Genomic DNA, 57,671 nt, shown 5'->3' on the forward strand with positions numbered 1-57,671 from the left:
GGCCCGCTCAACTACCAGCGAATCGACAATCACATCGCTAACAGCAACGGACAACGACCCTAGGGCGATCGTTAAGGTTGCTGCCCAAGGGCTATGCACGATCGTGGCCAGAGCGACCCAAGATAGCGCTCCTAAAAACCCTGATAGCACTAAATAGGGTCGTCGCCGATAGCCGAAGATCGGTAGCCCGTCAGAAACAAAACCAAACAATGGCTTGATCATCCAGGGTAGGGCCACAATGCCCAGCAGCGCAGATACCTCTGCGGGACTCAGCCCTAACTCATCTTTCAAGAAAAAGCTGACGGCTAGACGCGCTAATCCTAAAACTCCTTGCACAAAGTAGACCAGCAAGATTGCGATCAACTCTGCCGAGGGTTCTTGACCAAAAAATATCTTCTTGGTCAGCGACTCTTTAAATTTTGATAAACCAGTTCGGGAAACAATCATTGATAATTTTTAACAAATATCAATCAATAGTTCCCATCATAGTCCCATATTTTAGGCATGTGACTCCATGTCAGTGGCTCAACCTAGATTCAATCAGCAAATCTTATGGGAAAGAAAGTCTGTACTATCCTTAATAATTTGACATCAAACGTAATATTGAGTTACATTACGAACAGCTAATGCACGTCAGAGTACCCAACCATGCAAGACACACAAAAAGTAACGGCTACGATCGCTTCTGAAGACCGCAACGCTTGGAAGTTTGGTTTTACCCCTCAAGCTGAACTGTGGAATGGCCGCTTTGCCATGATTGGCTTTGTTGCCGCACTCGCGACCGAATATTTCTCAGGCGAAGGCACACTGCGCTTTCTCGGTCTACTGTAATTATTTCTTCTTTAGATTTCTGGTCAACCTTAAAGGATAGTTTAACGGACACTTCATTTGAAGTGTCCATATTTTTGTCTGTTTTTGATGACTTACACAAAAGACCCAGAAGAGTTACTCCTGAGTCTTTGTAAATCTATCTCAGGGACGTATTGCTTACGCCCCGCTTGTCAGACAATTCAGCTTATCGGATGTATTCTTTTAAGACACTGTTGCGATTGGGATGGCGCAACTTACGGAGAGCCTTTGCTTCGATTTGGCGAATCCGTTCACGAGTGACGTTAAAGATCTGTCCAATCTCTTCCAGGGTCTTCATTCGACCGTCATCTAAGCCGTAGCGGAGTCTCAACACGTCTTTCTCACGAGGGCTGAGAGTTGCTAAAACGCCTTCAAGATCTTCTCGAAGCAGGTTTTTAGAAACCTGATCTTCGGGGGTTTCACCATCTGACTCAATAAAGTCACCCAGACGAGAATCTTCTTCCTTTCCGATCGGCGTTTCTAACGAGATCGGCAACTGAGCAGACTTGGCGATAAAGCGAAGTTTCTCGATCGTCATTTCCATCCGAGTTGCAATCTCCTCTTCAGTGGGCTTTCGACCCATTTCTTGAGAGAGTAACTTGGTGGTTTTTTTGATTCGAGAAATGGTTTCATAAAGGTGAACCGGGAGGCGAATCGTCCGCGATTGGTCGGCGATCGCTCTGGTGATTGCTTGACGAATCCACCAGGTGGCATAGGTTGAGAACTTGTAGCCCTTTTCGTGGTCAAACTTCTCAGCCGCCCGAATCAGACCTAAGCTGCCTTCCTGAATTAGGTCTTGGAAAGAAAGACCCCGGTTCATGTATTTTTTGGCGATCGACACCACGAGACGCAGGTTAGACTGCACCATCTTGTCTTTGGCACGGCGACCTAAATGCAATCGATGCCGAAACGCCGTCAGCGGCATGTTGACTTCGGTTGCCCACTCTTTATCTTGAGGCTCACGGCTCAACTTTTCTGTCAGCCTGACCCGAATTCGCTCTAGCTCTAGCAAGTCTGCGATTTTCCGCGCTAGTTCGATTTCTTCATCGGCTCTCAGCAGACGAATTCGACCGATCTCTTGCAGATACAGCCGAATCGAGTCTTCGGTGTAGTGCTTTTTCTTGGCTTGTGCTCGACGGCGGGCAGCGCGAGCCTTGCCTGTTTTGGTGTCATCATCTGCCGGAGAATCCGGCTCGTCCTGGTCATCTTCGTCATAAAGCTCGACTTCGGTGTCGAGGGGTTCATCAGAAGGACTGCCAAGACTGAGTGCTTCGAGTACGTTGTTGGCCTGGGTCATGCCGCGTTCCTCATGCTCCTTAAGGGGTGAAAGTAGAAAATTTAAGCGCCGGAGAACGGTAATTCGTTCAATCTGGTTGCAAGATGCAGTCACTGGCTCTTTGTCATTAGCGCTTGTGCCTCGCTTGAAAGATGGCTCTCTCAATCGAGGAGTCACTAATAATCACTGAAAAATCAAGGTATGCTGCATTCCCTCGAAAATAGGGCGGGGTAGAGATACCAACGCAAAAGTCACTATTGCTGAATGTCTTAATGTCTCCCCAATTGTAGCTTTTCTCACAAAAGTTGCACCTTATTTATCTGTCTTAATCTGCAAAGTTAGAAAACCAAGACAAAATCTGTCTATATGGCGCTTGGCTCATGAAGCAGTGAAAAGCTTTTGTGACTACAAGGATTAACGTCAGCACAGTTTGTAACTCAATCCAAAGTCATCCAATAAATGGTTGCTTCTAACGTTCAGCCGTGGAGATAGCTGCGATGAGGCAACGCTAAATCCCGTTCAAATACCACCTCCAAATCGCACTTAAAGGTTAGACAGCTAGATACGTCTCTATGATGTTACGTTAGCCCAAATTCAAGAACTTGGGTCTAGACTCTATATTAAGTTAGATGATATTTTCATTCATTTAAGTCTGGTATGTAAGCAGTTTAGGGGTATTTTTTAGACTGATTGTGGCTATTTCAAATGAATGAAACGGTTATGTATCAATCTTTTTGGCGATAGCAAGCTGCTAGTGCTGCTATTGTGAAGATATTAAAAAGTTTGATGACTCAAGCCTTAATTGATTGAAAGATTTGGGCTAATCAACTTGCAAGACAGACGATCGTCAGCCATCTATCACATCTGCCCATAACTGATTGACCGTCACAAATTCATACCCTCGATCGAGTAGTGCCGGGATGAGCCGATCAACGGTCTCTGCCACATCCTGTCCGCCATAATATCCATCGTGCAGGACAATAATCGAGCCATTTTGGACGCAATCTAAAACTCGTTGCACTACGATCGCCACACCAGGTTGCACCCAATCTTCAGGAATCACGCTCCACATCACAGGGCGATAGCCCCACTGATTGAGCAGACCTAACGTTTTGGCAGTAAACAGTCCGTTTGGAGGGCGAACATCTATTAATGTTAGAGATGGACTCTGACAAGCGTTGACGATCGCGGTTTTTGTCTGCTCTAGATCTTGCTTGAGTTTGCTGAGAGACATCGTGGCAAATGAGTGATGATCATAGCCGTGCAGGCCCAGCCAATATCCTTTTTGGTAAATCGCTTGAGCGAGCGTGGGAGTTCGATCCACGCAAATTCCGAGCCAAAAGAAGCTGGCGGGAATCTTATGGCGATCGAGCACGTCTATCAGAGAAGACGTGTAGGGAGGATAAGGGCCGTCATCAAAGGTAAGTGCAATTTTAGGAACTTGCTGATTACCCGACCACAGGCAGTTAGGGAAGTTTGGCTTAAGAAAGCGATGGAGGATTGGATAGAAGGGAGCAAATTGCATAAAACAAGGAGCTTAAACTTCAGGTTCAGCTTATAGAAACCGATGGTCTGCGGGAAGGAGGTTCTCTCTACGAACCCTCTATTTAATTTTAGAGAAGAGTTTTTAGTTAGCAGCGCGACAAAGCTGCCGTGCGGAAGCAGACTGAATAAGAGAAAAAAGTACATCAGAACTGAGAGGGCTGACCAAGAAGCCGTCAAAACCCGGATTTTCGTCTTGGTGAAGCCAGCTTGGGGCATGAGCATCCGTTAATGCGACCAGCGTAATGTTATCAGCATCGGCGATCGCCCTGAGTGTGGGAACGAGCTTTTTTGACCAGAGTCTATAGTTGCCTTGCACAATTACCAAGCACGGCGGATTTCGATGGACGCGATCGACTGCCTGATCGGGTGTGGTAACAATTTCTAGGGCACACCTTAAACGTCCCAGAAGAAATTCTAACCCGTGCAAATCTTCAGTTTGCTGCGTTAAGAGTAAAACGTGACTCGCTGCGAGTTTCATGACGAAATATACCAAGCTATTTGTCACTATAGCGGTCACAAAAACTCGTTTTTTCAGGAATTAAATGATAGAAACCTTTCAGACGTTGCTTTTTAAGCTTTAGTTTTCGATAAGTTGCTTCCATTTTTCTTAGTTTTTGCTGCTTATCAATCGTTAACTTAAATTTTTTATTTCAATTAACGGGGCAATAGAATATTGACGTTTTAGCTTAGAAAAGCTTAAATAACCATTCAATTTGATCTCTGTTTCTTTACTAAAAGCTTTCATATCTCTAGCTTTCGAGCTTTGTATGCAGAATATAGAAAGCCAAATTCAAATAACATTCTAAAGATTTCTATAACAATTCGGCCTGCTTACAGAACACTCTTAAGCACTTGAGGTTTGTACACTTTAAGAAGGTTTCGCGAAAAGATTAAGAATTCATTTAGTTTACTGTTTGTTGCCAGCAAATTTTGAGTAATTACTCTTACGATCGCTTCATATTCGGCGTGATTTCTTAACAATTAATCCCTGCGATTACAAATCTTTCTCATTGATCAAAAGCTTGTCCTGCTGGAGTTGCCAAATCTGCTCTACCCGCTTCGATCAAGGCACGATCGCGAATTCGGCAAGAATCGCAGACTCCGCAAGGTCGATCGCCCCCTTGATAGCAAGACCAGGTAAGCGAGATCGGCACCTCTAACTGCAAGGCACGATGCACGATATCGACTTTTGAGTCGGTTACTAAAGGTGCAACCAATCTTGGAGCTTTTCCTTCCAATCCGGCTTTTGAAGAGAGGGTTGCAAGGTGTTGAAACGCCTCTAAATATTCAGGACGACAATCTGGATAGCCGGAATAATCAACGGCGTTAATGCCCAGATAAACCGCTTCTGCATTTTTTGCCTCTGCAAGCGAAAGCGCGATTGCGATAAACACCGTGTTTCGTCCGGGGACATAAGTAATAGGAATCACGTCAGACTGAGCGCCATTAGTAGGGACGGCGATCGCGGGATCGGTCAAAGCAGAACCGCCCCACTGCGCCAAATTCACCTGCATCACAAAATGGTCTTGAATCTTTAAGTGAGCAGCAACCTGGTTTGCAGCGAGTAGCTCTCGATCGTGTCGTTGACCATAATTTAATGACAGAGCAATCACGTCATAGCCATCGGCGATCGCTTGAGCGGCTGATGTTGCAGAATCTAACCCACCAGAGAGGAGGACGACGGCTTTAGGTTTCATGTTGACTTTTTTAAGATCAGGGCGAGAAAAATTTAGGCGGTTTAGCGATCGTTTCCAAATCCCATTGTCATCTTTGAGCAAGTTTAGGAACGCGCCCCGTTAACCCGGTCATAAGTTTGAGCGCAAATGATTTGACTGGTAACACAGTTTGAAGAACCCATAAACCTGAGCGACGTAAAAGGATGATCGGAAGAATATTATTAGAAAAAGTGCGATCGAGCAGATCGGTAAAGCCCAAAATAATCAGATTTTCCCACTTGCGCCAGCGTTCATAGCGTTTGAGAACTTTGAGGGTTGCAATGTCTTCGCCCTGTTGGTGTGCGGTTTGCAAAACTTGCGCCAAAGCCGCCGCATCTCGAATTCCCATATTGATGCCCTGCCCGCCTACAGGGTGACAACAATGCGCCGCGTCTCCAATTAGCGCTAATCGAGGCAACACATAACGAGTGCTATGCATTAGCTGAACCGGAAACACATAGCGATCGCCTTCAAGCGTGAGTTTGCCCATCTGATCGCCATAGCGACGGGTGAGTTCTTTTAAAAACTGATCATCGTCTAGAGCCACGATCGCCGCTGCCTCAGCGCGAGGAGCCGTCCAAACAATTCGACATCGATGACTCGGCAAAGGCAGAATGGCAAACGGCCCGCTTGCCCAAAATCGCTCATAGGCTGTGTGATCGTGGGATTTTTCGGGCTTGATGGTGGCGACGATGCAAGACTGCCAATATTGCCAGCCGTGAGTGCGAATTTTGGCTTGTTGACGGAGGGGCGATCGCGCTCCATCTGCGGCAACGATTAACCGAGTGCGAATTGATTGAACTTTTCCGTTCACTAATACTTCTAGCGTTGCCTCGTCGGGTTGGCGATCGGTCTTCACTACCTTTGCAGGACACAGCCAAGTAATATGAGGATTCTGCCGCAAAGAGTCTTGAAGTGCAGCGATTAAAACCTGATGCTCGGCAACATATCCCAAGGTTTGGGCACCTAAATCTTGAGGCGAAAACTGCACCACATTGGGATAGTCGGCATCTGAGAGACGAATTTTAGTATAAGTTTCAAGCTGGAGGCGGATCTGGTTCCAAACGCCGATGCCATCAAGAATGCGGCTAGAGAGCGGAGAAATATTGTAGGCTTGCCCTCTGGCGCTTGCGATCGATTTTGCTTCGGCTTCGATCAACACCACGCTTAACCCGGAATCTTTTAAAGCACAGGCAAGGGTTGCCCCCACGACACCCCCGCCGACGATCGCCAAATCATAGTCATAGGTTGAGGAACTGAGTTGGGGTGTCGCGCTCGTCATCTTAGAAAACTGATAGGATACGAAACTTTACATCTATTGTTACAGAAAAAGACGGGAGACTGAAGAACCACTAAAACACAGTTAGTAAACAAAGCAATAGGGCTTCTGTCCATTCGACGATCGCTCCGTAAGTGTCTCCGGTCTGTCCGCCTAGTTTATGGTTAAACCACGCCCCGGTGAGAATTGCGATCGTGCTTCCTCCCACAATCACTCCTGCTGCTAGAGAAGGACGATCGTGCCAAAAAGAGATTTCCAATCCAACCAACAGCAAAAGAGTGGGCAGCGCTTCCCAAAGAGATTGAATCGATGCTTTGTGAAATGCCCCTTTTCCAGTCGGCTTGAGATAAGGAAACCGAGCGATCGCCACGAGTTGCCCCCAGCGTCCCCAACCGGCCGCCGCCATTAACAAGAAGGCTCGATCGCTCTGTAATTCACTTAAAGCAGCGGTTTTAAGCAGTAACACCACGATTCCTGCCATCGCTCCAAAGGCTCCTGTCGCGCTATCTACCATGACTTCGAGACGACGCTTTGGATCGGTCACAGCTAATCCATCGGCGCTATCCATTACGCCGTCTAGGTGTAAGCCTCCTGTGACGGCAACCCAAGCGGCAACTACGATCGCGCTCCGAGTCAACGGGGGCATTCCTACCCAGCCCAACCCCCAATCTAAAATGCCTAAAAGTCCGCCGATTAGCAAGCCGACGATCGGCGCAATTCGACCGATGCCGCTAAATTCTAAAGCACAAGCTGTCGGAACGGGGAGACAGGTATAGAATGCAACGCCTGCGGCGATTTGCTGAAGTAGCAACTTGATCGCTGACCCCATTTTTTCCATCCTCGACTTCATAGAACTTAAATTCTTCACACTCTGTTTAAAGCTGTAGATTGATTTTTCCAGCCATAATGACTGTAGAGAGTTCTCCACTCAGGGTCAGCAAAACTAAGGGCTTTCAGATATGAGTCACGACCATTCTTCCCGCGACATAAGGCTTCCAGCCCCTTGCATCATCGACGTAGGCACGATCGTTGATAAGCGGGATATGCACCGCCTGCTGACCGATCTCAATCGGGTTCGCTACATCCACACCCAAGACGGTGTTGTTACGAGCCAGGGCGAAGGGTGCCTTTTAGAAGTCTTCGCCAACGCCCAACGAGCGACGCTAATTGCAAATCACGCGCTCTATATTAATGTTCATAGCTTTGATTATTTAGAGTTGAGCCAGTCGTCAGAGCAGGAGACTTATTTTGATTTAATTCAAGATAGCCGTCAACTGAGGCTGATTCCGCTCTCTAACCCGTTACAGCATCCGGGTCGCAGCATCAATGCCGCCGCGCTAGAGGCAATGGTTGCCGAAGTTCTCTCGGCCGGGTGGGATGTGCAGATTGATGACGATGACGCTTTCTAGGACGATCGCCGCTTCTATCGCGCCCCATCCCTCTAGAATAGGAATTCTGTCGATCGCGGGATCAATCTGTCTTGAGTAATTTTTCTTTTCAGTGTCAAGCTCGTTGCGGTCACACCCACGCCCGAACCGGAGTTTTCTCGACCCCTCACGGCATTGTTGAAACGCCGCGCTTTATGCCTGTGGGCACTTTAGCGAATGTCAAAACCTTGACTCCTGCTCAGTTAAAAGAGACGGGGGCACAAATGGTGTTATCAAACACTTATCACCTGCATCTACAACCTGGCGAAGAGATTGTCAAACGGGCAGGCGGAGTGCATAAGTTTATGGGTTGGTCGGGCCCGATGTTGACCGATTCGGGTGGGTTTCAAGTGTTTAGTCTGAGCGAGATGCGATCGATTACCGATGATGGGGTGACGTTTCGGTCTCCTCGCGATGGGCAAATGATTCACCTAACGCCAGAGCGATCGATTCAGATTCAAAATGCGTTGGGTGCCGATGTGATTATGGCGTTTGATGAATGTCCGCCGCCAGGAGTGGGTCGCGATGCAGTTGAAAAAGCGACCGAACGAACTTACGACTGGTTAAAGCGATGTATTCAAGCCCATGAACGATCGGATCAAGCGCTATTTGGAATCGTCCAGGGTGGCGAATATTTAGATCTTCGAGCCGAAGCAGTGCGGATGTTGACCGATCTGGATTTGCCGGGATATGCGATCGGAGGAGTCAGCGTTGGTGAAGCGCCAGAAGTGATCGATCAAGTGGTACAGGCAACGGCTCCGCTTTTGCCGCTAGACAAACCGCGCTATTTGATGGGTGTGGGCACTTATCGCGAAATGGTCAGAGCGATCGCCGCCGGGATTGATTTATTCGATTGCGTGATTCCAACTCGGCTGGCGAGACATGGCTCGGCGCTGGTAGGCGGTGAGCGCTGGAATGTCAAAAACGCCCGATTTAGAGAAGACTTCACGCCGCTTGATGCGTCTTGTCCTTGCTACACCTGTCAAAATTTTACTCGCGCTTATTTGAGTCACTTGCTGCGGGCACAAGAGCTTTTAGCCTATACCTTGCTATCGATTCACAACATTACAGAACTGGTGGGGTTTACTCAACGAATTAGAGCAGCGATCGCTGAAGGGACGTTTACAGAAGAATTTGCTCGTTGGTTAGCGCCGATCGGATAATTTTGAGTGAGTCCGATCATGTTAAAATACTTGTCAATTATGAATTCTGTGTTGGAGAGGCAATCGATTCATGGAAGCAGCACTGCTCTTGTCAAAACTGCCCGAAGCTTACGCCATCTTTGATCCCCTGGTGGACGTTCTGCCCGTAATTCCCGTTTTCTTTCTGTTGCTCGCTTTTGTTTGGCAAGCATCGGTCGGTTTTAGATAGTTTCATATCAAACAAAATTTAATCATAAAAAAGGGGTAGTCAACGCTGCCCCTTTTTCATAGCGCTGTTGATGTGTGAACGATCGCACAAGCTAGGATGTTCATAGATCTTGAAATTAAGAGATCTCCTATCGAAACTGCCATGACTCCTCTAGAGACTGCTCTCAAAACCCAGTATGAAACCGATTACCTGAAATGGATCGAGACGACGCTAGAAAAACTGCGGAGTCGCGACTATGACAGTGTGGACTGGGAAAATCTGATCGAGGAAATCGAGGATATGGGCAGGAGTGAGCAAAGAAGCCTGAAGAGCAACCTAATTGTGGTGCTGGTTCATTTGCTCAAGTGGCAGTTTCAACCCGATCGCAGAAGTGGAAGTTGGGGAGGAAGCATAGTTGAGCATCGTAGACGCATTCAAGAAGCCGTAGACGACTCGCCTAGCCTGCGACCTTATCTTGAAAGTATTTTTGATGGATGTTATTTACAAGCGGTCAAGCAAGCAAAAGCAGAAACTGGGCTGTCGTCAGAAACCTTTCCTCAGCAGTGCCCTTATGAGTTGGTGGAGGTTATGAGCGATGAGTTTTTACCCCACTGAATGCGATTAGCCTGTTAAACAACTAACTGCGACCCCCGATCGCTTTCTCAAAAGCCAGACGCTCTGCCATCCGGTTCATGTAGGCTGTGACATTAGGGTATTCACTCAAGTCAAGCTTTAGCATCATCGGAATGTAGGACAGCAGAGAACCCACTGCCACATCTGCAACACTAAACTGATCGCCTAAAACAAAAGGCTGACGTTCAAAAAGCTCATTTAAGGGCTTCATCAAACGCGGCATTTCTCGTGCTCGATTAGCTTCGACGAAAATGCCCGTTGCCAGCGTGGAGTTGGCGAACAAAACCCACTGCGCGATCGTCGCCCTCTTTTCTGTCGAATCCAATTCGTGACCGTACTTCTCAGCCAGATACATGAGAATCGCGCCTGACTCCCAGAGCGTGAAGTCACCATCGACGATCGCTGGAACTTTTGCAAAAGGATTAATTGCCAAAAACGTCGGCTGTGACAAATCTCCCGCTTGCAAATCTAACACGACGAATTCGTAAGGAATCGCTAATTCTTCTAAATACCACTGGACGATCGAGGCACGACTGCGCCCTACACCATAAAGCTTAAGCATATCTGAATCCTCTAAAACAGATGATGAGTCTTGAACCATGAGTTGAAATTTAAGTACTTTTGTACTATTCTATAGGAGATGGAATTTTTTGGAGCTTGCATCGTGCCCAACTCACAATCCAAAACTCAAAATCCTTCTAGAGCACCTTATGAGTGTGTTCGTGTTGCTTGACGTTATCTTCAGTTCTGACAATGCGCTCTGAGTTTAAAACCCGCTTGCGCTCTGTGGAGTGGTTGAAGTCGCTGCGACTGGTGCCCACCGGAATATGAGTTTGAGCCACTGGCTTTACTTTATAAGTCCGGGCGGCAGCGGTGGCGCGATAGATAAAGTCGTCGCAGAATTGAGCCTCGATCGGAAACCCGTCCGGCAGTTGAGGTGTTTCTCCTACAATCACTGCGCCCATCGTGGTGGCGATCGCCTGTTCATAAGAGGTCGGAATGCCCTTGACGATCGCTTCTAATGCCGCCGATGGGATTGGCTCAATAATCTTGACTTGATGGACTTCACTATCTTCTTTGATAAAGCAAGTCGCCAGACCGACTACTAAATAATCATCTGAAGACAAGTCGGCTGTGTTGGGGTAAGAAAATGTGGTCGTCATAAGCCGTTTTTAGGAACCAGGTTGAAACTGGCACGATCGCTGAACAAGACTGAATTTTATCAATTTCTGAGGGATCACTGCCAAATGGCTTGATTTCTCTCAACAAATGCAGACAATTGTCGCTTGTTGTTTATCCCTCAAAAGAACTTTAATAATGTACAAAGATTTCGTGAAGTAATGACTCATTTTCGGATGGCTTGCGTCTACCTGTGAAAACCGTCCACGGTGAGTTTAAAGAATGCTCGATCGATGCCCGATTTTCAGAAATTTCTACTACTCGTCTTGAAGTGAATCTCATACAACCTGCTAACCTCGCCGACTCATCCAAAATCTAACCCCAGACGTATTGGTTTATGACACGCAGGCAGAAAAACTTTAGTCAAAGAGTTTGTAAGTTTGAACCCACAAGCCCCGTGAGGATTGCATGAACGCTCGTACTTCATTAAGTCGCCCCAACCCATCTCTTCTCTTGCGTCCAAGCTATCTCAAGAGTGGAAGTGCTTATGTTCCTCGCCGCGAGTCTAAGAAAAGCTTGCCTCGCCCTGCTGAAGGAAGTTTGCGCCGCCGAGAGCAGACTCGCAGAAGTTCTCTAGCAACTCTAAAACTTAGCCAAGAGCCAGCCTGGTTAGAACCGACTGAGCAAGATCGGTTGCTGCGTCAGCGATCGCTCACCGAAGCTCGTCGTGGTAACTACCAAACCGCCATTGAAGGCTTAAATCTGCTGGTTGAACGCAACCCTCGCAACGCGATCGACTACAACAACCGCGGCTTAGTCTACTTTCAAAATGGGCAGTCCGCCGCCGCTTTAGCTGACTACAATCACGCCATCAAGCTCAACTCTAGACTGGCAAGTGCTTACAACAATCGGGCTAACTATTACGCCGCAAAAGGGCGATTAGCCGAAGCGATCGCAGATTATGAAACCGCGATCGACCTCGACCCCACAAACGTCAGAGCCTGGATTAATCAGGGTGTCACCTTCCGAGAACTAGAGATGTATCCGCAAGCGATCGAGAACTTTGATCACGCTTTACAAATTACTCAATTTCTCTCGACTGGTGCAAACACAGCGACTTTAGAAGGTCATATCTATGCCGCAAGAGGACGCACTCACGATCTAGTCGGTGACTGGAACTATGCGATCGCCGATTATCACCGCGCTCTAGAAAAGCTGGATCGTTTAGAGACGATCGAAACCTCTTTATCGTCTCATCGCGTCCAGTCTCAAGTCGAAAATTGGTTAACTCAGTTAATGCCGTCTTCGAGCGAACCAATGAATGATGAATGAGTTGCTTCGATTCATCATTCATCACGTCTTTATCGCGGACTCACCTTGCCGATTACGCCTAGCGAACCGTCGTCCTTGACCGTCCAAACGTCATAGTTGCCCACCACATCACCGTTTTCGTCAATATCAACGTTGCCGCTTGCGCCTTGATAGTTAATCTTTTGACCTTTGCGAAGCAAGTCTAACCCCTGGCAGACATCAGTAACTTCAGTGCCGGGGGCGTTGGTGACTTCGCGCAGCTTACTCTTAATGCCATCTCCCGTATTAGCTTTTGCAGATTGGGCCGCTAAAACTAGGATCGCCGCCGCATCCCAAGAGTGAGCCGCGTAGGGCGCAAGTGGACGGTTTTGTTTCTCCTTCCAAAGTGTGGTGAATGCGTCGAGCGCTTTGCCATTCGCACCCGGAACGGTGCCGATCGCGCCCGCTAAAATCGATTTGCCGTCTCCAGTTTTGCCCACTTTAGCGACAAAATCAGGCGAATATACGCCATCGGTCAGCAGAAGTTGCGTACCTTTACTGGCTCCTTGCTCAAAGGCTGACTTCACAATCAAACCGCCTGTTTCAGCATACAAAACTGCTGCGACGGCTTGAGGCTTGCCAGCAAATGCGGCACTTGCCTCTGTGGTAAAAGTGGTGGCTTTGGGATCATAGCGGGTTGGCTTATCCCTATTTGTGATCGTGCCACCCAGTTTCTCAAAAGCCTGCTTAAATTCTTTCTCAAACCCAACGCCATAGTCATTGTTGATGACCACTGTTCCTGCCGTTTTAAAGCCTCGTTCGGTTGCCAGTTTTGCCAGAGCTTGTGCCTGATAAGTGTCTGGCGGAGCCGTTCGTGCCCAATAGCCTTGAAACTTGCCTTCTTTTGCCTGTTGGGTGAAAACGGGGCTGGTGCTGCCCGGAGAAATTAGAACTACTTTGTTACGAATGGCGATCGGCAAGGCTGCGGTAGAAACGCTACTCGCAAACGATCCAACAACCCCAGCGACTTTATCGACTTCTGCCAGTTTTGTCATGCCTTCAGTGCCCGCAGACGGCTCAGTCTGATCATCGACTGAAGATAACGTGACTGGCTCACCGTTAACGCCTCCACATTGATTCACCGTTTCGACGAGCAGCGGCACCGTTGCGATCATCTGCTGTCCGATCGAGCCTAAATCGCCCGTTGCTGGCAAGAGAGAACCCAGCTTTAAGCCTTTGGTATCAGTGGTAGCCGTCGTTGCAGCGCCCGGAGAAGCCCCTTGGGTGGCATTGGGTGGAGCGGCTTCTTGACAAGCAGCCGTCAGAAACCCGACCGCGATCGTGACAGTGGCTAGGGCGATCGCCGCGCCGGGATTTGGCTTCTTCGCTGAAGGCAATTTAGTCATATTGATTTAGCTTCCTCAACGTCTCGTTTGAAATGAGCCTCATTCTATAACCAATCGCTTGTGAATTAGGGGAATCTTTAAGGGTAATAAAAAATCGGCATCCGAGATTCGCGCCTCGAATGCCGACTAATGATTAAAACGGAGAGAGAGGGATTCGAACCCTCGGATAGACCTAAATCCATCAACAGATTAGCAATCTGCCGCTTTCGACCACTCAGCCATCTCTCCGGGTGACGATTTACAATCTTATCAGAGTTCAGTGCGAAACGGTGAACGGGTTAAAAATTTGATGAATCGTAGCTGAAACTATCGAATGGTCAGGCTCAAAATGGCGAGAAGGGCAGCGATCGCATAAAACCAGCCAACGACCTGCGTTTCTGTCCAGCCTGTTAGCTCTAAATGATTGTGAAAGGGCGACATTTTGAACAGCCGTTTTCCGATCCCATTTGCATCTTTTGTGGCTTTGTAATAGCTGACCTGAGCAATCACAGAAACGGTTTCTAAGAAAAACAATCCGCTTAAAATCAGCAGCGCGAATAGGGAATTTGTGATCAGAGCCACTGCCGCTAACCCGCCGCCTAGTGCTAACGATCCGGTATCTCCCATAAACACACGAGCAGGATTGCGGTTGTGCAATAAAAATCCTAGGCAACCGCCGCTCATGGAGGCGCAGAAGATCATCAAATCGGGCGAGGTCTGTCCGATCAAAGCACCTAAACCGAGGAAAGCGATCGCAACCGTTCCACCCGCTAACCCATCCATGCCATCGGTCAGGTTGGTGGCGTTGCTCTCAGCGACCAGAGCGAAGGCAGCGAGAAGCCAAAATAAGACTCCGAGCGGCAGGGTTAAACCTAACGGAAGTGCCAGCGTTGTAATGCTTGCGGGATGGCTGATCGAGAGCCAGACGCAAAACGCGACTGCAAAAAAGATTTGTAGCCCCATTTTCAAGCGGGGAGAAATGCCTTTGTTGGACTTGTAGCGAATGATTTGCCAATCGTCTAGAAACCCGATCGCTGCATAAGTCAGAGTTAAACCCGACACAGCAACTACATCGACTGAAAACTTAGATAAAACTAGCGCAAAGGCAACCGCGACGGGAACAAAAAAGGCTCCTCCCATCGTCGGGGTTCCTGCCTTCTTGAGATGAGACTGCGGGCCGTCTTCGCGAATCACTTGCCCTACTTTTAAGGCTCTCAGCAAAGGCACCGCCCAAAAACCAACGCCTGCCGTTGCGAGAGCGCTCATCCAGAGCGGTAAAGTTAGCGATGCCACCTGATTAAATGCTCGTCCTGCGATCGCGTCAAGGGCAAGCGCAGCACTCGTCAGTCCGATCATCAGAAACAGAAAAAGTCGCGTTCCTGAGAGACTGCTCGATTGATTTGTAAATAATTTAGCGTCCACGAGATTCTCACTTCACTCCGCACATTACACCACACCGGATTGGAAAGATTCTTCGGAAGAAAGTCAGATTCTTTGACAGAACTCTGTCTTTGTAAATAGAAGGCTTTCTCTTTCTACAAAGACTATCTGCTGACTCTAGTCTTCTAGCTCTAAATCGTCGCTATCATCGTCTAAATCAAAGGAGTTGTCATCTTCTGAAATGAACTGATTGATGTCGTCAACGTCTTCTGGTGCGCCAACTTCGACTTCTTGAACTTCACGAGCCAATAAGCGACCTGACTTTTCAAGCCAGTCAAGAATCGAAGACTCTTGCTGGACGGGAATCACAGCCGCTCGTTGATCACGAGGTTCTTCACGTAACGATGGATTATAAGTCATGGAGCGATTAAATTCACAACAAAAATTAACGTGTCTTCTTAAAGTTTAGACCCAATGAAACAACCAGAGTCTACCACCGACTTAAGAAATTGGCGCAAAAAATTCTCATATTTCTTTAGCGGTGTCAAGGTAGTTCTCTCAAGCTTATTGAATTAGCTGTGATTTTGCTCACTCAGATTCAAAAAAGTTTAGAGTAACCTGCCCCGATCGCCCGTCACGGCGAGTATCTTGAAGGCATTAGCTACCACTGTTTACGAGGGTAAGTGCAAATGATCGGGAAATCGGCACTGTTAGAAACGATCGCGGGCAAAAATCGAGGATTGCTGGCAACCGAGCCAGAGAGACAAGCAATCTTATCGGCGATCGCTCAACTTGAAGATCGTAATCCGACTCCGCGACCGATCGAGGCGCTTGACCTCCTCGAAGGCGATTGGCGGCTGATTTACACCACCAGTCAAGGAATTTTAGGCATTGAGCAGGTGCCCTTTCTTAAATTAGGACAGGTTTATCAGTCGATTCGGGCGCTAGAAGCCAAAATCTATAACATTGCCGAAGTCTATGGCGTACCATTTCTGGAAGGCATTGTCAGCGTAGCAGCACGATTTAAGCCCGTCTCTGACAAGCGGGTTGATGTCAAATTTGAGCGATCGATCTTAGGGCTTCAGCGTTTGATCGGCTACCAAACGCCCGATCACTTTATTCATCAAATCGAATCGGGACAAAAATTTGCGGCGATCGATTTCAGCCTCGACAACCGCGATCAACAAGGCTGGCTCGATACGACCTATTTGGATGAAAACTTGCGGATCGGGCGAGGCAACGAGGGCAGCGTCTTTGTTTTAACGAAAGGATAAAAATTATGCGCCTCTCTCAAGGGCAGTTAAACCTCCTCGAAACCTGTCCCCGTAAGTTTCAGCACACTTATTTAGAACAGTTGGCATCGCCTACAACGCCAGAGCAGCAAGAACGCTTACGGTTGGGGAGTCGCTTTCACTTGTTGATGCAGCAGCGAGAAATGGGGCTGTCGATCGAGGCGTTTATTCAAGAAGACGATCAACTGCGGCAGTTAATCACTGCATTTGTGGAAGCCGCTCCCAAAATTCTGTCTTTGACTGACGCGAACCCAGTTTTGCGCCAGAGCGAACATCAGCGCACCCTGGAGTTTGAAGGACATCTGATTACGGTCGTCTATGACTTACTGATTTTGACAGAGCAACAGGCTCAGATTCTAGACTGGAAAACTTACCCAAAGCCTCAGAAGTCTAGACAGTTGGCAGAAAACTGGCAGACGAAACTCTATCGCTTTGTGCTGGCAGAAACGAGCCATTTTGACCCTGAGCAGATTTCGATGACCTACTGGTTTTTTCAATCCACAGAAGCGGATCAAACCGAACCCCAAAGCTTGCGGTTTGCTTATGACACTGCTCAACACAAAAAGATTGGGCAAGACCTAACTCAATTAGTTCATCAGTTGACTGAGTGGCTCGATCGCTACCAGACGATCGGAGAAGCCTTTCCTCAAATTCCTCAAACCTCAGCCTGTGAAGCGTGTGGATTTGCCCTGCGATGCCAGCGATCGCCAGAGCAACAGAATGAAGGAGCGCTCAACTCTACAACGCCTCTCAGTCTCGCTGACATTGCAGAAATTCCTCTTTGAGCGTTTATGACGGACTTTTCAGATTTAGAACCCCATTCTTCTCAGCTTGATATCCGAGATATGGAGATCGACGACCTTGCCAACGTCTATCATCTAGGCGAAGAATTGTTTACGAGCGATCTCTATCCCTACATCTATCGCACCTGGGATCAGTGGGAAGTCATCGGACTCTACAACACCGATCCAGAATATTGTTTGGTGGCTGAAATCGACGAACAGCTAGCCGGATTTGTGTTGGGCACCATTATTAATAAATCTACATTGGTCTATGGCTACATCATTTGGTTAGGCGTGGCCCCCAGCTTTCAACGGCGCGGCGTAGCAGACAAACTGGTCGATAAACTAGTAGAACGCATGATCGATGATGGGGCCCGATTTATGATGGTAGACACCGACCCCGAAAATCTTCCGGCGCTCCAGTTCTTCACGCGCAAAGGGTTTGGCAATATGCGGCAGCACGTCTTTCTGTCAATGAATCTGAGTGACCATGATTATTACGGCAGACTCATTGCCTATGAGCGAGAAAAAGCAGATCGGGCGATCTGGAAGCGTCCTCGTCGCCGTCCCAACGCAACATCGTGAAGGAATCCTAAATGTCTGAGTTGACCGATCGGGCAAATTCTCTAAGACCTGCAAACCCGTGGGTGCTGCCTTCAGAGGTGCCGCCGAAAGAATTTGTAGCCGCGATCGTGAGCTTGGCGGAGCCGATCGCGTCGCATCTTCCTAAAATCAAAGGAGACTATATCGCTCAACTGCTTTGGAGTCGAGGCATTCGAGATCTTGAACAGTTGGCGGGCTATCTAAATCCTGACGATTATCAGCCCGTCAGCCCCTTTGAGTTTGGGCAAGAAATGCGCTGGGCAGTTGAGCGACTGCAATATGCCCATCAAACGGGAGAAACGATCGCCGTTTGGGGCGATTTTGATGCCGATGGAGTCACCGCGACCGCCGTTCTGTGGGATGGGCTAGGACAGTTTTTCACCCAAAATCAGCAGCTTTTTTATTACATTCCCAATCGGCTCACCGAGTCTCATGGCTTGTCTCATCAGGGAATCTCGCGGTTAAATGAGAAAAATTGCCGCTTGATCGTGACCTGCGACACGGGCAGTACGAATCTTGATGAAATTGACTACGCCAACCGTCTGGGCATTGATGTGATTGTCACCGATCACCATACGTTACCGATTCAGCGTCCTCCGGTGAAGGCGATCGTCAATTCGCGCTATTTTCCCAAAGATCATCCGCTTGCGAGTCTTTCGGGCGTTGCAGTCGCTTATAAACTCGTTGAGGCACTCTATGAGACTTTGCCAGAAGTGCCTCGTGAGCCGTTAAACCATTTGCTGGATTTGGTGGCGATCGGGCTAATTGCCGATCTGGTCGAACTCAAAGGCGATTGCCGCTATCTGGCACAAAAAGGAATTCAGCAGCTTCAAACCCATTCTCAGCGCCAACCCAGTGAGCAAACTCGCCCCGGCATCACCCGACTATTGGAATTGTGTAAGCGCACTGGCGATCGACCTACTGATATTTCCTTTGGTTTAGGCCCCCGAATTAACGCCGTCAGCCGTATTCAAGGCGATGCTCATTTTTGCGTAGAGTTGCTCACCAGTCGAGATATTCAACGCTGTCGAGAACTGGCTGAGGCAACCGAACTCGCCAATTCTCGCCGCAAAGCGCTGCAAAAAGATGTTGCCCGACAAGTGGCTGATAAGCTGGCTCATCTCGACCTCTCCACGACAAACGTGATTGTCTTGTGGGATGAACAATGGAGTGCTGGCGTGTTAGGTCTAGTCGCCGGACAAATCGCTCAAGAATATGGGCGACCGACTATTTTGCTGACCACCGAGCAGAACTCAACAGATTCAGTCCAAACGCCTGCCCTCGCTCGTGGATCTGCCCGATCGTTCAACCAGATCGACCTTTATCAACTCGTTAAAGATCAAGAACATCTTTTGCATCGATTTGGCGGGCATCCTTTCGCAGCCGGGTTGAGTCTTAACGTCGAAAACCTGCCGCTCTTTACGCAAGCGATTAACCAGCGATCGCGGCAGCAGATCGGCGGCGTTGAGAGGACTGCCCCTGCAATTCAGGCTGATCTAAAAGTCACGGTTCAAGAATTGGGCGCAGACCTTTATCGAGAACTTCGACTGATTGAGCCGTGTGGAATGGGCAACCCGATTCCTAGACTGCTGATTCAAAACTGTTGGTTTGAAGTTGGCAAACATCGCAACATTCAAGACTGGAAGGGGCAGAAAGTTAGCTACATTCAAACCAAATTCACAGTCCTGGATGATTCTGTATCGATCGGGTTTCCGGGGGTTTGGTGGGGCCACTACAGCTACGAAATTCCCCGCGGGCGATGTGACGCGATCGTCGAACTCGAAAACAACACCTATCGAAAGCAATATGAAGTCCGGTTAGTCGCCGTTCGCCCTTGTGTTAACTCGATTCAGAGCCGCACTCCTCAGATTGATTGGATTGTCGATCGGCGGCATGACAACTCCTCCGAACTTTCGGATTGTCTCAGCATTCAAACCTGCCCAACTAGCTGGAATGAGCTACAAGCCTGGTTTCGACGGGCAATTCGAGAACAGAAAAGTTTGGCGATCGCCTATCCATCTCCTTCCCTAAAGCCGCCCGGTGAAATCTGGCAAACCCTGATTGGGATCGCCAAATATCTCAGCCGCACCGGAAAAACCGCCACGCGCCAGCAGCTCTATAAACAGCTAGAAGTTGGCGATCTAGCGTTAAAAAACGGGTTTCTTGCCCTGAAATTTCTCGGCTTTCGGGTGACTTATCCAGAACACAGCTTTCAGGTGACTTGGGAGGCTGTAGAAGACGCGATCGCATCACAAGCTCAAGCTAAAAAAGCGATGCAGAATTTTTTTGCGGCAATTCAAGAAGAGCAATTTCAGCGTCAATATTTCTATCAAGTGCCGCTATCAACAATTCAAAACGTGGCATACCAAACAACTTTCAGAGATCAATAAGACTATCTGCGTACGGGCATGGCACTGCCGTGCCCATTATTATTGCAAGCAACCAACATAATTAATTCACGATCCTCAGCTAGCTTTGCGTAAAACTGCACGACTTGAAGCCGCCGTCGGCACAGCTTCTCTAAGCCCCCGACGTGTCACCACCCATTCAGTGTTTCCTAACAAGTGATCATAAATGGCGATGATAGCGATCACGTTCTTAAACACACAATAAAACGGGATAAACAAGCAGTAGAGAATAAAATCTCGAAACGGATTCTTCACGACTTTATTTCTGATTTGCCATGCCACCAGCGTTTGACAGGGGCCACTCAGCAGCGTCAACACTGTCGTTGCCCAAACATATTCTTGCGAAATCGCGGGCGGCTCTGTGTGAGTCAGCGCCAAGCTAAACAGCATTGGAAAGATTTGCAGCGCCACAAAATGAAACACCGCACTGTACATCAGCAGCATTGACCAATAGGTTTTTTGCCAGCCATCCAGCTTGTGAGACCGCAGCAGAGGAAGCTGATGTTTGAGCGTGACTTCTAGCCAACCCTGTGCCCAACGCTTGCGCTGAAACCAGAACGATCGCAGGTCGATCGGAGCCAGCTCTGTCGTGATAATTTCTGGATCGTGGACGATATTGTGCCCTCTGAGCAAAGTCCGCAGCGTCGCATCGATATCCTCAGTCATCATCGTGGGCGAGAAGCGAATCCGTCTCAGCACCGCCGTTCGCCAATAGCCATTTGAGCCACAAAACATCCCCGTGTCGGCTAACAGCGACTTGGCCGGGTGACTGACCCCATACATACACTCAAATTCCACCGCGATCATCCGCGTCAGAAAATTATTGCGGCTATTGCGAATCACATTTCGACCCTGCACCACCGCATAGCGATTGCTAGCAAGCCAACCCCAAGCCCGATGAAAACAGTCAGCGTTAGGGCGATGGTCAGCATCTAAAATGCCCGTCACTTCACCCGTCACGATTTTTAGCGCGGCATTCAGGTTTTCTGCTTTAGAGCGGCTTTCTTCAACCGGAAGCAGCCGTAGCTCTGGATGCCGCTCTGCCAACCGTTCTAGCTCATCTTCAACGGGTAGCCGCATGGGGCTGTTGTAAGCCAAAATCACTTCTAGCCCCGCATCAGGGCGATCGACGTGATTGAGAATATATTTGAGAGTGCTGAGAATGATGTGCTGCTCGTTAGGCAAATAAGCCACCACAATCAGCGAGCATTTCGGTAGCGGACGATTTGGCTCAGATAGGTCATTCCTTTGCATTGCGTAAGTGCGCGGCATCCGCAAAAAACGTTGCAGTACCCCTAGTTTGGGCTTTTGTTTGCGCGGAGACGAGTAGGCGATCGCCGTTGACATTGCCTCACCAATCACCACCACCGAAGTCACAAAATAGAGAATCGGGATGAGGAGGTGTAGGGGGAGCAAGTTCCATCCACCCTTCAAGATGCAGTAGTAGACGATAGTCGGCAACCCGATCACTACCACATGGGTGAAGATAACCTTGTCAACAATAGAACCAAAAACAACGATGGGCTTGTGCAGCAGTCCCTTCCTCATAATTTTTTAACGATTAACGAATCCATATAGATAGAAACCATGCACAAGCAGCCTTGTCAAACGTCGAGAGGCTATCGGGCAGCTAAGATCTGGGGTCTGAGCCTGTCAAATCCTTGTGTAGCATACCCCATAGCAGATGAGTAAGATCACCCAAGAATACAACAATCTTTGCTGATCCTTATCTGTTACAGAAAGCAATATAAACGAGTTTCTGTCTAGCGATCGTCTTCAGTTTGATATAAATCAATTACGGAAATTTGTTAAAAAAATTGGCTTTGCGGTTTCGTAGATCACGACCTGCAAAGCCTCGTTAAAGTTGCATAAGCCTGGATGTCAAGCAATCTCAACCAGTTGAATTTCAAAGACTAAATCTTCTCCAGCCAGAGGGTGATTGGCATCGAGTGTAACTTCTGAGTCAGAAATGTCTGTAATCACAACTGGAATTGCTTCCCCTGAAGGCTGCTGAATTTGGAGTTGTTGCCCCACTTCTGGGGCTAACTCGGCTGGCATTTGGGCACGATCGACCACCAGCACCATTTCTTCTCGATGTGGGCCGTAAGCCTGCTCGATCGGAATCGTCTCTGTTTTAGAATCACCCGGACTCATTCCCACCACGGCTATCTCAAAACCGGGAATAATATTTCCTTCTCCGATCGTAAACTCTAAGGGTTCGCCCTCAGTAGACGAATCAAACACGGTGCCATCATCTAACTTGCCTGTATAGTGAACTCGAACTTTGTCACCTTGCTGTGCGTGTGCCATGCATTCGCTCCTGGAATGTTATTGCGGTTTGAATCACTTTTTACTCTAGCGGTCGGGATGCAAAACAGCCATGATCTAAACATTTCTGTAATCTCACCGCTAAAACTTTTTACGCTAACTCGATCGTAGTCCTCCAACCAACTACCCAACTGCTTTAGCGACTGAGATAAAAGGCGTTAGGGTTGACTTTTGTGAATCGCGATCGTCGCTCATGCCTCTCGATTTTTTTTCGTTCATCTTCCTATTCAAAGGAGAGTTTGCGGCTCTTAGTGCTGCCCTGATCTGGGCAAGTGCTTCTGTGATTTACAGCAAAGTCGGACGGCAACTTTCTCCCCTAATTCTTAACTTGACAAAGGGATGGATTGCGATCGTCCTCATTGTCTTGACGCTGCTTTTGCGTGGGCAACTCATACCCTCGATTAGCGCGTCCCATTGGGGTCTGTTGCTCCTAAGCGGAATCTTAGGAATTGGCTTCGGAGACACGGCTTACTTTAATGCGCTTAACTGCATCGGGGCGAGACGAACGCTGTTACTCGAAACGCTAGCGCCTTCGCTGTCTGCCTTGCTCGCAATGCTATTTTTGCAAGAACATCTCTCCTCAGTTGCCTGGTGGGGAATCGGACTTACCCTAACTGGCGTGTTTTGGGTAGTGGCTGAACGGGTTCCTGAATCTGCTCAAACTCATTTCCGTCCCCTGCGAGGTCTTGGGTTTGGTTTTCTGGCCGCACTGGGGCAATCGATCGGGGCAGTGCTTTCAAGAGCCGCTTTAAGTGGAACTGACATCGATCCACTTTTGAGTACGCTAATTCGGCTGATAGGAGGCACGATCGTGCTACTGATGTGGGTCTTCATTCGGCCGCCCAGAGAGAAACTATTTAAACCTCTGTCATCTCAGCGCTTGTTCGTCACTGTTGCCGGAACTGCCTTCATCAGCACTTACTTAGGAATTTGGTTACAGCAGATCTCTCTCAAATATGCAGCCACCGGAGTGGCACAAGCACTCACTAATACCAGCCCGCTTTTTATTCTGCCGATCGCGCTATGGATGGGTGAAAAAGTCAGTCTCAGAGCCGTTTTGGGCGTTGCCGTTGCCTTAGCTGGAGTGTGGTTATTGTTTAACAAGGCATAGGTCATCTGTCACACTTCACTCTTCCAATGGCTAGACGACTGACGGCTGATCCCAGGATTAGATAGTAAAGTTAAGCACTCTTGCAGCATTATTTTCTCTAATTAGGAGATTTTAGAGCAAGTTAAAATGCAGATGTACTGTAAATAATGAGGAGCTAAAGCTTTGTCTTTGTAAGTCTCCGAACAGACCGAGCAGAGCTTGTTTTTGGGTGCAGCCCACAGCTACAGATCCCCTTGATCGGTACGTAGAACTACTTGTTCCTGAAACATCGTCCCTGCTGCTTCGGTATTCACGCTCATGGAATCCTACCTAATGACTGGTTTGATAGAGAGAGCGTTTCGGCTCAGGTTCGGGCTGGATTTATGAGCTAGAAGACCACCAGCTAGAAAAACGTGCACCCTCAGTGAGTCAAAAAGTTTATCAAGGAGCGTTGTTGCAATGCAGCCACTCTTACTATTATTCGTCGCCTTTTACAGTCTCTTAATGCCGATTTTGTTCATAAATTGGCTCGGTTTCTTTCGGGAAGATTTAAGTCTAACCAAAAGTGAAAAGCGCCTTTCGATCGTGGTGATTGCGATCGCAACACTCTTTTGGCCGATCGTGATTCCCTTTGCCTATCTAGAACTTCTAGGTAAGTTTCAAAGATCCGCAAGAACGACCCGTCTGTATAAGAAAATGTTAGAAACCACTGCCGATTCTCAACTCTGTTAATCTACAAAAATTTATGTAGAGTCTCTTAAACTCACTAAAGGTGCGAGACTCTGCACAGCTTTATTAAAACTATAAGAAATTGAAGTTACAAATTCTATCTTTAGAGAGATATCAAACTTGAGTGCTTCGTCAACCCTCTGCTAGAAGTGCTAGTTAGAAACTATTTTTGTGATTTCATATACATTTCTAAGGGAACGTCCAGAGAGCTAATCGATACTGTTATAATTCTGGAGTTTGTTAGATTGGTCAAAGATCGATGACAAACCAAATTCACCTGTGATTTTGTCTTCAAAGTATCAGAGATTTACGAATCAGCTATCGTAGATTAGTCACTGAAGAGTTTTGTGCCAGTCTATACTAGCTGGTAATTTCACAGTTGTGTACGTCATTCGAGTGGGTAGCCTAATCTGAATGCAAGGTTGACCTGTTTAATCGGGTCGATTATTCCATTCAAAGCGGAGGAACCAACCTTATTTTGGGGCGAATCTCAGAGAGCTTGAGAGAGACACCTTCCAGTCTTAGCCCGTCAGCTAACTCCGTCGGCAATGGGAGGAGTGCCCAAGGCTCGCGCTTTTATGAGCAGCAGTCATTGGGGTCTCCTGGTTGATTTCCTAGCGTCGCTTACTCAAGAACCGCTAGGGGCAAAAACCCTGACCCACCTCTCGCAAACCCTGATCCTGAGAGGTTTTTACCGTGAATATCCTATCCATGCTGGTGCGTCTTCAAAGCACGCTAGGTCGCAGTGACTTAGTGAATAAAATGGTGCTTTTACCACAGGCACACTTGCTCCAGACCAGTTCTGATCAAGAAATTAATTTGGTTGTGGGTTATTCGAGTTCTCCCCGCAGTCAAACCGCGCTCGACCTGACATTATGGATTGCTCACCAAACCCGGTTAGCAACCGGAAAACAGGTCACTGTTCAAGTGGTCTATGTTGTCGATAACCGATCGAGTCAGAAGCGATCTGCTTTTGCTGGCACGATCGATTCAATGCAGCGATGGGCACGAGACCCGCAAGACTCGCTTGACCGCCTTTGTCTGGCTTCTAACGATCTCGTTCGTCCCGGAACAGCACTGGCAGAGTTGCCCGACTTTAATGAGCAAGGCAGTTCTAATCTTGAGATGGGCATGGCAGATGTGTTTGAACGCGCCGATCGGATTCTCTGGCAAGCTCGCTGTTTAGCCGATGAGTGGCGCGGTTCTCTTAAAACTCATCTTCGCTTTGGCTCGGTTGACGAAGAGTTAAGGAGCGTCGTTCAAGCTGAATCAGCATCTTTGCTAATTTTGGGCTGTGAATCTGCCCAGCATCCTTTAGTGCAGCAATTAGGAAAAGCGTTTCCCTGCACTGTGTTGGGCATTCCTTCCGCGTTAGATGATGATGTGATTTAGCGTCAGTTCGACAAGTTTTTTCGCTTCGTCACGTCGCGGCTTCTACCCCCTAAATCCCCCATTCTGAGGGACTTTGAACCGAAAACTTTGGCTTGAGGTTCCCCAATTTGGTGGATTTAGGTAGCTCTCCCGAATTCACACTGCCTTCGGTTCGCTGATTTTCTAAGGTTCGATCTGATAAGGAGTCTCTTGATTCATCAGTCTGAGGCGCTCGTTGATCTGTGATTTTTCCTGACATTTTTGAGCGATCGCGTCCATAACTCTTGCAGCAACCTGGGTAGCTGACTCGTCAGGCATCACGGTAATCCGCAAATCTGCTTGAGCATAGAGTGACTGGCGTTGGTCTGAGAGTGCTTGCAGTTTTTCCTTGAGATTGGCCTTTTGATCTTGAAGAATTGGACGGCTTGTATCCTGCTGAAGACGTTGATGCAGTTGCTCGATCGGAACGTCAAGCCACACTACAACCCCGTGTCTTAAATAGCTCCAGTTTTCGCGCTTGAGAACAATTCCGCCACCCGTAGCGATCACGAGTTGAGTGTAGGGCGATAACTGAGCTAAAACCTGAGTCTCTAGCTGCCGAAAAGCGGCTTCTCCAGATTCAGCAAAAATTTGTGTAATGGTTTGTGTAGCTGCTTGCTCAATCACGGCATCGGTGTCAAAAAATCGGTAGCTAAGGTGCTGTGCTAGCAAGCGCCCGATCGTGGTCTTCCCGGCTCCCATCATGCCGATGAGGTAAAGATTAACGCCTTTTAACAAGAAATGCTCCTAATTAACCTGACTAGACTTCCATCTCCACACTAGCGTTAAGCGGTTTCGCTGGGATGAAGTTTGGCAAAATCTGTATTCACGAAAATTAAGAAACTTTAATCAAAAATTAAGCTCATAAAGTAGCAATAAATACTGAATTCCAGTGATGATTTCTTAACTTATCCAGGCTAGTTTGTGGAAAACCAAAGATCAGTCGGAGAGCGATCATGATTTCGCGTTTACTTGTTATCTCTTTTCTCAGCCTCGGACTTTCCATGACTACGACAAGAGCGATCGCAACTATTCCTGCCCAAGAAGCTATAGCCTCAGTTGGACAACCCAATTTAAATCAAGATAGCCAGCCGCAGACGGATAATAGCGATGCTGCAAGCCAGCAAGTTTTTTTAGGAGTGCTAGCAATTTTCCTACTCGGAACGCCTGTATTAGGATGCGCGGTCTATAAACAGCATCGTAGTTACCGCAAAGTTCTCCAGCGCAATAAAGTTGAAAGCCTGGAAAGAATTTGGAGACTACCCTCGAAAACTAGATAGTCGATCGTGGATTAATAATGTCGGTTGCTTGCAATAATAATGGGCACGGCAGTGCCATGCCCGTACACAAATGGAATCGGCTACTTGTCGAAATCGTCTTCAGTTGGGTTTCGGTCAAGATTGCGATAAGGTGGCACGATTACCCGAAAGTCAGCGTCTACAACTGATTCAGGTTTTTCGGTACTAGAATCCGATCGAGCCTCTGCCTGATAATCTGTTCGTCGTCGAGTGTCTGGCTCCCAATTTTTGGGGCGATCGTCTGCCTCGTCATCAAACCAATCTGAAGCGTCGTCTTCCCAATCAGAGCCGTCTTCGTCTTGTTTAACTGATGCAGATGGCGGCTTTGCTTGCCAAGCGGTACGAGTTTGGGCGGGTTCGGTTTCTTTAGGAGCCTGGTAAGCATAGCGATTAGCAGGATTTTGAGCAAACGATGCGGGTTTGCGTCCTCGAACCTGTCGCTGTGCTGTGAACCCCGTCAAGCGGAAAAGCCCCGCAATCACCAAGGCGGTGAGAATGCCTGCCGCGATCGCGCCCAAAACCCACAAGGCTAATGGAAAAGCGGGCGATCGTATTCCCAAAAATACTAACTGCATGGAGGGAGTCCAGTTTTGCAACGCAAAGAGGAGCAGAGTTGCTGCAATTCCGAGCAGTAGTATCAGACGAATGATCGGCATCTTTGACAAAGAGGAAGTTTATTCAAATCTGATCCTATCCTTCTTTCCAGCGATCGAGCGGCACACAATCAATGTCTAGCTGATCTAAGGCGCGGGCGACCACAAAATCAACTAAGTCCTCAATGGTTTTGGGGTTGTGATACCAGGCAGGAATGGCAGGAACAATGCGAGTTCCGGCTTCTGCAAGCGCCGTTAGATTGCGGAGGTGAATCAAACTTAAGGGCGTTTCGCGAGGGACGATCACCAGTTTGCGACCTTCTTTTAGCTGCACGTCAGCCGCTCGTTCTAATAAATCAGAACTGAGTCCCGCCGCTAGCTTGCCCACGGTGCTCATGCTGCACGGCATAATCAGCATCCCGATCGTCCGAAATGAGCCACTGGCAATGTTGGCACCTACATCTCCCCAAGGATGGCAGGTGAGTTTGCCCCCAGCTTCGACTCCGCACTGCTGCCGCCAAAACTTTTCTTGCTGCATCGGTTCTGGCGGCATTCGGATGCCTTCTTCGGCTTGCCACACGAGATAAGTCGATTTGGTAGCAACCAGTTCGATCGGGTAATCTGCCTCTAGCAAAAACTTCAGCGCCCGAACTGCATAGATTAGCCCAGAAGCGCCTGAGATCCCTAAAATTAGGGGACGAGAGGCTTCGTTATTCCTCACCCTCAAACTCCTGGTCGGGCAGAGCATCTTCATTTGCCAGGTCTTCTTCGGTCGCTTCGCTGCCACCACCGACGGCAATTAGGTCAATTTGCTGACGATAGTAATCGACGCTCTTCACTTGAACTTCGATGCGATCGCCCAACCGATATTGTTTGCGGTTTTTGCGCCCCACCAGCGTTTGCTGACGAGAACGGAATTCATACCAATCATCTTTGAGAGAACTGACGTGCACCAGTCCTTCAACGAGCAGTTCTTCAATCTCCACAAACAGACCGTAGGACTGCACTCCTGTGATCAGACCGTGAAAGACTTCACCCGTGCGTTCTTTCATCAGTTCGGCTTTTTTCAGCCCTTCTAAATCGTTTTCGGCATCTTGGGCAAGTTTTTCTCGCTCACTCAGATGAACCACTACGGCGCTAAAGTGATTTTCTAGCTCCTGCTGAATTTCGGGGGGCAACACATTCCAGGTGACTTGACCGTGAGCCGAACTGTGGCGCAGGTTGACGCTTTCTTTGGCGCGAGTTGAGCGACGATCGCGTCCTTCTTCAAACAGCGCGTGAAGTGCCCGATGCACCAACAAATCAGGGTAGCGGCGCACCGGAGACGTAAAGTGAGTATAGCCCTGCTCTAACGCCAGACCAAAGTGTGATTTTGGCGTGGTGCTATAAAAAGCAGGCTTGAGCGTAGACAGCAGCAAATAGGTCAAAACTCGCTCAGAGTCAGATTCAGCGAACTTATGAGTGAAATTTTGGTAATCTTGAGCGCGAACGACATCTTCCTGTTCTAGCTTGAGTTCGATGCCCATGCTCACCGCGAGTTTGATCAACTCCTGCACGTCATCAGGGTCAGGCGTAGGGTGAACGCGATAGACCGCTGGAATCTCTAAGGATTGCAGGTGTGTGGCAACGGTTTGATTTGCCAGCAGCATCAACTCCACAATCATCGAGTGAATCGGTAGCGTTGAAGACACGACCACCGCACCCAGAGCGCCCTCATCGTCGTAGTGAAATTTGCTGAACGTGTATTTACCAACTTCTTCAGGCGATTCTGACCCGTCCGATCGCGCAAAAATCTTTTCTGGCAGGTTCAGTTCAAACGCCCCTCGCTGACGGCGTTGCTCTTTGATCGCATGACTGAGCGCATCGAGTTGAGTCATCATCGCAAACACAGGCTCAAAGGCTTTCACCTCTTCAGTGTGCTGATTTGCCAGAATGAGTTCTGCTTGCTGATAGCTGAGTTGATAGTTAACCTGAATGACGCTGGGCTGAATCTCAAACTCGACAACCTGTCCCTGATCATTCAAAATCAGCAAAACGGAGATCGCGAGACGGTCTTTCTCGGTTTGAAGTGAGCAGAGCTGATCGGTGATTTGCTCTGGCAACATCGGCAACACCAGATCACCTAAATAGACTGAAACTCCCCGCTTTTGCGCCTCTCGGTCTAATGCAGAACCCGCTTCGACATAGTGAGCCACGTCAGCGATGTGAATGCCTAACTGCCAGTGCCCGTCTTCTGTGCGATCGAGGGTAATGGCATCGTCAGCGCTGTCAGTCGCGTGAGATTTAATGGTGAGCGTGGTCAACTCGCGCAGGTCTAAGCGCTTTTTGAGTTCGACTTTGGTAATTTTGTTAGACAGTCCTTTAGCGGCGGTTAATACTGCCTCAGAGAAGCCGCGAGGCAAGTCATGCTTGCAGCAAACAATATCTACATCTGCCGCTTCTGAATCGGTGCCGAGAATTTTGGCAACTTTTCCCAGCGGGGCGTGCTGCCCTAGCGGATAGCGCTCTACCTCGACGTGAACGAGATGATCGATCGCGTCCTCTAGCGCTTTGCCGTTCTCATGTAGACTTAGCTCAAACAGCAAGCGATCGTCTAAAGGCACTGCCCGAAAATCACCCGTTTCTGCTTTTTTGATCCGCGCTAACACTGAGGGGTTTGAGCGCTCTAAAATCAGCCGAACTTCTCCTTCAGGGCTGCGGCGGCGACTGCCTTCTTTGGTGACGCGGACTAGCACACGATCGCCGTTCCAGGCATGGCTGAGTTGACTTTCGCGAATGTAAATATCTTCCGAGCCTTCTATATCTTGAATCGCGAAACAAAAGCCCTTGCTCGAACAGCGCAGTCTTCCTTCGACCACGCTCTCTTCTGCAACCCGACGATACTTGCCCCGCTCTTTGACCAAGATGCCCACCTTTTCTAAGGCATCGATCGCGATTTGCAGCTTCCGAAGACTGGCTTCGTCATAGCACTCTAACTTTTTCTCTAGAGCCTTCGGTGCAACTAGTTTGTCATCTATAAAATTTGCCAGTAGGTCGGCGATCGAGAATTCCATGCAGCGATATGTCCTCGTATGTCTTCGTTCTGTCGTTTGATGCGTTGTCACGTCACAGCGCTTGTATTAACCCCGTCTAACGCGAAGGTCAAACGGCACCAGCCTGTAAGTTTTCCCATTTCAACAGTTGGGAGTCTGTAAGCAATGCAGTTTCAACCTCTAAATCTCTCAAAGGTTGAACTTGACGTAACGCTACCGTCTGCTTAGTTGCCCAAAGTCACTCTCTAAAACTCATCTTCCAAACGCTTACCGGATGGTCTTATCGAATGTCTTAAACCAGGTAGCTCAACCGCAATCTTAATCACTCTAAGCTGACCTAAAGGTCATTCCTACGATCGTTGCTTAAAGGTTCTAAAAGTGGGTTGCCTTTCAATCTTGTCATGAAAGGTAACGGGTTGGCAAAATTCCTATAAAAATGACATTAGGAATCGGTGACCAATACCATTTGATCTAGACGGCGTGTGAATTAATTTTAGCTAGACGATCAGCGTTGCCCGGTGACAATATAGGCGACTCGCTTACCAATATTTGTCGCGTGGTCAGCCATGCGTTCTAAATGACGAATTAGGAGAACTAGCAGCACGATCGGTTCGACGACTCCTGGCACATCAGATTGCTGAGTCAGCAGCGTGTAAAGAGTTTCATAATCTAAATCGACCGCATCGTCTTTATCGCGTACTTCTAGCCCAGATGCGGCATCGAGATTCGATAGAGACACCAGACTCATTGCTAACATGGCGCGACAGCGATCGAACATCAGTCGCACTTGCCCCATGTAAGGAGAAACGGGATAGGGAAACAACCGCACCGCCACTTCTCCCAGGTTTTTAGCATAGTCGCCAATTCTCTCTAAGTCGCGCACTAGCTGCATCAGAGCGCTGAGAAGCCGCAGATCTTGAGCGACCGGAGATTGCAGGGCGATCAAGTTGACGCAATCTATCTCGATTTGTTTATAGAGGCGATCGATTTGCTTATCTTGAAAGATAATCTGGTCGGGTGCCTCCAAATCTCCCTCAAACAATGCCTGTCGTGCCATATTGCAAGAACTTTCAACCAGGGCACCCATTCGCAAGACATCTCGCTGGATGCGCTTGAGTTGTCGCTCAAAGTTGATGCGGAGCGGTTCTTGACCTTCTAAAGACACAGATTTATACATTTCTGAGTATTTGGCTGTATTAAAGTTCTATATCTTAGAGCGTTTAACTATAGCAACTAGGCGAGAGGAGTGCTGGTATCGTGAAAAACCTTTTGGATGATTTCAATGACGAAACGCTCAAAGTCTGATATATTCTCTGATTTTAGACTGTTTCAGATTGAGTCAGCCACGATCGTCACTCTTGCGGTAGATTGCCAGTAGGCAGTCATCTGTAAAAGTACTGCTTTCCCTACCACTTCCTAGAATGAACATGAATGCAACCCATCTCACGCTGAACAATTCTCGTTTTGCCATGTCTGATGATCTGACTCCTGCTTCGCTGTTTGCCGTTCGCGAATCGCCCTTAAGCGCGGGTGCGCCGACCCAATCCACGAGTCACAGCCTGTTTGCTCAACTCCGCAGTCAATATCCAACTGGGGCGCTGACTTCTGAACTCGTGCAGATTCACGACGGACAGTTTGTGGTGCGCGCCTTGGTGCAGGTTGGGAATGCCATTTTAGCAACGGGAATGGCTGCCGCCGATCGGATTGAAATCGCCGAAGATTGCGCCAGAATCCGGGCGATGGAGGTGTTGGGCATTGCGCCGACGGTTCCTTCTGCTTACGGAGTTCAGGCGCAGCTAGTGACAGAGGCTCCGAGAGAGCCAGAGTTTTCGGCTGCGTCGTTAAATGCGCTGAAAGATGCTAAACTTCCAACGTTTGAGAGCCAGGAGATTGAAGAGATTGCGCCTCCTAAAGCCATCAGGGGCGGTGAGAAAAAAGAGTTTTCTGAGAAGCCCGCATCCGTGAGTAGCGGCTCAGACGACTTCCTCTCTACATTCCCTGGGTTAGACCTGCCCGAAGCGGTGCAAGCCCCTGCTGAGGCTGAATATGATTACAGCCAGGATGTTGAAGCAGATTTGCCTGAAGAGACGATCGCGCCTCAAGAAATGGAGGCGGTGAAAGTCAGTGTTCCTGATGTGGAATTTTCTAGCGACCCGATCGACCTCTCAGACGCGATCGCTCAAATCGGCACTGAGATCGAACGCATTGGCTGGACTAAAAAGCAAGGCAGCACCTATCTGCAAAAAACCTACAGCAAGAAAACCCGTGCCGAGCTGACAGAAGACGAGTTGCTAGAGTTCTTGCACTACTTGAAAGCGCTTCCCTCAAAAGGACAGCCTTCGCTGAGTCAAATTCCGTTCTAATCGTCTACAAAAGAGTAGAGACGTGAAATTTCACGTCTCTACCAATGATGGTTTGATTGATTTTTCTATTTCACAACTGCGGGTCTGAGTGCCGAGGGGCGACGATCGATGACTTGATCAATCAGTCCGTAGTCTCTGGCTTCTTCGGCAGACATAAAGAAGTCGCGTTCGGTGTCTTCTTGAATCTGCTCTAACGGTTTGCCCGTGTTGTCTGCCAAAATCTCGTTTAAGCGCTGCTTAATGTAGAGAATCTCTCGCGCCTGAATTTCGATGTCAGTGGCTTGACCTTGGGCACCGCCGAGGGGCTGGTGAATCATGATCCGCGAGTGAGGCAGGCTCATGCGCTTGCCTTTGGTGCCCGCACTGAGCAAAAATGCGCCCATGCTAGCGGCAAAACCGACGCAAATGGTGCAGACATCAGGACGGATTTGCTTAATCGTGTCGTAGATGCCCATCCCTGCCGAGACAGATCCGCCCGGTGAGTTGACATAGAGGTAGATGTCTTTTTCGGGGTCTTCAGAGTCGAGGAAAAGCAGTTGAGCGACGACCAGGTTTGCCACCTCAGCGTTGATCTCAGATCCCATAAAGATGATTCGCTCTCGCAGTAGACGAGAGTAAATATCAAAGGCGCGTTCGCCTCTACCCGACGTTTCAATAACGGTAGGAATCATGGAGTCTTCCTGTCCTTGATAATTTTTTCTATTCTAACGAGTTAACGAGCAAGACTGATCGTACGGCTAACTCACCCTTGACAGCTACTGTGTTCACACAAGTCTCTCGATTGGTCATTGCTGAGATCTTCGCCCCCTAAATCCCCCAAAATGGGGGACTTTGAATCGGAGGTTTGGGCTTAAAGTCCCCCAGAATGGGGGATTTAGGGGGCTGAAAGGACTAGAACGCAGCAACAAAGACTTGTGTGTACATAGTAGCCCTTGAAAGAGAGTGCCTTAACTAATCCGCGATAAACTCATCGTCATAGAGTTTTAGTCGCTGCCATGACGAATCGCCTTGCCCAAGCCCAGAGTCTCTACCTTCGCAAACACGCCGAAAACCCGATCGAGTGGTGGACTTGGTGTGATGAAGCGCTAGAAACGGCGAGGCGAAATGATAAACCGATTTTTCTTTCGGTTGGTTATTCTAGCTGTCACTGGTGCACTGTCATGGAAGGCGAGGCGTTTTCAGATCCGACGATCGCCGAGTATATGAATGCCAACTTTTTGCCGATCAAGGTCGATCGAGAAGAACGTCCCGACCTGGACAGCATTTATATGCAAGCGCTGCAAATGATGGTGGGTCAAGGAGGCTGGCCGCTTAACATCTTTCTCGCACCCGACGATTTGGTGCCCTTTTACGGCGGGACTTATTTTCCGGTAGACCCTCGCTATGGGCGACCTGGCTTCTTGCAGGTGCTTCAAGCCATCCGTCACTACTACGATTCTGAAAAAGGCAAACTCGATGGCATCAAAGCCGAAATTCTGAATAATCTACAAAATTCTGTGGCGCTGCAACCTGCTTCAGACTTGGGCGCAGGTCTACTAAAAGAGGGCTTAGAATCGAGCGCCGGGGTTCTCTCCTCAAAAGCACCCGGACCCAGTTTTCCGATGATTCCCTACTCAGAAGCAGCGCTGCGGATGGTTCGATTTAATGGGGAATCACGCTACGACGCGAGAGAATTGACCACTCAACGCGGCTTAGATTTAGCGCTTGGCGGAATTTTTGACCATGTAGGCGGCGGCTTTCATCGCTACACGGTTGACCCGACTTGGACGGTGCCTCACTTTGAGAAAATGCTCTACGACAATGGGCAGATTGTGGAGTATCTCGCGAATCTGTGGGGAATGGGAGTTGAGGAGCCAGCTTTTGAGCGATCGATATCCCTGACCGTGCAGTGGCTCAAACGCGAAATGACGGCCCCTCAAGGCTATTTTTACGCGGCTCAAGATGCGGATAGTTTCACCACTTCTGACGAGGCAGAACCCGAAGAAGGCGCGTTTTATGTGTGGAGTTTTGACGAGCTTCAGACCGCACTCTCTGTTGAAGAATTGACTGAACTAAGTGGACAATTCACCGTCACCGAAAAAGGGAATTTTGAAAGGCTAAACGTTCTTCAGCGTCGGCATTCTGGCAAACTTTCGGATTGCGTGGAAGGGGCGATCGCTAAACTATTTCTGCTCCGCTATGGTGCCTCTGCGGATGAGTTAACTACTTTTCCCCCCGCTCGAAACAATCAAGAAGCTAAAACGACTGCTTGGTCAGGTCGCATTCCAGCGGTGACTGATACTAAAATGATCGTCGCCTGGAATAGCCTGATGATTTCTGGCTTGGCGCGATCGTATGCCGTGTTTCGAGAATTGGAGTATTTGGAATTGGCGAGTCAAGCAGCCGATTTTATCTTGCAAAATCAGTGGATTGATGGACGCTTTCATCGCGTGAATTATGAAGGTAATGTAGAAGTGTTGGCACAATCTGAAGACTATGCGCTGTTCATCAAAGCGTTGTTGGATTTGCATCAAGTGACTCGCAGCATCCGACCAGCCGCACCCGAAAATCAAACCGACTGGTTAGAGCAAGCAATTCGAGTTCAAGCAGAGTTTGACGAGTTTCTGTGGAGTATCGAAATGGGCGGCTATTACAACACTGCCAAGGATGCGAGTCGAGATTTATTGGTGCGAGAGCGGAGTTATGTCGATAATGCGACTCCTGCGGCAAATGGGGTGGCGATCGCCAATCTTGTCCGTTTTGCCCTGCTCACTAAAGATCTCGATTACTTCGACAAAGCTGAACAAACGTTGCAGGCATTTGGCAGCATTATGCAGGAGTCGCCCACAGCTTGTCCTAGTTTATTTGTGGCGTTAGATTGGCTTCGCAACTGCACGTTAGTGCGATCGAGCGCTGATCAGATTGCTTTACTAGAAACTCAATACCTACCGACTGCCGTTTTTGCACTAGAGGCGAACTTGCCTGAAGGAGTCGTCGGTTTGGTCTGTCAGGCGCTCAGTTGCAAAGATCCTGCGCGGAGCTTGGAGCATTTACGATCGCAGTTAAAGCAGAGTTTAGTTAGGCAACAATAGACCTCCTGCATGAATAAAATTCTCGACGTAAACCATCCTGCGATCTCGCCCCCTAACCCCCAATTCTGGGGGAACCGGAGTTCAAAGTCCCCCAGAATTGGGGGATTTAGGGGGCGTTCCCGGATTTGTGCAGGAGGTCTAATAAAACTCTAATTCCTTGCCAGGAGTGATATCTTTTGTGGATAGATTTCACTCAGAGTGTAGTCAGAACATCTGATCTACACTCTACAATCAAGGCATGGAAATTCTCTCGGTTAGCCTCAAAAACTTCAAATCTCACAGCGATCGCCACTTCCCGTTTCAACCGGGCACCAACGCTATCTGTGGTGAAAATGGTGCCGGAAAGACGAGCATTTTAGAAGCGATCGCGTGGGTGCTTTTTGACCACAAAGGCGACTATAAAGTCGAAGATTTGATTCGTAACGGGACGGCGAGTGCCCAGGCAACAGTTGTATTCATCTCCAGCCACGACCAGCGAACCTACAAGATTCAGCGCTGCACTCGATTGGGCTACACGATTTTTGACCCTCAGCTTGGAGAAAAGCTCGCCTACACCCGCATTCGAGAAGAAGTGTTGCCCTGGCTAAGACAACATTTGGGCGTGGCATCGGGGACTGATTTAGCCAAACTGTTTTCTAATACGATCGGAGTTCCTCAAGGCACATTCACCGCTGATTTTTTGCAAACTGCCGAAAGACGTAAGCCGATTTTTGACGCGATTCTCAAAGTCGAAGAATATCGTCAGGCAAACCAGCAAATGCTGACGTTAGAAAAATATGCGAAATCTGAGTCAGAGAGTTTAGAACGCACGATCGCTCACTACGACGAAGCGCTTGAGGAGTGGGAAATCATCACCGATAAACAGCAAACCATTCGCCAAGAAATTGCAGAACTCAACGCTGAACTCGCTCAGTGTCAGCAGCGCTTTAACGAACTGCAAGCCGAGCAAGCCCAACTCAGCACCCAAGCCGCACAGATGCAGCAGTTGACCCGTGAGTTAGAGAAATTATCGGCTCAAATTCAGTCTAAAAAACTAGAGGTCGATCGCCTGACGCTAGAGTTTCAACAAGCCGAACAATCCGTTGAGATTTGCACGACTCATCGCACAAGTTATCAAACCTTTTTGCAAACCGAAACAACGCTACAGGAGTTAGAGAAAAATCGCGGGACGCAACAGTCTTTAATGCAACAGCGTCAAGGATTGGTAAAACAGGAAAGCGATCGTCAAACTAAATTCGCCACCATCACTCAGCAATTAGAACGACGATCGCAGATAGAAACAGAAATTCAACGCCTTGAGCCTTTAATTCAACATCAAATTAAATTAGACCAGCAGCAGCAAGAACTTAATCAACAGCTTCAAACCTGTCATAGCTGGCGACAAACGATTAGCCGCGATCAAAAACGGCTGGCTCAACTCGAAGCGCGTCGCAAACAGCTAGGGCAAGAAATCGAAGATCTAGAGGCATTTGGCGCGATCGTTCAAAAGATTCCCCAACTCGAAGCACAGCAGCAGCGCTATCAGCAACAACTCAGCCGCATTGATGCTGCGACTCAGTTTGAGGCTGACCTGCGGCAGATTGTCACCCAGGCTCAAACCCGCGAAGGCATCTACTCTCATCACCTCCAATCCGCCACCGTCAGGCTCAAAGAGCTTCAGCAAGCGGCTCCAATGTGGGCACCTCACTTGACCGAAGTATTGGCAACTTTGGGCAGCGGAGCCAAACTGCAAGGTCAACTAATGACTGACCTGCAAGGCATTTTAGAAGATTTATCTGAGCAACTGCTTGCCGATCGCTTAAAGCAACACCTCCAACAAGTTCAAACCCAACTGCAAACGGCACGTCAACAGCAAATCCAGTTCCTTAACCTCGATACTAAGCTAGATGCCGAAGAAGCCTTAGCTGCCGAAATTGAAGAAGTGCGATCGCAGATTCTTAACGGTCAAACCCAACTCACCCACGAGCCAGAATTAAAGCAACAACTAGCGCACCTCAACGAGCAACTTCAAGACCTGAATGATCCCCGTGGAAAAACTCGGTTATTACAGCAAGAATTGCAGCAGCAGACAAATTTAGAGGTTCAGCAACGCAAACTTCAAAGTGCTTTATTAGAGATTCAGAACGCAATCGCCCAAGTCGATACCCAACTCGCAGACTTTGCGAATCTTGCCGAACAGATTCGTGAACAGCAAATCTTACGTGACGAACATCGTCCCAGCTATCAGCTTTATCTAGAACATCAGCAGTCTGCAAACAGCTATCGAGGTCGAAAACAGCAGCTAGAAGAAGTGATCGAGCAGACGCAAGCACACCAGGAACGCAGCACAGAGCTTGTCACACAGCAGGCGCAGTTAGCAGAGACGTTTGACCCAGTGCGAGTGGCGATCGTGCAAACTGCCTATCAAGAAGCGAGAGACAAGCAAACTCAACTCACTGCCCAACTGCCCGAAAAAGTCAAACGCCTTGAGGAATACGAAGTCCAGATCTCAAAACTGCAAGCGATCCAAGAAAAGCGAGATCACGCCCAAACGGAAGCAAAACGCAAACAGAAAGTCGAACGCTTCATCAAATTTGCGCGCAAGGCGTACAAAGATGCCGGGCCGCGCATTACCGAACGCTATGTACAAAACATCTCTCGCGAGGCAGATAAGCTATTTCGAGAATTGCTCAACCGTCCAAATGTGGCGCTAGAGTGGACGCGAGACTATGAGATTGTCGTGCAAGAAGGAGCACATCCTCGCCGTTTGATCAATCTTTCTGGCGGTGAACAAATGTGTGCGGCGTTGGCGGTTCGGCTGGCGTTGCTCAAGGTGCTGGCGGATATCAATATTGCTTTCTTTGATGAGCCAACCACCAATATGGATAAAGCTAGACGAGAGAGTTTAGCCGAAGCGATCGCCAACATCAAAACCTTCCGTCAGCTATTTGTGATCAGCCACGATGATACCTTCGAGAAAGTCACCGAAAATGTCATTCTAGTCGAACGCGAACTTTAGAGTAGGTTTCGGAGGATTGTAAATTCAGTCGGACTCGTTACCCCGGAAGCCCACCCGGAACTCAAGTTCCGGGCTGATAGTGGAAGTCCATTGAAATGGACTAAAACTCTGATTCAGCGCTCTTCAGAGCACTTTTGCTATGAGCCGGAAATTTATTTCCTGGTGGACTGAACCGAAGCGATATGACACAAAATATCGGACATACTCAGCCTCAAAGAGTAGGTTTCAGTCTGACGTTTGGTTATTTCCAGACGCGTTGCTGATAGTTTTGCTTGCAGACATCGAGAATGCGTCGATCGTTCTCACTCAGCGTGGTCAATGGCTCAAATCCTTCTAAACTGATCTGCTTCAATGCAGGATTTCCGCGAGTGGCAACTGAGGCAGTTCTCTCCAGGGCGATCGCGTAAGGATTTTCTGATTTGTCGTAACTGTCAACCACTGTTAGAGCAACGCGATCGGGCTGAAACGTTCCATAGGCACAATCAAACGAAGAACGGGGCATAAACAAAGCGCCGACTACATTTCCTTGACGCACCTCAAAGACAAAATAAGCTTTCCCGATCTGATTGGGCTGGCTAGACTGTCCGTAAAGATAGACCCCATCTACCAGCGGGGAGGAATTGACCGCCGTGCTAGCTGGCTTTTGAGGAGTGGCTTGAGCGCTAGACGCGAGTGTGGGTAGCCCGATCGATAGCAGCCCGACCATAAATGACGCACCTGCAACGAGCCGAGTTAGATTTTTTAGAGGTGCAACGGTTGAAGAAAATAAAGGAGAAAATTGCGGCTTCATCGGTGTGCCCTCACATTAAACTTATGTAAATTTATTGAAAACGATCCTGGGATCGTAAAATAACCAGCGAATGACTAGAAGAGAAGTTGCTCACTTTAGAGAAATTACAAATTTCTTCAGTGCTTCACTCAGTCAGCAGATATAGGTCAGTTTGAGAGCGCTACTGCAAAGCCCAAGTGCGAAGGGGAATTGCCTGGGACAGTAGTGAACTTTTCCTTATGACTTATCAAATCATCTTGTCAGATTTGTTTCACTGCCCTCGGTGCCAGTGAACATACTGACCACTGTTAGACGGCTTTAACTCAGCTTGATAAATCGCTGAAATATTTACCAGAACTTAACAGAGACTTTGATTTGCGTAATACTTATTTTTAAGCTAGCACACAGAAAGCACCCAACAAATCACTTGCCTTAAATAGTAATAAGAAGTTAACGTCTGCACATCTATTCATTGGTAGATACGGATGGAAGCTGCCACTTATGCACATTAAAAATGGGGAAGCTCGATCGAACTTCCCCCCTCAATTAAGCATAACTAAAACCTGTATCGAATAGAACGATCGGTCAACTAGCTAGCGATATACTCTCGCACATTCGCTTTGCGACGACGCAGGTGATCGAGCGCTTGCCGCTCTAGCTGACGTACCCGCTCACGACTGAGGTTAAGCCGTTCGCCCACTTTTGCAAGGGATAGCTCATAGCCGTCATCTAACCCATAGCGCAAGGTTAAGACTTCTCGCTGCTGAGGCGTTAGCTCGGTCAAAAGCGTGTTCAGGTCATTTCGCAGCGACTCTTGAGTCATATAGCTTTCAGGCGAAGGCCCGTCATCTTCAAGCAGGTCTTGCAGCTCGGTGTCTTGATTGTCACCGACGCGCAAATCAAGAGAGACAGGCTGACGAGACAAGATCAAAAACTCACGAATCTGCTCTGGCTCAAGCTCAAGCTCTAGAGCGATCTCAGTTGCCGACGGGCTGCGACCTAGCTTTTGAGATAGCTCACGCTGCACCCGCTTGATCTTGTTCAGCTTTTCGGTGATGTGAATCGGCAGACGAATCGTGCGGGCTTGTTGAGCGATCGCACGAGTGATCGCTTGACGAATCCACCAGTAGGCGTAGGTCGAAAACTTATAGCCGCGAGTCGGGTCAAACTTTTCAACGCCGCGCTCTAAACCCAGAGATCCTTCTTGAATCAGATCTAAAAACTCAAGATTGCGCTTCTGGTATTTTTTAGCGATCGACACCACCAGCCGCAAATTGGCTTCGATCATCTTTTGCTTGGCACGACGACCCCGATGCAGAATGCTGGTCAACTCGGCTTCGCTGATCTCAACGTGATCAGCAAGCTCTTGAGGAGTTGGCTCGTGGTCTAGCTTTTTGGCAAGAGCGTCCTTTTTCTCCTGCAACGTCATCATTTGCTGCACTTGCTTGCCCAAAACGATCTCTTGCTCATGGGTCAGCATGGGCACACGACCAATTTCGTGCAAGTAAGTCCGCACCATATCTGCCGTGAAGGGGGACTTAGTAGTCTTTTCTTTAGAGTTGGCAGTAGCCATGGTTGCAGTGAACTCCGTGAATAAAAATCTGTGGGGCAAGGCAGTGGAAACTTGAAGAGGGTGCCCTAGCTCACTTACGCAGGTTAGCTAGGGTGGAAAAAACTTTCATCTCTCGATGTATGGATACAGAGGCGTTGAGAGAGCGATCAAAGAATGACACTTGATGAAGAGATCAGGTGAACGATCAAACCGAAGGGTTGGGGGCTGTGACAATCAATGAGGGGAGAATCGCTTACTTGAAGTCAGTCCGAGTTCGATTTCTACATGTTATTACAAATAATGTCTAGAGTAAAGGGGAAAACCGTCCTTCAATTGGGTGAGTTTTGAGAGATTCGCTTCAGGAACTCTTCTAAACCTGCTCCAAGTCGGACGCAGGTCAGATAGTGAGTGGGCAAACACTGGGCTAATTCATCTATAATGCCTGATCAACCACAGATTTAATAGTGTAATAAATTGAGGATAACCGAACCTTTTTGGGCTATGAAGTGAGGAAGACTGAACAAATTATGAAAAAATCATGAAATGCTCTTTAAGCTTTACCCATTAAGAGTTTTATCAACTTTGTTAGGATGCGAAAGGTATTAAAATCAGTTTGGCTACGTTCTCCTATACGAATAGTTTTAGTAGAGATACAAGAGAGATATGACAGAAGTGTGTCGTTCAGTTAAAGAGTCAATTACTAAAGGGCTTGTGCAAAGAATACCGCTGAAAACTAATCAATTGTTAAGCAGCGCGGACATTGCTGAGTTGCTGATTGAATGAATCCTACAGTTCGTAGCAAGACAGGGTGAGTTGTCTCAAAATCCCAAGTCAGCCTTTGCCACTTCTGCTGCCTTGAAAACCTTGTCGTCGGGCATTTCTTCCCAGGCGACATCTCCAATTTCGGTGTAAAAGGTTTCGTCGTAGGGGCGAGTGCGGATCACCACAGGCATCGGGACGGCGTGACCGAGGATTAGAGCTTGCTGCTTAGAGTCAAGTTTTGAGAGCACCGATCGTAAACTCTGAGCGCCCGAAACCCCTGTAAAAATTGCGTCGATGTCTTTCTCATCGTTCAGCAGGGCGGTGATGCGAGTCCCAATTTGAGACATGACTTCGTTATCGATGCCAGACGGACGTTGATCAACCACAAGCAGCGTCACAAAATATTTCCGCATTTCACGGGCGATCGTGCCAAAAATGGTCTGTCCAACGGTGGCGGGGTCGAGAAAGCGGTGCGCTTCTTCGATCGTGATCACGAGTTGACGAGGACGATCGCTGACATTTTTAGTTTGCAAAAACTTCTCAGCTTTGCGGACATAAGCCTGGTGGATGCGCCGCGCAATGATATTTGTTGCCAGCATATAAGAGAGCAGATTCGACTGAGAGCCGAATTCTACGACGACGTGCTTGCCGTTTTCTAAACATTCCAGAACTTGATCGACGTAGTTGTGAGGGCAACTGTTCCGAATATATTTCAGGTCATCGAGTCGATTTAGCTTGCGTTGCAGTGCCATGATCGATGACTTGCTGCCCATTTTCGTTTCGCAAAATTCTTGAATTTCGCCGTTGCTCATCGTCATGAGGCGATTGATCCAAGCTTTGCCAAACTCGTTGCGGAGAATGACGGCGTTTTCTAGGCTGGCTTCTGAGAGATTGAGTTCTCCGCGCACTAGCATCAGATCTTCGACTTCAAGCTGGTCATAGCCGATGTAGAGTTCTTGAGCATCGCGAACGCCTCTGCGCTTGGTCGAATCGGGATCGAGAGTGAAGATTTGCACCTGTCCGGGGAAGAGTTGCCGCAGTCCTTTAACAGTGCTGAAATGCTTGCCTTCGCGGGTGGCTTCCCAACCATATTCAGAGTGCATATCAAAGATCAGATTGACAGCAGCCTGTTTGCGAATAATGCCAGACAATAGCAATCGCGTTAGGAATGATTTCCCGGTTCCTGACTTGCCAAACACGCCGTTACTGCGTTCGACAAAGCGATCGAGGTCAATGCAAATCGGCACTTCCATATCGATCGGTTGTCCGATCGCAAAGTTGCGCCGAGTCGGGTCATCTTCCCAGCCAAAGACGGCACGAAAGTCTCGATCGCTGGCATCAAACACTTGACTGAAGTGGCTCGGAATTGTCTTGACGGGCAGCAGTTCAATATTGGCGCTTGAGTTGGGTTCGTAAGATGCGGCGGCGGTTTTTGATTTTGATTTTTTCTTTGAAGCATTGTTGGCGGCTTGCGCCTCGCTCATCGCCTCTTCGGGCGTAAACATCAGCATGGGCGTGAGGTCGATCGTGCCATAAGTCCCACTGCCTGCGAGGACTTCTTGCATGAAGGTGTTGCTCGGATCAGGAGGATTTGCCACGATGCGGGGGCTGCTCGTTCCCAGAGACACGTCGGTGAGCATGCAGAAAAAGCGCGATCTTACCCCTTGCACGACCAAAAATTTCCCGACTCGCATCTCTTCAACCGAGACATCGGGATGCAGGCGCACTTCTAACCCTTGGCTCAACGAACCTTGGATCACGGAACCTAACGGCTTTTCTGGATTCATGACGAGCCTCGATCGACCTTCTGGTTTATCGTACCGCGATTTTAGGAGGTCAATACAAGCGTTCTATATTTGAGAATGTGAGCGATCGCAGAACAGAAGTAATATTTTTTGAACACAGGGCGATAAAATGGTTGCGAAATCTTCGTTCCACGAGACGCATTTTCAGTTTTTGTGAACCCTAGTAGAGATTTGTCGCTTAGGATCGTGGCTTAAGTAATGTCGGTTACTTGTAACGTCAATGGGCACGACAGCGCCATGCCCTTACACAGATTTCTGCTTTATTTAATTCACGATCCTTGAGAGCGCCAGGAGAAACTTTAGTGAACACAGCCAATCTTTTCCAGACTGCTATCCAATCGACGGCTAATAAACTCAACAGACAAATTGGGCTAATTGGGGTTAGCGCGTTAGTTGCCATTATGGTGCTCTGGTTTGTTTTTGCCAAGCCTGTTTCTATTGATAAAACTTGGGTTAGAAACCTGATTTTTAGTGGGGTTCAAGATGCCAGTGAGTTTGTTACAGCTACTGTAGATGGCAAAGTGGCAGTGACTTTGGAGGAAACAACAAAGAAACTGAAATATTTTCCAGTTGGAAAGACTCATCTTGTTTATGAAGGAGTCGGCAAAGTGCAGGCAGGGTTAGATCTGACAAAGTTAGAAGTATTAGAATTCGACTCTAGTCAACACTCTATTCGCATCTCGCTTCCCGCTGCTCATATTGTTGCGGTCAATCTCGATCTCGATCGCTCGTCAACCCTGGCAAGCTACCGCGAATATTTTGGGGCAAAAGCGGGAGCGGAAGAGTATGAGAAGGTTCAACGTCAGGCGATCGATGTCATCCGCAAGGAAGCCTGCGAGAGTAAAATTTTGAAAGCCGCAAGCAACAACGCCACTCAACAGTTGGAAGTTATCTTGACGAAAGCAGGGTTTGAGAAGATCAAAATTGACACCCGTTTCGATTCCCCCAAGTGTAACCTGTGAATTTACATAAACCCGATGATGCTTCACCATAACTTCATTGTGCTCGTGTAAAGATTGACCCAGAATGCTCTCTTGATACCAACTTGGGAAAAACGATCGCAAATCCAAATGGTGTAGCTAGGTGCATGAAGACCAATATTTGAGGGGTTTGATTGTGAACGATCGGAAATTAGATGCCGTAATTCCTCTGACGCTCAAGGATTATCCAAGATTTGAGATTTTGCACACATCCTTAAAGCTTTTCTTCAAAGATTTGGGCAAATGCTGGATTGTTACTCCTGATCATGAATTCGAGCAAATTAAGTCGCTGATTTCAGACGAGCAATATTGTGTGATTCCAGAATCGAGCTTGGTGCCTGAGTTCAAAATCTTTCGATCGTCCAATCGATTTAGCATTTTTAAATCGGTGCCAGGGTGGTTTAAGCAGCAGATTATTAAGATTGCGATCGCGGACAAAATAGAAACCGATTTTTACCTCACGCTAGATGCAGATGTGATCTGTACAAAACCTGTCTACTTTGAAGATTTAATTAAAGACGGACGGGCAGTTTGTTACATTCATCAAACGCACACTCATCATGATTGGTACGGCTGGGCAGAAGAAGTCCTCAAAATGACTGCCAGGAGCCGCGAACTATTGCACAACGTGACTCCAGCCGTGCTAAGTAAGCAAGCAATGCTGGAATTGCAAACCTATTTGACGCAGGTTTACCATAAGACAAAATTCCCACTCAGACGAAGAGATCTGAAAGTCGTTGCTTTGAAGTTTCTAACTACATTTTTACCCAAAAAATCAACGCTTCGTCATCAGTTATTAAGCTGGAGATCTTATCTATCAGTCTGCACGCCGTGGACAGAATACGGTCTTTATTATATTTTCTTAGAAGAGACAAACCGATTCGACAAATATCACATTGAAGTCACAGACCCCATTTACACAAACGATGATTCTGTTTGGTATAAAGAAACCTTTGAATCTTGGGATGTTGAGAAAGTATTTAGCCCTGAAAGCAGCCACTTTTTTGTCATTGTTCAAGGTTGGCTAGATCTCGATATTCAAGAAGTTTGGCAGAAAGTTGATCAGTATTTGAACAAGAGCTAAATAATTCTAAGCAGGTGAATCAGTGGGACAGGCAAGATGCCCATCCCACAAAATAACTCACTAGTCAATATCGATCGAGGTCGGTGAAGAACCCGATGGAGTTGCAAACGGCGAAGACTTGCGGAAGTCAGCATAGAGCTTGTCGCGCCAAGTGAAGAACGGCTCAAACGTGCCAACGTCTGCGATTCCAGAAATGCCTTGACCTTTGAGCGCCTCAGGGATATTCAAATAAGAACCCGTGGGAAATTTGACATACATCGTTAAACCTGCGACGGCAAAGTCTGCCAGCGTTGGCGTATCTCCCAGCAAATAGGGTTGCTCCAGCAGAATGAAGCAGAGGGCCGTTAAGTCACGCTTGAGAGCAGCTTGAGCATCTTTAACGGCATCGGCTCCCATGCCCATACCCAGAAAGCCAAATAGCTCTTGGGGAATGGCACCCACCAGGTTCTTAAAGACATCAGGAACCGAGTTGGGCAGCAAAGCCGTGCGGAAATTTTGATTAGAGCCGATCGAGCCAATTAACCCTTTACGAGCATTGAGGCCGATCGATTCGTCTGCCCATTGCTCGATCAGCAAACATAACCCCTTCTGTTTTGGCTCAGAGGGAATGATCGGCTTTTCGGGATATTTTTTGTCTAGATATTCTGCGATCGCCGTTGAGTCTGCAATAATCTCGCTGCCATCTTTGAGGACGGGCACCTGTCGTTGTCCAGACAGTTGATAAAGCTCAATTTGTCCAACGCCGGGAGTGACTTCAATCTTGCGATATTCCAGACCCTTATAGTCTAAAATCAGCCGAACTTTTTCAGCGTAGTGAGACATCTCAAATTGATATAACTCCAGCATAATCAGCCTCCAGTTTACGATTAAGAAAGTAGCGCTATTTCGTTCCTGATCAACGCTTCTAGAACAATTTTAGTGTGGTTACAGAAAACCATACTCTAGCGTTAAAGCGCTCATTCTGTATCTGGCGTGGGAGCGAATTTCAGAATCTATACGTTCTTTTAAGACCTCTGCTCAAATCTCACCCTAGACAGAACTCCATCAACTCCTAATGACAGAGAACACAATCATGCTCGTCTCCTAAAGTTTGAAAGGTATATAAAGCTACATTTTTTGGAGCGTATTTCATGAACTCATTCAGTCACGATCGTTTAATCAAGCGCATGATTGCTCTGCTAGGTGCGACCGGACTCGCTGCCTTTTCTGGGCTACCTGCTTTCGCTCAAGTCAACCCCAATAACCGATCGGTAGATTGCTCGGCTTATGTCAATGGGGGTATTGGTGGCCCAATGAATAATTCAGGTCAGTCGAGCTATGACACTGCAACGGTTCCTCAAAATCGCTCAAATGCGATGAATCAATCGGACAACTCATCTAACAGCTACAACTCCTATGGAATGAGCCGTGATGGTCAGTTTTCGGCTAGAAACCCCAATGCAGCAATTCCGTTTCGCAGCAACGGGCCGGCGGGCACGTCTGGCGGAGAATCGAACCTGAATTTACAGGCGTATAGTGCAGATCGGGGAGCTTCATTCAACCGCGCTTATTCTACTCCAGATCGGTCTAGTGCAAATCCGATTCCGCGGTCTAGTGCAAATCCGATTCCGGTAGAGTGTCTACCTGGTGGCGTTAACAATCGATAAACCAGCGTTAGCAACGCATTGATTAACAGAGTTAGCGGATGAGTGATCTAACAGATTGTTCATCCGCTATTTAGTATCGAATGCGGGGATCGATGTAGGCGTTGATTACGTCGATCGCGATGCTTGACAACGCCACGATCGCTGCAAAAAATACAACAATTCCCTGCACGGTGGGATAGTCACGCTGCGCGATCGCGCGATATAAGCGGTTAGCGAGTCCGGGCCACGAGAATGTAACTTCTGTCAAAATTGCGCCACCTAGCATTGACGCTAGCGTTAACCCCAAGATTGTAATCACTGGAATCATCGCATTCTTAAGCGCATGATTAACAAGGATTTTTCGTTCGGGGATGCCTCTGGCTCTGGCAGCTTCTACATAGTCGGCTTGGAGCGTTTGCTTGAGATTAACGCGCACAATACGCTCGAAGATGCCACTGACTAAAACTCCCAGTGTGAGTGAGGGCAGCGCCAGATAGTATAAGGCGATGAAGAACTGATTGAGATTGCCCTTGAGAAGGCTATCGATCGTATACAGTCCGGTAATGCCTTGAGGTGCAGGAACCGTGACTGGGAAGCGGGTGCCCAACGGGAACCAACCGAGTTGCACTGAAAAAATTAACTGCAACAGCATTCCTAGCCAGAATAGCGGAATGGAATAAGTGATAATGCCAAACAACCGACCGCCGACATCGATCGCGCTATTGGGGCGAGAGGCAGAAATTACGCCAACGCCAATGCCAACGATCAGCGCGATCGCCATGCTGACGATCGCCAGTTCAACCGTTGCCGGAAAAAACTTGCCAATAATCTCCCACACCGATTCCTTACTGGTGAGTGATTTACCTAAATCTAGACGCAGCAAAGCGCCCATATAGTCGAGATATTGCAAAAATAGTGGCTTTCCCAAGCCCAACTGAGCGCGTAAAGCTTCCTTTGCGGCTTCGGGGGCACGCGGGCCTAACAGCGCATCGATCGGGTCTCCGGGCGTGGCTCGCAGCAGCAAGAAAACCAGGCTTGTGATCAGCCACAGCATTACAGGGGCAAGCAAGACCCGCGACAAAATGTAGTAACGCAGAGAACTCGATCGAGACATGGGTCAGTTCAAAAAGAGACGTTTAATGATTGTCTTTTAGTTTGGCAGTTGCGATCGGCTTTTGATTCAAGTCTTCCTGATTTAGGACTTACGCATTTCCCCAAAGGGAACTTTTTGAGTCACTTCTAAATGAGCGCCTTGAATTCCTTTTTGAGCGAATAGATAATCTTTGTTTTGCCAAAGGGGAATAAATGGAACATCTTGAGCCGAGACCTCTTGCAATTCAGCAAAGATCTTTTTGCGAGTTTCGGGGTTGAGTTCTTGACGACTGCGATCGATTAACTGATTGGCTCGATCGCTATAGTAAAATGACCCTTGAGCAAAACTCTGTCCTTCTTCGCATCCCGCTTTCACACTACCTTTAGAGCATTCTAGAAACGGATAAATGTAGTTATCTGCGTCAAGAAAATCAGGAGTCCAGTCTAATAAGAAAATGGGATAAACGCCTTTGTCTAAGTTTTTATAAGCTGCGGTAGATTCAATGCTGTTTAAGTCGATTTGCATCAATCCACCAAGCTCTTTTTGAACAATCGCTCTTAGCGTTAACGCTGCCATCTGATCGTTGCTTAAATTAGAACGATACCAAAGCTCAACTTTGAGAGGATTCTGGACTGAATAGCCTACTTTTTGCAAAAGCTCTGTCGCTTTGTTGACGTTGCGATCACCATAGACTTCAAACACAGGTTTCTGCACCGCTAACGTTGCCGGAATCAAACTATAAAGTGGTTCAATCTGTCCTTGAAACACGCGACTTTGTAGAAGCGGACGATCAATGATGGACGCGATCGCTTGCCGCACTTCTAACTTATCCAATGGCGGCGAATTGATATTTAAGGTGAGATAATTAATGCCGCTCCCAGATTCCTCAATAATCTGCCAGCCTGCACTTGCTTTTTTCTCCTGCAACGCCCGAATTTGATCTAACGCGAGGCTTTGATAAGCAACGTCGATCGCGCCAGTCCGAAAGGCGTTAAACAGATTGGCAGGACTGGAGAAAAATTGAATATCAACGCCCTTGTTAGCGGGTTTTTTGCCCCAATAGCGATCGAACGCTTCTAACTGCATTGAGTCGGTGCCATATCTCACCAGTTTGTAAGCACCTGTGCCCACAAATTGATCCGACTTAAACGACCCTTCTTTGATTTCATAAGCGTTTGGAGAAACCGCACACGCACCCGAAAACGCCAACAGTGAAGGAAATGCGGCAAACGGCTTTTTGAGTTTGATCGTTAGCTCATAGTCTGCCGATGGCGTAATCGAGTCAACACTATCAGAAATCAAGAACGAGGGTGCGCCGCCATTTTGAATAAATCGCTGAAGCGAAAACGTCATCGCTTTGGCATTAAACGCAGCCCCGTCATGAAACACAACACCGCGACGTAAAGGAATTTTATACGTTAATCCATCCTTGCTGACGATCGGCAGAGCCGTTGCCAGTTGAGGTTCAAGTTCGCTAGTGCCCAGCTTATAGGTATAGAGCCGATCGCCCAAGTTATAGAGCAAATTGCCAGAAAAGATATTGTAAGCATCTGCGGGGTCGATCGTGCTCACTGTCGCAGTTGTGCCTAGCGTAATTCGTCCACTGTTGAGGTTGGGTGAATCTAGCGTAGAGTGATTGCAACTCACTGCCAAAATGCAGCACAGACAGAATAACACCAACGATCTGAGGCGCTGCCGCAACTGGTTAGCCATAAAACCGGGGGCTTCTAAAATAAGGTATAGCCAGTCTATACCAGTTGAACGCGCTAAATTTGCCCTCACCCTAGCCCTCTCCCGCAGGAGAGGGAACAGGAGATCGAAATGAGAATGGCTACTGCGCTGTCTGTTTGCGTTTGAGTCCAAATGCACCGACTGCGATTAGTGCAAGCCCGATCGCTGATGCAGGTTCGGGAACTTTAGCTGGAGGCACAAAGCCTTTTAACTCTGCACCGCTTGCTTTAAATGAGTAGAGATAAGTCGGAATTAGCGTTGATCCGGCTGGGCAACCGCTTCCCAACGGAATCGAGATACCATTGGTACACACATCAAACTGAACGTTACTGCCGTTTTGGGTGACGCTAAAGTCGTTATCGGTGCCAATCAGCAGTGCATAAGAGCCATCTGTTAGCTGAGGCCCGATCGCCAGCCCTTCTAGCTTTTCGGGGATTTTTTGACCTGATGCTTTGAGCGCATCAGCAATGTCTAAAAAGAGCGATTTGCTGACGGCATTGATGCCCACCGGAAGCGCATTCGTGCCAGCCAGACTGGTATCACTCACATTAGTTGCCCCATTCAGGCTGATTTTATAAACCCGTTTGCTGCCGATCGGGTTAGTGCCCGCTGGGTCATCAACGCCAACGCCCCGGTTATCCCGTTCTAAAACCAGAAACTCGCTGTTGTTGAGGGCGGTAATCGCACTAATGCCAATATTGCGCCCCTGCTGAGTCGCCGTAAAGTCATCGGCGGTGCCAGGAATGCGATCGTTAATCGTGCTGATGTCTTCTAGCTGATAAATATACTGTCCGGTGTTTTTCCCGGTTTTTGTGTCAAATTCTACGAGTCGCAAATTTCGACTGCGGCGACCATCGGGGCTGGCTGGGGTGCCTCCCTCATTCACGAGTGGGCCTTGCAGCAGCGCAAATAGCTTTGAGCCATCAGGACTCAAAGTCACGCCTTCAAAGCCGCGATTGTCTTGACGACCGCTAATCAAAGTCGGGCGACCAGCCACAAAATTTAGCCCAGTTGCATCTTTAGGCAGCAGATTGCTGGGTGTGGCAAACGATCGAACTAATGAACCGTTCGCACTAAATTCGTTAATCGAAGGGCCATATTCGTCAGCGATGTAGAAATTGCCATTTGGTGCGATCGCAAAGCCTTCTGGATCGAGACTCAAGCCCAACTTGCTAGCATCACCATTCAATAGTTTTGGATTCAAGCCGTTGTAATTGCTACCCGCATTAGTGAGCAAGATAGTGTCGAGAAGTTTGAAGCCTGCGATCGCGCCTGTCTTGGCATCAACATCCAGCGAAAACTTTTCAACTCTGGTGTTATAAGAAATCGTGCCGCCGCCAGGGCCGCGATCGACGAGTCCGTAGTAAAGGTTTTGATAGCGATCGTAATACAAGTCTGAAAAGAAGCCGCCTAGCCGATTGGCGTTGGCTCCACTCCCTGCTGCGAGGTCGGTGCTTTCTCCCGGAATCACCAAGTTATTCACCAGAGATGCCCCTTGAGCAGAGCGAACACCGTGAATGTTGCCAGCGATCGACATCAGCAAAGAGCAACTCAATAACGAAATCCAATACTTTGTTCTCAGCATGATCAACGAGTAAAAATAGCGACATCTATAACATCCAATATTTTCTTTAAGAAGACGTTCAGAAAACGTTAAGTGATCACACTGGGTTGGTGATTATAAAAAGTATCTTAATGATTTTCTAATTCGTTGCCGATCAGTCGAGAAATGCTATGTGTAACGCTTCAGTGAACGGTAGAACTTATGAGATGAAGATGGGATGAAGTTTTAAGTTCTAGGTTGCTAATCTCTATCACTAGCAACTTCTTGCACATCCTTTTAGAATTAGCGTAAAGTTTCAAGGCTTTGATCGTGACCCTATGGTAGATCTGACTCAGGCGGTGGTTGTGGGTGGTAGCATTGCCGGACTTTTGACCGCACGTGTCTTAACTGACTTTTTCGATGTGGTGATCGTGGTCGAACGCGATCGCTTGCCTGCTCATCCCGAAAGCCGCAAGGGAGTGCCGCAATCTCCTCAACCTCACGTCTTATTTACGCGAGGCTATCAAATCTTAGAAGAGCTATTTCCTGGCATTGGTGACGATTTGCGGCAGACGGGCGCGATTCCGATCGACTGGGCGCGAGAGTTTCACTATTTCAACGAAGGAGCCTGGAATTGCCGCACTGATCAGCCGACTCATATTGCTTCTTTTACGTGTTCACGTCCGTTGCTAGAATGGACAATTCGTCAAAAACTCGCAGCATTTCCTCAAGTCAAGTTTGTCGATCGTCATCGCGTCGTTAACCTGTTGTCAAAAAACGGGAAGATTACGGGCGTTGAGTTAGAGTCTCTGCCTGAGAGAGGGCGATCGACGATCGCGACAGCGCTAGTAGTCGATGCGAGTGGTCGCGGGTCTGCTGCTCCCAAATGGTTAGAGAACGCAGGATTTAAAGCGCCCTCAGAAACCGTAGTCAACCCATTTTTGGGCTATGCCACTCGTCGATATTCTGCACCTAAAAACGTCACATTCGACTGGAAGGTGATGTTGATTTCTCAGCAGCCTCCTGATGCGACGCGATTAGGCTATCTGGCAAAAATTGAAGACGGACAGTGGATTGCAACCTTGGGCGGATATGGGCGAGACTTTCCGCCGATCAACGAACCCGGCTTTTTAGAGTTTGCCCGCAGTCTCCCAAGTTCGGAATTCTACGACGCGATCATCACCGCAAAACCTGTTTCTGCGATTTATGCTCATCGTGCAACGGCAAATCGTTGGCGACATTACGAAAAGATCAAGCCTCCTGACGGCTTTGTGGCGTTAGGGGATGCGGTGTGCGCCTTGTGCCCAGTGTATGGACAAGGAATGACGATTAGTGCCCTGTCTGCCCTAGTGCTGCGAGATTGGCTAGCGCGCAGCAGTCGTCATTCTGCTGACTTTCAGCGCCAGCTTGCCCAAAGCAATCGCTTTCCGTGGATGCTGGCAGTCGGGCAAGACTCGCGCTTTTTAACCACTGAAGGACGATCGCGCTCCAACTGGGCTGAGAATTTGCTAAGTGGATATGTCAAACAACTGATGAAACAGACTAGCTCTGACTCAGAAACGAACACGCTGTTTATGGAAATTGCTCATCTGTTAAAATCGCCTGCGGCTTTCTATCAGCCCAAAATTGTGTGGCAGGTAATCAGAGATTGGAATGAATAAGAATCTTTGATGATTACTACAGCAAAAACTTCTAGAAATCTTGCCTTGAACTCTCCCCTTTTGAAAAAGGAGGATTCTAAGCGGATATTGCTACGCGGGCTAAAAGCACCGCTTCGCAATGGCTTGCCGTCTGATTTTTCAAGCGGCTTGGCAGGTTCAAAGCTGCCCTATCGGACTCGGCTAGAACGATGCCTAGCTGTGCCGTTACTTTTAGAGCGAGTGTTTGCATGGTCTTCAGCCCCTGTGTCGCTCTTGGCAAACGATAGGACGTACTCAAGGGATTGCAATCATTTTAGCAGCCCGGACGCACAGCAGGCTAAAGCCTGTAGTTAGCTTTCACCTCTCGGTTAGAAACCGAAGGCTCTCAGCATAGTTTAACCTGAGTTCGGGTTAAGCCAAAGGCTAAAACCCACATTGTAACTAGCTTTAGCCAATTAACCAGCTAGTAAGCTTTTCTCAATAAGACCTACTATTAAGAATATTCTCAACTGCAAGGATTATTGACAAGAGCTTGATTTAGATCAGGGCAGCAAGCCACGGAAAATCAGGAGTTCTGGCGATTTCTTATCCCGAACTGACGTTAAGCTAACTTTCACTCTTCGCATCTGCTTTCCGCCCATGCAGATCGAGCTTGGCGCGTAACTCATCTTTGATGCGATTGAGAATTGACGCTTCATCCAGAGAAGATAAAATCCGGTTCACTACAGCTCTGGGCCCGTCCGGGCCCCAAGCCGCACCGTTTGCGAGATAGGCTTTAGTCACTTGCCCGATTCCATAAGATGAAACACCTGCGACCCCGGCTTGCGTCAATGCAACCGAAAAGTAGGGTGCAAGCGCGAGTCCGCCCGTTGCCGGAGTTGCTAAACCCAGCAAACCTTTAAGAGAACTCAGCCCTAAGTTTGCCAAGAGTTCGCTGGCAGTGATGCCGCCCATCGTAATCGCGATTTTCTTTAACAGCCCGATCGCGCCCTGCTGCGTCATATTGATTCCATAGAGTTTTGATAGCGCGAGAATCATCGCCACATCGATCGCTGCACTGCTGAGAATGTCTAACACTGTGATGGGGTTGAGCGCGATCGCGACGGCTTTCGTAATTACGCCATTCCAAATAATCCGATTGGCGGTTTGCTCTCGAATCATCATTTTGCGCTGCACCAATTGCTCATTCACATCGTCGGCGTAGAGCATCGTGTTCAGTGCAACTAGCGATTTTCCTTCGCGGTGCAAGACTTCTAAGATTTTTAGCTTCAGGTCTTCTACTTGCGGTTCTCCAGCGCTCAACTGCACCGACGTTCGACCATCAGGACGCTTCACCGCTCTGGCAATTAACGGAGATGCTGCCGCCATCACAATTTCGTCGGGCGAAAGCAATTCTTTCACCCGCTCATCTCGAATTTTTTCGTAGACGCTGACGCGATCGGCATCAGGATATTGATCGATCTTGTTTAAGACCAAAATCATCGGCTTGCCAACCTCTCGCAGCTCTGAGAGCGCTTGAAACTCTACCTTCGTCATGTCGCCCGAAATGATGAACAGCAGCAAGTCTACGTGTTTTGCCACCTGACGCGCCAAAGCTTCCCGCGCTTCTCCATCTACTTCATCAATGCCGGGTGTGTCAATGAGTTCGACATGAGATTGATTAATGCCGGGTAGAGAAACGCGCAGAATATCGCGATCGCTGCCCTCGATCGCTTCTCGCGTCAGGCTCCAGTTTGCTGACTGCTGACTCTGAGTTACCCCATGAATCGGGCCGGTTTCAAAAACCTTTTGCCCTAAAAGAGCATTTAATATCGATGATTTTCCCCGCCCCACCATGCCAAACGCTGCGATGTGCACGACCAAGCGATCCAGCTTATCCAGCATGGTTTCTAGCCCGTTGATCTCTGGTTCTAAACCCGATCGCTCTTGAGGAGTCAAGTCTAAATTTTCGACCAGATCTCGCAGGGCAGTCTGAGCTTGCCTATAGTTGAGTTCCGTCTGAATTTCATCAAAGCTGAGAATGGCTTCATCTAAGTCTTGATTCAGCGTGGTTTGGCGTGGGGCAGAGAACAAATCGTCCGAATCTGTGGCTGGGTTTGACATCGGTTTTGAGAATTAATGCGGCTGGAACAAGAACGATATCAACAGAAGGCAGCGCACGAGCGAGGAACTCAGACTGCCACTCATCTTTTCTTGATCCTAACAGCCGCTTTAACGATAGCGCTGAGTTCGACGGGCGACGACTTCTTTGCGCTTGCGTTTCTCGATCGGAGTTTCAAAGTGGCGATGGGATCTCACGTCTGCTAGAATCCCTGCCTTGGAGACTTGCCGCTTAAATCGGCGTAACGCTGAGTCAATACCTTCGTTTTCACCTAAAACTACTTGAGTCATTTTCCAGATTATTCCTCAAACTTTTCGTTAAATAGTATAGACTGTGGACAAGTTGGCAGGCACTACGAACTTGTGCCATCTTTCAGGTTGACCACAATACTACTTTAAACGAAACGCTTAACCTGCAAATCGGTTTAATTCAACGTCAGTTCGACAACAGTCGTTCGCTTCGGTGATGAATTCGGGAAGCCGTTGAGAACGAAGCGAAAAAACTCTCGAACTCACGTTAATTTACGATCTAAACTAGCTGATTCACAAAGCAGAGATTGAGGGTGCTGAAGTTTATGCTCAGGGCAACGTGAAGATTTTCCATCGCCGCGATCAGCCAGTCAACGCAGTTGCGTGTGTGAGACTCGTAGTGGCTAAACAAAATTGAGAAGCGTTTTTCTAAATAGGGCTTGACTTTGCGACAGAGCAGCACAATCTTGAGCAACAGGCTCGTCGTCAGCGTCGGGCCCAAATTTGAAAGCAGATCCACAAAGACGAAATGCTGAGGCTGTTGTGGACTTTCGACCACCAAGAAGTTGAGTAACTGGCTACAAGTCCTGACAATTAGAAAATCATTTAATGGCTGAAAATCGCTCTCAGGCAGCGTGGCTTGCAGGTGAGCATAAAGCTGTTTGTTAAACTGCCGCTTGCCATATTCAGAGTCGATCGAGGCGGTGATGTACTGATAGAGATCGTCTTTAAATGCTTTAAAAGATTTCGTGTCGCTGGCATGGTTCAGAAATCGTTGAGCGATATCTCGGTGGGTGTAAGCTCCCTCGATTTTGCCCGCAAACTGCTGCAACGCAAATCGCAGATCGCGATCGTCAAGCAAAGTCGGATTTTTAACGGGAGTGATCAATCGAGTAGGGACTTGAGCAGACGCAATAAGGGGCGATGCTAGAGGCGTTTCACGAAGCTCAAACGATCGTCTGACCTGATAGGTTACATACTGCGACAGGTCAATCTCATATTGTCTCTGCACCTGGGTTTGAATTTGTCGAATCGATTCTTGGTGTTCATCGGGGCTGCCCTCACTCACCAGGCAATGCTCATAAAGATAAGGATAGCGACGGATCAGAGTTCCTAGTTGCGAGGTTTCGGCGCTGTGGGTTTCGGCTCCCTGAATCATCAGTTGAGATAAACGGCGCAGCGTCAGATATTGCTCAGTCTCAAGAAACTGCCTGACGAGTTCTCGCAGTTGCTTGACGGTGCGGGTGCGAGAATGCTCCATTACCGGGCGGGTAGGCAGCGATGACAGCAGCGCGACTAACTCAACGATCGCTCTCTGTGCTTGAGGTCGGGCTTGCCAACGGTTGATCAAAATGTGGCAGCAACGGTTCAGAACAAACTTAAATTCTTGATCGGCGACTTTCGACGCGACGACTTTATCTAAATCTGCCATAACATGAGGATCGTAGCTGGTGCCCTCAATAAACAGAGATCGGAAGCGATCGATCAATTGT

Annotated in this window: 49 protein-coding genes, 1 tRNA gene, 2 pseudogenes and 1 riboswitch (2 of these 53 cut by a window edge); of the genes and pseudogenes, 21 read left to right on the top strand and 31 right to left on the bottom strand. The window is 48.2% G+C overall.

The window, feature by feature from the left end; translation table 11 throughout:
* Positions 1-447 carry the start of a folate/biopterin family MFS transporter gene (locus C7B65_RS13245; RefSeq protein WP_073072194.1) on the bottom strand. The gene continues 972 nt to the left of window position 1, outside the view, so 447 of the gene's 1,419 nt are visible here — the first part of the coding sequence; its start codon is at positions 445-447; the stop codon falls past the left edge of the window.
* A 201-nt stretch (positions 448-648) separates the two neighbouring features.
* On the opposite strand from C7B65_RS13245, the gene C7B65_RS13250 reads away from it, so the two are divergent.
* Positions 649-831, top strand: coding sequence for a chlorophyll a/b-binding protein (locus tag C7B65_RS13250; RefSeq protein WP_073072195.1), 183 nt, complete (start codon positions 649-651; stop codon positions 829-831).
* Positions 832-1,015: 184 nt separating this feature from the next.
* Here the strand turns inward: C7B65_RS13250 and rpoD are convergent, their stop codons facing one another.
* The 6 genes from rpoD to cobS all read right to left on the bottom strand — a co-directional run bounded on the left by rpoD (position 1,016) and on the right by cobS (position 7,514).
* Positions 1,016-2,146 carry an RNA polymerase sigma factor RpoD gene (rpoD, locus tag C7B65_RS13255; RefSeq protein WP_073072197.1) on the bottom strand — a complete coding sequence of 377 codons (1,131 nt, stop codon included), beginning with the start codon at positions 2,144-2,146 and terminating at the stop codon, positions 1,016-1,018.
* Positions 2,147-2,972: 826 nt separating this feature from the next.
* Positions 2,973-3,650: a polysaccharide deacetylase family protein gene (locus tag C7B65_RS13260; protein WP_073072199.1), complete on the bottom strand. Its 678-nt coding sequence runs from the start codon at positions 3,648-3,650 to the stop codon at positions 2,973-2,975.
* Positions 3,651-3,752: 102 nt separating this feature from the next.
* A complete protein-coding gene (locus tag C7B65_RS13265; RefSeq protein ID WP_073072200.1) occupies positions 3,753-4,148 on the bottom strand; it encodes a response regulator in 396 nt (131 codons plus the stop codon).
* A 529-nt stretch (positions 4,149-4,677) separates the two neighbouring features.
* A complete protein-coding gene (queC, locus tag C7B65_RS13270) occupies positions 4,678-5,367 on the bottom strand; it encodes a 7-cyano-7-deazaguanine synthase QueC (protein WP_073072289.1) in 690 nt (229 codons plus the stop codon).
* Positions 5,368-5,434: 67 nt separating this feature from the next.
* Positions 5,435-6,667 carry an FAD-dependent hydroxylase gene (locus C7B65_RS13275; protein ID WP_073072202.1) on the bottom strand — a complete coding sequence of 411 codons (1,233 nt, stop codon included), beginning with the start codon at positions 6,665-6,667 and terminating at the stop codon, positions 5,435-5,437.
* Positions 6,668-6,737: 70 nt separating this feature from the next.
* A complete protein-coding gene (gene cobS, locus C7B65_RS13280; protein ID WP_106254006.1) occupies positions 6,738-7,514 on the bottom strand; it encodes an adenosylcobinamide-GDP ribazoletransferase in 777 nt (258 codons plus the stop codon).
* A gap of 109 nt (positions 7,515-7,623) precedes the next feature.
* Between cobS and C7B65_RS13285 the strand changes: the two genes are divergently transcribed.
* From C7B65_RS13285 to C7B65_RS13300, 4 genes are all read left to right on the top strand, one after another.
* Entirely contained in the window at positions 7,624-8,073 is a 450-nt protein-coding gene (locus C7B65_RS13285) for a hypothetical protein (protein WP_073072206.1), read from the top strand.
* Between the two features lie 71 nt (positions 8,074-8,144).
* Positions 8,145-9,254 carry a tRNA guanosine(34) transglycosylase Tgt gene (tgt, locus tag C7B65_RS13290; RefSeq protein WP_073072208.1) on the top strand — a complete coding sequence of 370 codons (1,110 nt, stop codon included), beginning with the start codon at positions 8,145-8,147 and terminating at the stop codon, positions 9,252-9,254.
* 70 nt (positions 9,255-9,324) lie between these two features.
* The gene (locus C7B65_RS13295; protein WP_073072209.1) at positions 9,325-9,462 is read left to right on the top strand and encodes a photosystem II reaction center protein K; all 138 of its coding nucleotides are present in this window, start codon (positions 9,325-9,327) and stop codon (positions 9,460-9,462) included.
* A gap of 141 nt (positions 9,463-9,603) precedes the next feature.
* Positions 9,604-10,056: a DUF29 domain-containing protein gene (locus C7B65_RS13300; RefSeq protein ID WP_073072291.1), complete on the top strand. Its 453-nt coding sequence runs from the start codon at positions 9,604-9,606 to the stop codon at positions 10,054-10,056.
* 22 nt (positions 10,057-10,078) lie between these two features.
* On the opposite strand, the gene C7B65_RS13305 is transcribed toward C7B65_RS13300, so the two are convergent.
* Both C7B65_RS13305 and C7B65_RS13310 read right to left on the bottom strand, forming a co-directional pair.
* A complete protein-coding gene (locus C7B65_RS13305; protein WP_073072293.1) occupies positions 10,079-10,636 on the bottom strand; it encodes a glutathione S-transferase family protein in 558 nt (185 codons plus the stop codon).
* A gap of 136 nt (positions 10,637-10,772) precedes the next feature.
* Positions 10,773-11,237 (bottom strand): hypothetical protein, encoded by a 465-nt coding sequence (locus tag C7B65_RS13310; protein ID WP_073072211.1) that lies wholly within the window; start codon positions 11,235-11,237, stop codon positions 10,773-10,775.
* A 424-nt stretch (positions 11,238-11,661) separates the two neighbouring features.
* On the opposite strand from C7B65_RS13310, the gene C7B65_RS13315 reads away from it, so the two are divergent.
* Positions 11,662-12,525 (top strand): tetratricopeptide repeat protein, encoded by an 864-nt coding sequence (locus C7B65_RS13315; protein WP_073072212.1) that lies wholly within the window; start codon positions 11,662-11,664, stop codon positions 12,523-12,525.
* Positions 12,526-12,554: 29 nt separating this feature from the next.
* On the opposite strand, the gene C7B65_RS13320 is transcribed toward C7B65_RS13315, so the two are convergent.
* The 4 genes from C7B65_RS13320 to C7B65_RS13335 form a co-directional block, all read right to left on the bottom strand.
* Positions 12,555-13,889 (bottom strand): ABC transporter substrate-binding protein, encoded by a 1,335-nt coding sequence (locus C7B65_RS13320; protein ID WP_073072214.1) that lies wholly within the window; start codon positions 13,887-13,889, stop codon positions 12,555-12,557.
* A gap of 139 nt (positions 13,890-14,028) precedes the next feature.
* Positions 14,029-14,117: transfer RNA gene (locus tag C7B65_RS13325), tRNA-Ser, on the bottom strand.
* 78 nt (positions 14,118-14,195) lie between these two features.
* On the bottom strand, positions 14,196-15,290 hold the full coding sequence (mraY, locus tag C7B65_RS13330; protein ID WP_073072216.1) for a phospho-N-acetylmuramoyl-pentapeptide-transferase: 1,095 nt from the start codon (positions 15,288-15,290) through the stop codon (positions 14,196-14,198).
* Between the two features lie 135 nt (positions 15,291-15,425).
* On the bottom strand, positions 15,426-15,668 hold the full coding sequence (locus tag C7B65_RS13335) for a DUF3134 domain-containing protein (RefSeq protein WP_073072218.1): 243 nt from the start codon (positions 15,666-15,668) through the stop codon (positions 15,426-15,428).
* A gap of 269 nt (positions 15,669-15,937) precedes the next feature.
* Here C7B65_RS13335 and C7B65_RS13340 point away from each other — a divergent pair, with 269 nt between their 5' ends.
* From C7B65_RS13340 to recJ, 4 genes are read left to right on the top strand one after another with little or no spacing between them, the layout of a single operon-like run.
* Positions 15,938-16,522 (top strand): PAP/fibrillin family protein, encoded by a 585-nt coding sequence (locus tag C7B65_RS13340; RefSeq protein ID WP_073072220.1) that lies wholly within the window; start codon positions 15,938-15,940, stop codon positions 16,520-16,522.
* A gap of 5 nt (positions 16,523-16,527) precedes the next feature.
* Positions 16,528-17,325: a PD-(D/E)XK nuclease family protein gene (locus C7B65_RS13345; RefSeq protein ID WP_073072222.1), complete on the top strand. Its 798-nt coding sequence runs from the start codon at positions 16,528-16,530 to the stop codon at positions 17,323-17,325.
* Between the two features lie 6 nt (positions 17,326-17,331).
* Positions 17,332-17,907: a GNAT family N-acetyltransferase gene (locus C7B65_RS13350; protein WP_073072224.1), complete on the top strand. Its 576-nt coding sequence runs from the start codon at positions 17,332-17,334 to the stop codon at positions 17,905-17,907.
* Between the two features lie 11 nt (positions 17,908-17,918).
* Positions 17,919-20,315 carry a single-stranded-DNA-specific exonuclease RecJ gene (gene recJ, locus C7B65_RS13355; protein ID WP_073072226.1) on the top strand — a complete coding sequence of 799 codons (2,397 nt, stop codon included), beginning with the start codon at positions 17,919-17,921 and terminating at the stop codon, positions 20,313-20,315.
* 75 nt (positions 20,316-20,390) lie between these two features.
* Here recJ and C7B65_RS13360 read toward each other — a convergent pair whose 3' ends face one another.
* Both C7B65_RS13360 and C7B65_RS13365 read right to left on the bottom strand, forming a co-directional pair.
* Complete coding sequence (locus C7B65_RS13360; protein ID WP_073072228.1) at positions 20,391-21,881, bottom strand: glycosyltransferase family 2 protein; 1,491 nt, start codon at positions 21,879-21,881, stop codon at positions 20,391-20,393.
* Positions 21,882-22,214: 333 nt separating this feature from the next.
* Positions 22,215-22,622 (bottom strand): annotated as a pseudogene (locus C7B65_RS13365) (FKBP-type peptidyl-prolyl cis-trans isomerase); the annotation flags it as partial.
* Positions 22,623-22,854: 232 nt separating this feature from the next.
* On the opposite strand from C7B65_RS13365, the gene C7B65_RS13370 reads away from it, so the two are divergent.
* From C7B65_RS13370 to C7B65_RS13380, 3 genes are all read left to right on the top strand, one after another.
* Positions 22,855-23,772 carry a DMT family transporter gene (locus tag C7B65_RS13370; RefSeq protein WP_073072232.1) on the top strand — a complete coding sequence of 306 codons (918 nt, stop codon included), beginning with the start codon at positions 22,855-22,857 and terminating at the stop codon, positions 23,770-23,772.
* A gap of 438 nt (positions 23,773-24,210) precedes the next feature.
* Positions 24,211-24,483, top strand: coding sequence for a hypothetical protein (locus tag C7B65_RS13375; RefSeq protein WP_073072234.1), 273 nt, complete (start codon positions 24,211-24,213; stop codon positions 24,481-24,483).
* Between the two features lie 425 nt (positions 24,484-24,908).
* Positions 24,909-25,040: riboswitch (cyclic di-AMP (ydaO/yuaA leader) on the top strand.
* Positions 25,041-25,176: 136 nt separating this feature from the next.
* Positions 25,177-25,872, top strand: coding sequence for a universal stress protein (locus tag C7B65_RS13380; RefSeq protein WP_223257386.1), 696 nt, complete (start codon positions 25,177-25,179; stop codon positions 25,870-25,872).
* Positions 25,873-26,034: 162 nt separating this feature from the next.
* Here C7B65_RS13380 and C7B65_RS13385 read toward each other — a convergent pair whose 3' ends face one another.
* A complete protein-coding gene (locus C7B65_RS13385; protein WP_073072238.1) occupies positions 26,035-26,628 on the bottom strand; it encodes a shikimate kinase in 594 nt (197 codons plus the stop codon).
* 218 nt (positions 26,629-26,846) lie between these two features.
* Between C7B65_RS13385 and C7B65_RS13390 the strand changes: the two genes are divergently transcribed.
* Positions 26,847-27,170, top strand: coding sequence for a hypothetical protein (locus C7B65_RS13390; RefSeq protein ID WP_073072240.1), 324 nt, complete (start codon positions 26,847-26,849; stop codon positions 27,168-27,170).
* Between the two features lie 80 nt (positions 27,171-27,250).
* On the opposite strand, the gene C7B65_RS13395 is transcribed toward C7B65_RS13390, so the two are convergent.
* The 4 genes from C7B65_RS13395 to phoU all read right to left on the bottom strand — a co-directional run bounded on the left by C7B65_RS13395 (position 27,251) and on the right by phoU (position 31,990).
* The gene (locus C7B65_RS13395; protein ID WP_143162052.1) at positions 27,251-27,763 is read right to left on the bottom strand and encodes a hypothetical protein; all 513 of its coding nucleotides are present in this window, start codon (positions 27,761-27,763) and stop codon (positions 27,251-27,253) included.
* A gap of 115 nt (positions 27,764-27,878) precedes the next feature.
* A complete protein-coding gene (locus C7B65_RS13400; RefSeq protein ID WP_073072243.1) occupies positions 27,879-28,502 on the bottom strand; it encodes a flavin prenyltransferase UbiX in 624 nt (207 codons plus the stop codon).
* Positions 28,492-30,834, bottom strand: a complete 2,343-nt coding sequence (locus C7B65_RS13405) for a ribonuclease R family protein (RefSeq protein WP_073072244.1) — start codon at positions 30,832-30,834, stop codon at positions 28,492-28,494. Before C7B65_RS13405 ends, C7B65_RS13400 begins: the two co-directional genes overlap by 11 nt.
* Positions 30,835-31,318: 484 nt before the next feature.
* Complete coding sequence (gene phoU, locus C7B65_RS13410) at positions 31,319-31,990, bottom strand: phosphate signaling complex protein PhoU (protein WP_073072246.1); 672 nt, start codon at positions 31,988-31,990, stop codon at positions 31,319-31,321.
* 244 nt (positions 31,991-32,234) lie between these two features.
* Between phoU and C7B65_RS13415 the strand changes: the two genes are divergently transcribed.
* The gene (locus C7B65_RS13415) at positions 32,235-33,176 is read left to right on the top strand and encodes a hypothetical protein (RefSeq protein ID WP_143162053.1); all 942 of its coding nucleotides are present in this window, start codon (positions 32,235-32,237) and stop codon (positions 33,174-33,176) included.
* A 65-nt stretch (positions 33,177-33,241) separates the two neighbouring features.
* Here C7B65_RS13415 and clpP read toward each other — a convergent pair.
* Positions 33,242-33,859 (bottom strand): annotated as a pseudogene (gene clpP, locus C7B65_RS13420) (ATP-dependent Clp endopeptidase proteolytic subunit ClpP); the annotation flags it as partial.
* 312 nt (positions 33,860-34,171) lie between these two features.
* On the opposite strand from clpP, the gene C7B65_RS13425 reads away from it, so the two are divergent.
* Positions 34,172-36,247 (top strand): thioredoxin domain-containing protein, encoded by a 2,076-nt coding sequence (locus C7B65_RS13425; RefSeq protein WP_073072252.1) that lies wholly within the window; start codon positions 34,172-34,174, stop codon positions 36,245-36,247.
* Positions 36,248-36,485: 238 nt separating this feature from the next.
* Complete coding sequence (locus C7B65_RS13430) at positions 36,486-39,245, top strand: AAA family ATPase (RefSeq protein WP_073072254.1); 2,760 nt, start codon at positions 36,486-36,488, stop codon at positions 39,243-39,245.
* Positions 39,246-39,486: 241 nt separating this feature from the next.
* Here C7B65_RS13430 and C7B65_RS13435 read toward each other — a convergent pair whose 3' ends face one another.
* The 3 genes from C7B65_RS13435 to C7B65_RS13445 all read right to left on the bottom strand — a co-directional run bounded on the left by C7B65_RS13435 (position 39,487) and on the right by C7B65_RS13445 (position 44,115).
* Positions 39,487-40,035 (bottom strand): hypothetical protein, encoded by a 549-nt coding sequence (locus C7B65_RS13435; RefSeq protein WP_083582948.1) that lies wholly within the window; start codon positions 40,033-40,035, stop codon positions 39,487-39,489.
* Between the two features lie 568 nt (positions 40,036-40,603).
* The gene (locus C7B65_RS13440; RefSeq protein WP_073072255.1) at positions 40,604-41,587 is read right to left on the bottom strand and encodes an RNA polymerase sigma factor, RpoD/SigA family; all 984 of its coding nucleotides are present in this window, start codon (positions 41,585-41,587) and stop codon (positions 40,604-40,606) included.
* Between the two features lie 797 nt (positions 41,588-42,384).
* A complete protein-coding gene (locus tag C7B65_RS13445; RefSeq protein ID WP_073072257.1) occupies positions 42,385-44,115 on the bottom strand; it encodes a helicase HerA domain-containing protein in 1,731 nt (576 codons plus the stop codon).
* Between the two features lie 320 nt (positions 44,116-44,435).
* On the opposite strand from C7B65_RS13445, the gene C7B65_RS13450 reads away from it, so the two are divergent.
* Positions 44,436-45,095: a DUF4230 domain-containing protein gene (locus tag C7B65_RS13450; RefSeq protein WP_073072259.1), complete on the top strand. Its 660-nt coding sequence runs from the start codon at positions 44,436-44,438 to the stop codon at positions 45,093-45,095.
* A 154-nt stretch (positions 45,096-45,249) separates the two neighbouring features.
* Complete coding sequence (locus tag C7B65_RS13455) at positions 45,250-46,197, top strand: DUF6492 family protein (RefSeq protein ID WP_073072260.1); 948 nt, start codon at positions 45,250-45,252, stop codon at positions 46,195-46,197.
* Positions 46,198-46,257: 60 nt separating this feature from the next.
* Here the strand turns inward: C7B65_RS13455 and C7B65_RS13460 are convergent, their stop codons facing one another.
* Complete coding sequence (locus C7B65_RS13460; protein WP_073072262.1) at positions 46,258-47,043, bottom strand: glutathione S-transferase family protein; 786 nt, start codon at positions 47,041-47,043, stop codon at positions 46,258-46,260.
* 284 nt (positions 47,044-47,327) lie between these two features.
* Here C7B65_RS13460 and C7B65_RS13465 point away from each other — a divergent pair, with 284 nt between their 5' ends.
* Positions 47,328-47,843, top strand: a complete 516-nt coding sequence (locus C7B65_RS13465) for a hypothetical protein (protein ID WP_073072264.1) — start codon at positions 47,328-47,330, stop codon at positions 47,841-47,843.
* Positions 47,844-47,913: 70 nt separating this feature from the next.
* Here the strand turns inward: C7B65_RS13465 and C7B65_RS13470 are convergent, their stop codons facing one another.
* From C7B65_RS13470 to C7B65_RS13480, 3 genes are all read right to left on the bottom strand, one after another.
* Positions 47,914-48,936 carry an ABC transporter permease gene (locus tag C7B65_RS13470; RefSeq protein ID WP_073072266.1) on the bottom strand — a complete coding sequence of 341 codons (1,023 nt, stop codon included), beginning with the start codon at positions 48,934-48,936 and terminating at the stop codon, positions 47,914-47,916.
* 81 nt (positions 48,937-49,017) lie between these two features.
* The gene (locus C7B65_RS13475) at positions 49,018-50,628 is read right to left on the bottom strand and encodes an ABC transporter substrate-binding protein (RefSeq protein WP_073072268.1); all 1,611 of its coding nucleotides are present in this window, start codon (positions 50,626-50,628) and stop codon (positions 49,018-49,020) included.
* A 118-nt stretch (positions 50,629-50,746) separates the two neighbouring features.
* Positions 50,747-52,231 (bottom strand): esterase-like activity of phytase family protein, encoded by a 1,485-nt coding sequence (locus C7B65_RS13480; RefSeq protein ID WP_073072269.1) that lies wholly within the window; start codon positions 52,229-52,231, stop codon positions 50,747-50,749.
* 296 nt (positions 52,232-52,527) lie between these two features.
* Here C7B65_RS13480 and C7B65_RS13485 point away from each other — a divergent pair, with 296 nt between their 5' ends.
* Entirely contained in the window at positions 52,528-53,850 is a 1,323-nt protein-coding gene (locus tag C7B65_RS13485; RefSeq protein ID WP_073072270.1) for an FAD-dependent oxidoreductase, read from the top strand.
* A gap of 585 nt (positions 53,851-54,435) precedes the next feature.
* On the opposite strand, the gene C7B65_RS13490 is transcribed toward C7B65_RS13485, so the two are convergent.
* The 3 genes from C7B65_RS13490 to C7B65_RS13500 all read right to left on the bottom strand — a co-directional run.
* Positions 54,436-55,932, bottom strand: coding sequence for a GTP-binding protein (locus C7B65_RS13490; RefSeq protein ID WP_073072271.1), 1,497 nt, complete (start codon positions 55,930-55,932; stop codon positions 54,436-54,438).
* A gap of 108 nt (positions 55,933-56,040) precedes the next feature.
* Positions 56,041-56,220: a 30S ribosomal protein S21 gene (rpsU, locus tag C7B65_RS13495; RefSeq protein WP_073072272.1), complete on the bottom strand. Its 180-nt coding sequence runs from the start codon at positions 56,218-56,220 to the stop codon at positions 56,041-56,043.
* A gap of 238 nt (positions 56,221-56,458) precedes the next feature.
* A protein-coding gene (locus C7B65_RS13500) for a hypothetical protein (RefSeq protein WP_073072273.1) crosses the window boundary here: on the bottom strand, positions 56,459-57,671 show its 3' portion. It continues 98 nt past the right edge of the window; only the last 1,213 of its 1,311 coding nucleotides appear in the window; the start codon falls outside the window, past its right edge; it ends in the stop codon at positions 56,459-56,461.

The organism is Phormidesmis priestleyi ULC007, assembly GCF_003003695.1.
Classification (GTDB): Bacteria; Cyanobacteriota; Cyanobacteriia; order Leptolyngbyales; family Leptolyngbyaceae; genus Phormidesmis_A; species Phormidesmis_A priestleyi_A.

Excerpts from the sequence above, each read along its gene's own strand:
- C7B65_RS13250 (WP_073072195.1), top strand. The coding sequence starts at position 649 with ATGCAAGACACACAAAAAGTAACGGCTACGATCGCTTCTGAAGACCGC.
- rpoD (WP_073072197.1), bottom strand. The coding sequence starts at position 2,146 with ATGACCCAGGCCAACAACGTACTCGAAGCACTCAGTCTTGGCAGTCCT.
- C7B65_RS13260 (WP_073072199.1), bottom strand. The coding sequence starts at position 3,650 with ATGCAATTTGCTCCCTTCTATCCAATCCTCCATCGCTTTCTTAAGCCA.
- C7B65_RS13265 (WP_073072200.1), bottom strand. The coding sequence starts at position 4,148 with ATGAAACTCGCAGCGAGTCACGTTTTACTCTTAACGCAGCAAACTGAA.
- queC (WP_073072289.1), bottom strand. The coding sequence starts at position 5,367 with ATGAAACCTAAAGCCGTCGTCCTCCTCTCTGGTGGGTTAGATTCTGCA.
- C7B65_RS13275 (WP_073072202.1), bottom strand. The coding sequence starts at position 6,667 with ATGACGAGCGCGACACCCCAACTCAGTTCCTCAACCTATGACTATGAT.
- cobS (WP_106254006.1), bottom strand. The coding sequence starts at position 7,514 with ATGAAGTCGAGGATGGAAAAAATGGGGTCAGCGATCAAGTTGCTACTT.
- C7B65_RS13285 (WP_073072206.1), top strand. The coding sequence starts at position 7,624 with ATGAGTCACGACCATTCTTCCCGCGACATAAGGCTTCCAGCCCCTTGC.
- C7B65_RS13295 (WP_073072209.1), top strand. The coding sequence starts at position 9,325 with ATGGAAGCAGCACTGCTCTTGTCAAAACTGCCCGAAGCTTACGCCATC.
- C7B65_RS13300 (WP_073072291.1), top strand. The coding sequence starts at position 9,604 with ATGACTCCTCTAGAGACTGCTCTCAAAACCCAGTATGAAACCGATTAC.
- C7B65_RS13305 (WP_073072293.1), bottom strand. The coding sequence starts at position 10,636 with ATGCTTAAGCTTTATGGTGTAGGGCGCAGTCGTGCCTCGATCGTCCAG.
- C7B65_RS13310 (WP_073072211.1), bottom strand. The coding sequence starts at position 11,237 with ATGACGACCACATTTTCTTACCCCAACACAGCCGACTTGTCTTCAGAT.
- C7B65_RS13315 (WP_073072212.1), top strand. The coding sequence starts at position 11,662 with ATGAACGCTCGTACTTCATTAAGTCGCCCCAACCCATCTCTTCTCTTG.
- C7B65_RS13320 (WP_073072214.1), bottom strand. The coding sequence starts at position 13,889 with ATGACTAAATTGCCTTCAGCGAAGAAGCCAAATCCCGGCGCGGCGATC.
- C7B65_RS13335 (WP_073072218.1), bottom strand. The coding sequence starts at position 15,668 with ATGACTTATAATCCATCGTTACGTGAAGAACCTCGTGATCAACGAGCG.
- C7B65_RS13340 (WP_073072220.1), top strand. The coding sequence starts at position 15,938 with ATGATCGGGAAATCGGCACTGTTAGAAACGATCGCGGGCAAAAATCGA.
- C7B65_RS13345 (WP_073072222.1), top strand. The coding sequence starts at position 16,528 with ATGCGCCTCTCTCAAGGGCAGTTAAACCTCCTCGAAACCTGTCCCCGT.
- C7B65_RS13350 (WP_073072224.1), top strand. The coding sequence starts at position 17,332 with ATGACGGACTTTTCAGATTTAGAACCCCATTCTTCTCAGCTTGATATC.
- recJ (WP_073072226.1), top strand. The coding sequence starts at position 17,919 with ATGTCTGAGTTGACCGATCGGGCAAATTCTCTAAGACCTGCAAACCCG.
- C7B65_RS13360 (WP_073072228.1), bottom strand. The coding sequence starts at position 21,881 with ATGAGGAAGGGACTGCTGCACAAGCCCATCGTTGTTTTTGGTTCTATT.
- C7B65_RS13370 (WP_073072232.1), top strand. The coding sequence starts at position 22,855 with ATGCCTCTCGATTTTTTTTCGTTCATCTTCCTATTCAAAGGAGAGTTT.
- C7B65_RS13375 (WP_073072234.1), top strand. The coding sequence starts at position 24,211 with ATGCAGCCACTCTTACTATTATTCGTCGCCTTTTACAGTCTCTTAATG.
- C7B65_RS13390 (WP_073072240.1), top strand. The coding sequence starts at position 26,847 with ATGATTTCGCGTTTACTTGTTATCTCTTTTCTCAGCCTCGGACTTTCC.
- C7B65_RS13395 (WP_143162052.1), bottom strand. The coding sequence starts at position 27,763 with ATGCAGTTAGTATTTTTGGGAATACGATCGCCCGCTTTTCCATTAGCC.
- C7B65_RS13405 (WP_073072244.1), bottom strand. The coding sequence starts at position 30,834 with ATGGAATTCTCGATCGCCGACCTACTGGCAAATTTTATAGATGACAAA.
- phoU (WP_073072246.1), bottom strand. The coding sequence starts at position 31,990 with ATGTATAAATCTGTGTCTTTAGAAGGTCAAGAACCGCTCCGCATCAAC.
- C7B65_RS13415 (WP_143162053.1), top strand. The coding sequence starts at position 32,235 with ATGAACATGAATGCAACCCATCTCACGCTGAACAATTCTCGTTTTGCC.
- C7B65_RS13425 (WP_073072252.1), top strand. The coding sequence starts at position 34,172 with ATGACGAATCGCCTTGCCCAAGCCCAGAGTCTCTACCTTCGCAAACAC.
- C7B65_RS13430 (WP_073072254.1), top strand. The coding sequence starts at position 36,486 with ATGGAAATTCTCTCGGTTAGCCTCAAAAACTTCAAATCTCACAGCGAT.
- C7B65_RS13435 (WP_083582948.1), bottom strand. The coding sequence starts at position 40,035 with ATGAAGCCGCAATTTTCTCCTTTATTTTCTTCAACCGTTGCACCTCTA.
- C7B65_RS13440 (WP_073072255.1), bottom strand. The coding sequence starts at position 41,587 with ATGGCTACTGCCAACTCTAAAGAAAAGACTACTAAGTCCCCCTTCACG.
- C7B65_RS13445 (WP_073072257.1), bottom strand. The coding sequence starts at position 44,115 with ATGAATCCAGAAAAGCCGTTAGGTTCCGTGATCCAAGGTTCGTTGAGC.
- C7B65_RS13460 (WP_073072262.1), bottom strand. The coding sequence starts at position 47,043 with ATGCTGGAGTTATATCAATTTGAGATGTCTCACTACGCTGAAAAAGTT.
- C7B65_RS13465 (WP_073072264.1), top strand. The coding sequence starts at position 47,328 with ATGAACTCATTCAGTCACGATCGTTTAATCAAGCGCATGATTGCTCTG.
- C7B65_RS13470 (WP_073072266.1), bottom strand. The coding sequence starts at position 48,936 with ATGTCTCGATCGAGTTCTCTGCGTTACTACATTTTGTCGCGGGTCTTG.
- C7B65_RS13475 (WP_073072268.1), bottom strand. The coding sequence starts at position 50,628 with ATGGCTAACCAGTTGCGGCAGCGCCTCAGATCGTTGGTGTTATTCTGT.
- C7B65_RS13480 (WP_073072269.1), bottom strand. The coding sequence starts at position 52,231 with ATGCTGAGAACAAAGTATTGGATTTCGTTATTGAGTTGCTCTTTGCTG.
- C7B65_RS13485 (WP_073072270.1), top strand. The coding sequence starts at position 52,528 with ATGGTAGATCTGACTCAGGCGGTGGTTGTGGGTGGTAGCATTGCCGGA.
- C7B65_RS13490 (WP_073072271.1), bottom strand. The coding sequence starts at position 55,932 with ATGTCAAACCCAGCCACAGATTCGGACGATTTGTTCTCTGCCCCACGC.
- rpsU (WP_073072272.1), bottom strand. The coding sequence starts at position 56,220 with ATGACTCAAGTAGTTTTAGGTGAAAACGAAGGTATTGACTCAGCGTTA.